Annotated in this window: 17 protein-coding genes; 7 read left to right on the plus strand and 10 right to left on the minus strand. The window is 66.7% G+C overall.

Translation table 11 applies throughout. From position 1 onward, the window contains the following. The 8 genes from H7U20_RS19435 to H7U20_RS19470 all read right to left on the minus strand — a co-directional run. A partial coding sequence (locus tag H7U20_RS19435) for a non-ribosomal peptide synthetase (RefSeq protein ID WP_199760800.1) occupies positions 1-9,722 on the minus strand: 9,722 nt, incomplete at its 3' end. Beyond that, positions 9,715-25,680, minus strand: a complete 15,966-nt coding sequence (locus H7U20_RS19440; RefSeq protein WP_199760801.1) for a non-ribosomal peptide synthase/polyketide synthase — start codon at positions 25,678-25,680, stop codon at positions 9,715-9,717. The genes H7U20_RS19435 and H7U20_RS19440, both read right to left, overlap by 8 nt. 15 nt (positions 25,681-25,695) lie before the next feature. Beyond that, entirely contained in the window at positions 25,696-25,947 is a 252-nt protein-coding gene (locus tag H7U20_RS19445; protein ID WP_199760802.1) for an acyl carrier protein, read from the minus strand. Positions 25,948-26,031: 84 nt separating this feature from the next. Next, complete coding sequence (locus tag H7U20_RS19450) at positions 26,032-27,696, minus strand: fatty acyl-AMP ligase (RefSeq protein ID WP_199760803.1); 1,665 nt, start codon at positions 27,694-27,696, stop codon at positions 26,032-26,034. Positions 27,697-27,774: 78 nt separating this feature from the next. Next, positions 27,775-28,200, minus strand: coding sequence for a ParB N-terminal domain-containing protein (locus H7U20_RS19455; RefSeq protein WP_199760804.1), 426 nt, complete (start codon positions 28,198-28,200; stop codon positions 27,775-27,777). A 122-nt stretch (positions 28,201-28,322) separates the two neighbouring features. Beyond that, complete coding sequence (locus H7U20_RS19460) at positions 28,323-30,737, minus strand: ABC transporter permease (protein ID WP_199760805.1); 2,415 nt, start codon at positions 30,735-30,737, stop codon at positions 28,323-28,325. A gap of 35 nt (positions 30,738-30,772) precedes the next feature. Continuing rightward, positions 30,773-31,453: an ABC transporter ATP-binding protein gene (locus tag H7U20_RS19465; RefSeq protein WP_199760806.1), complete on the minus strand. Its 681-nt coding sequence runs from the start codon at positions 31,451-31,453 to the stop codon at positions 30,773-30,775. Positions 31,454-31,481: 28 nt separating this feature from the next. Then, entirely contained in the window at positions 31,482-32,762 is a 1,281-nt protein-coding gene (locus H7U20_RS19470) for an efflux RND transporter periplasmic adaptor subunit (protein ID WP_233410913.1), read from the minus strand. Positions 32,763-33,400: 638 nt separating this feature from the next. On the opposite strand from H7U20_RS19470, the gene sbnA reads away from it, so the two are divergent. From sbnA to H7U20_RS19490, 4 genes are read left to right on the plus strand one after another with little or no spacing between them, the layout of a single operon-like run. Next, positions 33,401-34,384, plus strand: a complete 984-nt coding sequence (sbnA, locus tag H7U20_RS19475) for a 2,3-diaminopropionate biosynthesis protein SbnA (protein ID WP_233410914.1) — start codon at positions 33,401-33,403, stop codon at positions 34,382-34,384. A gap of 27 nt (positions 34,385-34,411) precedes the next feature. Next, on the plus strand, positions 34,412-35,422 hold the full coding sequence (gene sbnB, locus H7U20_RS19480; protein WP_199760807.1) for a 2,3-diaminopropionate biosynthesis protein SbnB: 1,011 nt from the start codon (positions 34,412-34,414) through the stop codon (positions 35,420-35,422). After that, the gene (locus H7U20_RS19485) at positions 35,419-36,375 is read left to right on the plus strand and encodes a TauD/TfdA family dioxygenase (RefSeq protein WP_370593195.1); all 957 of its coding nucleotides are present in this window, start codon (positions 35,419-35,421) and stop codon (positions 36,373-36,375) included. Before sbnB ends, H7U20_RS19485 begins: the two co-directional genes overlap by 4 nt. 30 nt (positions 36,376-36,405) lie before the next feature. After that, a complete protein-coding gene (locus H7U20_RS19490; protein WP_199760808.1) occupies positions 36,406-38,016 on the plus strand; it encodes an MBL fold metallo-hydrolase in 1,611 nt (536 codons plus the stop codon). Positions 38,017-38,146: 130 nt separating this feature from the next. Here the strand turns inward: H7U20_RS19490 and H7U20_RS19495 are convergent, their stop codons facing one another. Both H7U20_RS19495 and H7U20_RS19500 read right to left on the minus strand, forming a co-directional pair. Further along, the gene (locus H7U20_RS19495) at positions 38,147-40,492 is read right to left on the minus strand and encodes a M28 family peptidase (protein WP_199760809.1); all 2,346 of its coding nucleotides are present in this window, start codon (positions 40,490-40,492) and stop codon (positions 38,147-38,149) included. Between the two features lie 75 nt (positions 40,493-40,567). After that, positions 40,568-40,738 (minus strand): hypothetical protein, encoded by a 171-nt coding sequence (locus H7U20_RS19500; RefSeq protein WP_199760810.1) that lies wholly within the window; start codon positions 40,736-40,738, stop codon positions 40,568-40,570. 34 nt (positions 40,739-40,772) lie between these two features. On the opposite strand from H7U20_RS19500, the gene gmk reads away from it, so the two are divergent. From gmk to H7U20_RS19515, 3 genes are all read left to right on the plus strand, one after another. After that, positions 40,773-41,411 (plus strand): guanylate kinase, encoded by a 639-nt coding sequence (gmk, locus tag H7U20_RS19505; RefSeq protein WP_199760811.1) that lies wholly within the window; start codon positions 40,773-40,775, stop codon positions 41,409-41,411. 25 nt (positions 41,412-41,436) lie between these two features. Continuing rightward, positions 41,437-41,640 (plus strand): DNA-directed RNA polymerase subunit omega, encoded by a 204-nt coding sequence (gene rpoZ / locus H7U20_RS19510; RefSeq protein ID WP_091874733.1) that lies wholly within the window; start codon positions 41,437-41,439, stop codon positions 41,638-41,640. Between the two features lie 108 nt (positions 41,641-41,748). After that, positions 41,749-44,052 (plus strand): RelA/SpoT family protein, encoded by a 2,304-nt coding sequence (locus tag H7U20_RS19515; RefSeq protein WP_233410915.1) that lies wholly within the window; start codon positions 41,749-41,751, stop codon positions 44,050-44,052. Positions 44,053-44,209: the final 157 nt, after the last annotated feature.

Below are 44,209 nucleotides of genomic sequence, written 5' to 3' on the forward strand. Positions count from 1 at the left end.
GCCCACGACAGCGGCAGTCCGGCGCCGCGGTCGGCCAGCGGAATCGCCGTCGTCGCGGCGCGCCGGGCCTGGCCCAGCGCGGTCGCGAAATCGCCCAGTACGGGATGGGCGAACAGCTCGCGCAGCTCGACCTCCAGCCCCAGGCTGGCGCGGATGCGCGTCATCAGTTGCACCGCCAGCAGGGAATGGCCGCCCAGTTCGAAGAAATGGTCGTTGCGGCCGACCCGGGCCAGCCCGAGCAGGTCTTGCCAGATGCCGGCGACCACGCACTCCAGCTCGCCCTGCGGCGCCGCGTACTGGCGCAGCGCGGCGGCCGTCATGTCCGGCGCGGGCAGGGCCTGGCGGTCGATCTTGCCGTTCGAGGTGAGCGGCAATTGGTCGAGCACGACGAAGGCGGCCGGCAGCATGTAGTCGGCCAGCTGCGTGCTTAGCTCGGCGCGCAACTCGGCCGCGCTGCCCGGCGTGCCGGTCAGGTAGGCCACCAGGCGCTTCTCGCCCGGCTGATCCTGTCTTGCCAGCACCACGGCCTCGCGCACGCCCCGGCACTGGGCCAGGCGCGCTTCGATCTCGCCCAGCTCGATGCGGAAGCCACGGATCTTGACCTGGAAATCCTTGCGTCCCAGGAACTCGACATTGCCGTCGGCCAACCAGCGGCCCAGGTCGCCCGTCTTGTACAAGCGCCCCGGACCAAACGGATTGACGAGGAAACGCTCGGCGGTCAGTTCCGCACGGTTCAGGTAGCCGCGCGCCACGCCGAGCCCGCCGATATAAATCTCGCCGGCCACACCCAGCGGCACCGCTTGCAACAAATCGTCAAGGATGTAGAGCTGGGTGTTGGGCAGCGGCTTGCCAATCGGCACCGCGCCGGCCTGGTTCGGCGAGCAAGCGTAAACGGTGGAGCACACGGTCGCTTCGGTGGGACCATAGGAGTTGACGAGCAACTGCCCGCGCGACCATTGCTGGGCCAGCGATGCGGACAGCACATCGCCGCCGGTGATCAAGGTTTGCAGGCCCAGATCGGCGTCGGCCGGAAGCGCTGCCAGCACGCCGACCGGGATGCCGACATGGCTGATCGCATGGCGGCGCAAGGTGTGCAACAGCGCCTCGCCGAGCAAGGCCTCCTTGGGTGCAAGGTGCAGGCTGGCGCCGCTGCACAGCGCCATCATGAGGTCGGACACGCAAACGTCGAAACCGAAGGAGACGAACTGGAGCAGACGGCTGTCGGGGCCGATTGCGTACACTTCGTTCAATGCCGGAATCAGGTTGCACAAGCCGCGATGGTGATTTTGCACGCCTTTGGGCATGCCGGTCGAGCCGGACGTATAAATCACGTAGGCAAGGTTATCCGGCGTCATCCCTAGCGCGGCCGGCGCCAGATTGCCGTCCGCCCCCGTCCCTGCATCGGCATCGGCATCGGCAGACTCGGCTTGCGCATCGAGCAAAAGGACCGGCATCGCACACGGCGGCAACAGCGCGCGCAATGGCGCTTGCACCAGCAGCGCCTTGGGCGCGCTGTCGGCTAGCATGTAGGCGATCCGCTCCGGCGGCAGCGAGGGATCGATCGGCACGAAGGCGGCGCCGGCCTTGAGCACGGCCAGCACGCCGATGACCATCTCCAGGCTGCGCTCGGCGGCCACGGCGACCAGTTGGTCCGGGCCGATGCCCAGCGCCCGCAGGCGATGGGCCAGCTGGTTGGCCTTGCGGTTGAGCTGCGCGTAACTGAGGCTGGCTTCGCCAAACACCAGCGCCAGCGCCTCCGGCGTACGCGCCGCATGGGCTTCGAACAATTGATGGATCAGCTTGTCGTCCGGATAAGGGCGCGCCGTGTCGTTGAAGCCTTGCGTCAATTGCCGGCGCTCGGCGTCGCTCAAGAGCTGTAGCCGGGCCACGCTTTGGCTGTCGTCGGCCACCATTTCGCCCAGCACGGCGACGTAACAGCGCGCCAGGCGCGCGATGGTGTCGCCGTCGAACAGTGCCGTGGCATACGTCATGTGGCCATGCAGCTGCTCGTGCGCTTCGGTCACGCCCAACGCCAGGTCGAAATGCGCCGTCTCGTGCTTGCGCTCGACGCCGCTCAGGCGCAGGCCCGGCAGGACCAACTCGCCGCGCTCGGAGGCCTGGTTCAAGGTCAGCAAGGTCTGGAACAGGGGGCTGTGGCTCAGGCTGCGAGTCGGCTTGAGCGCGTCGACCACCTGTTCGAACGGCACGTCCTGGTGGGCGTAGGCGTCGAGGGTCAGGCCGCGCACCTTGGCCAGCAGTTCGGCCACGCTAGGTGCGCCTTCCGTATCGATGCGCAGGGCCAGCGTATTGACGAAAAAGCCGATCATGGGTTCGACTTCGCTGCGCTGGCGGTTGGCAACCGGGCTGCCGACGACCACGTCGGTCTGGCCGCTCAGGCGCGCCATCAGGATGCCCCAGCCGGCCAGCAGGGTCATGAACAGTGTGGCGCCGTGGCGGGCGCCGAGCTGTTTCAGTCCCGCGCTCAACGGCGCCGGGATGGTGAATGCCAGGGCATCGCCGGCATAGCTTTGCACGGCGGGACGGGGGCGGTCGGTCGGCAAGGCCAGCAGCTCCGGGGCGCCGGACAACTGCCCGGTCCAATAGTCGAGCTGGCCTTGCAGGGCGGCGCCCTGCAACCAATTGCGCTGCCAGGCGGCGTAGTCGGCATACTGGATCGCCAGGGGCGCCAGCGGATCGGCCTGCCCCTGGCTGAACGCCGTGTACAGGCTAGTCACTTCGCGCACCAGCACCTCGATCGACCAGCCGTCGGTGACGATGTGGTGCTGGTTAATCAGCAGCACGTGTTCGTCCGGCGCCAGGCGCAGCAGGCGGCCGGCGATGAGGGGGCCTTGCTCCAGCTCGAATGGCAGGCTGAAAAACTGCTTGCCGATGGCGTCGACCATGCCCGGCTGCGCAGCCGCGCCAAGCGCGCTCAGGTCCTGTTCATCCAGCGCAAAGCCGATGTCGGCGCGGCCGATGCTTTGCGCCGGTTCGCCCTCCGCCATGACGAAGGTGGTGCGCAGGATCTCGTGGCGCGCGACGATGCGGTCCAGCGTGGCGCGCAAGGCCGGCGTATCGAGCCGGCCGGACAACCGCAATGCCGCCGGCACGTGGTAGGCGGCGCCGGCGGCGGCATCGAGCCGGCCGAGGAACCAGAGGCGCTGCTGAGCCCAGGACAGCGGCAAGCGCGCGCCGCGCTCGGCCAGGGGAATCGCGCCCAGGGTCGATTGCCGGGCTTGCGCCAGCGACACGGCAAAGGCGGCCAGCGTCGGGCGCGTGAACAAGTCGCGCAAGTTCGCTTCCAGCCCCATGCCGGAGCGGATGCGCGAGATCAGTTGCACCGCCAGCAGCGAGTGGCCGCCCAGCGCGAAGAAATTGTCGTCGCGGCCGACCTGTTGGACGGCGAGCAGCTCGGACCAGATCCGCGCCAGCGCCGTTTCCACCTCGCCTTGCGGCGCCTGGTAGGCGCGCGCCGCGACGGCGGCCTGATCCGGCGCAGGCAGGGCCTTGCGGTCGAGCTTGCCATGCGGCGTGAGCGGGAAGCGCTCCAGCGTGACGAAGGCGGCCGGCAGCATGTACTCGGCCAGGGTTTGGCCCAGTTCGGCGCGCAGTTCGGCCGCGCTGGCCGGGGTGCCGATCAAGTAGGCCACCAGGCGCTTGTCGCCCGGCACGTCTTCGCGCGCCAGCACCACCGCTTCGCGCACACCGGCGCAGCGCACCAGCTGCGCTTCGATCTCGCCCGGCTCGATGCGGAAGCCACGGATCTTGACCTGGAAGTCGTTGCGGCCCAGGTATTCAACGGTGCCGTCGGCCAGCCAGCGGCCCAGGTCGCCCGTCTTGTACATGCGCGCGTCCGGCTGGGCGCTGAAGGGGTCGGCGAGGAAGCGTTCCTCGGTCAGCGCCGGCCGATTGAAGTAGCCGCGCGCCACGCCGGCGCCGGCGATGTGGATTTCGCCCGCCACGCCGAACGGCACCGGCCGCAGGTGGGCGTCGAGCAGGTAGATCTGGGTGTTGCCGATCGGACGCCCCAGCGGAATGCTGCGCGCGTCGGCGGCCACCGCCTCGATCCGGTGGCTGGTGGAAAAAGTGGTCGTTTCGGTCGGGCCGTAGAGGTTGATCAGCTGGCCCGGCGCCGGCGCCAGCAGGGCGCGCGCCACGCTGCGCGGATCGAGGGCGTCGCCGCCGATCAGCAGCAGGCGCAAGCGGGCGAAGGCCGGCTTGAGCACATCGAGGTAGGCGTTGAACACGCCGACGGTGAGGAACAGCACGCTCACCCCGCCGGCCAGCAAGGTATCGTTGAACCTGCGCGGATCGAGCAGGATTTCCTGCGGCACCAGCAGCACGCGCGCGCCGTTGAGCAGCGCCGCCCACAGTTCCCAGCTGCTGGCGTCGAAGGCCGGGCTGGCGCAGTGCGCCATGCAGTCCGTCGCCACGATGCCCACGTCCGGCTTGTTGACGACCAGGGCCAGCACGTTGCGGTGCTCGACCATCACTCCTTTCGGCTGGCCGGTCGAGCCCGAGGTGTAGATCACATACCCCAGGTTGCGCGCGCTCAGTCCGGGCACCTCGGGATTGTGGTCGGGGCAGGCGTCCAGTTGCGCCTCGTCGTCGAGACAGAGCACCGGCACCGAGCCGGGGAATTGCGCGCGCAAGGCGCCGCGCACCAGCAGCACCTGGGGCGCGCTGTCCTCAAGCAGATACGCCAGGCGGTCGGCCGGATAGGCCGGATCGAGCGGCACGTAGCCGGCGCCGGCCTTGAGCGTGGCCAGCATGGCGACCACCATATCCACCTCGCGCGCGGCGCAGATGGCGACCCGGCCGTCCGGCTTGATGCCCAGCGCGAGCAAGCGGTGGGCAAGCCGGTTGGCGCGCCGGTTCAAGGCGCCGTAGCTGACGCTCACCGCGCCCGCCACCAGGGCAATGGCGTCCGGATGGCTGGCGGCATGCTGCTCGAACCGGCCATGGATCAGCGCCTCGTGCGGATAGTCGTGGGCGGTGTCGTTGAAGTCCCTGAGCAGGCGCTGCGTCTCGGCCGGCGGCAACAGCGGCAGCGTGCACAGATTCGTCTGCGGCGCGACGATGAGCGCGTTGGCCAGTGCCTCGATGCCACGCTGCAGATAATCGGCCATCCGGTCCGACGCCACGCCGGCTGCCTGAACCGTCAAGCCGAAGCCGCGCCCCCGATCGTCGACCGAGGCGCTGATCGGATAATTGCTACGCTCCTCGGCGGCCAGCTGGCGCATGCCCTGCCACTGCGCCACGCCATTGGCGGCGGCAGGACTATGCCGGTAATTGAGCAAGGTGGAAAACAGCGGCTGGCCGGCCGGCACGCCGCTGCAACGCTGGGCCAGGACCAGTGATGCCTGCTCGTGGACCAACAACTCGTTCAGGCGCCGCCCGCATTGCGCCACGGCCGCCTGCGCCGGCAAGCGGCCAACGCTGACGCGCAACGGCAAGGTATTCAGGAACAGGCCGACGGCCTGCCCCACGCCGTCGCTGCCGCGCATGCGGCCCGAGAGCACGGTGCCGAAGACGACGTCATCCTGGCCGGTGCAGGCCGCCAACACCTGGCCCCAGGCCAGATGGAACAAGACTGCGGGGCTGACGCCGTGCTGGCGCGCCGCCGCGCGGATCTTCTGCGCCAGATCGTCGCTCAATTCCAGGCGCGTCTGGTCGAGCACGGCGCCGCTGCCTTGTGTATCGACGATACCGAAGGGCGTGGTCGCTTCCGACACGCCGCCCAGTTCGCGTTCGAAGTAGGCCTGGTGTTCGACCACGGAAACGGCGCGGCTGGCCGCGATGAAGTTGCGGAACGGAATGGGCGGCGCCAGGCGTTCGGCCTGTCCTTGCAGCAGCAAATGGATCTCGCCCATGATCGATTCGAGCGAAACGTGGTCCGACACCATGTGCTGGTTCAAGATCGCCAGCAGGTATTCGCCGCTATCGGCCAGCGCAATGGTATAGGCCGCCAGCAAAGGCGCCCGGCCCAGGTCCAGCCGCAGCCGGCGCGGATCGCTGTGGCGCAACAACTGCGCCAGGCTGTCCTCGCCGCTCGCCGGCGTCAGCGCATGGACGGGCAGCGGCGCCTGCCGGCACACCACTTGCAGCGGCTGCGGCAAGCCCTCCCAGAAGACGGCGCTGCGCAAAATATCATGCCGGTCGATCACTTGCTGCAAGGCGAGCAGGAAGCTGTCGAGCCGCGCGCGGGTATCGAAGCTCAGCACGCTGCGCGACAGGTAGGGGTCGCCTTCACTCTCCAGCAGATAGTGGAACAAGATGCCTTCCTGCAAAGGCACCAGCGGGTAGATGTCCTGGATGTTGGCGCTGCCGCCGTCCACCCGGGCGACCAGGCCGTCGATCTCCGGCTGGCTCAGGCTCAGCAGCGGCAACAGCGCCGGCGTGATCTGGGTGCAGCCGGGGGCGATCAGCGCGGGAGCCGCCGCCGGCTGCGCTTCGGCCTCCAGCGGCGTCGTTGCCGCCGCCAGTTCGGCCAGCGACAGATTGGCAAAGACCAGTTGCATGTCCAGCGCGAGCTGGTGCGTCCGCAGCTCTTCGAGCATGTCGATCACCAGCAGCGAATGGCCGCCCAGGGCGAAGAAATGATCGTCGCGGCCGACCCGGCGCAAGTCGAGCAGGGCCTGCCAGACCTGCGCCAGCGCGGTTTCGTTGGCGCCGCGTGGCGCCTGGTAGGGCTCGCCCGCCATGGCGTCGGCGTCGGGCGCCGGCAGGGCGCGCCGGTCGAGTTTGCCGTTTGCCGTCAAGGGGAACTTGTCCAGCATGACAAAGGCGCTTGGCACCATGTGCTCGGCCAAGCGCGTGGCCAACGCATGGCGCAGTTCGGCCAGCTCCAGTTGCGCACCGGCGTGCGGGACCAGATAGGCGACCAGGCGTTGGGTCGGCTGCTCCGGATGGGCCAGCACCAGCGCCTCGCGCACCTGCGGCAGCTCGCGCAACGCCGCCTCGATTTCGCCCAGCTCGATGCGGAAGCCACGGATCTTGACCTGGAAGTCGTTGCGGCCCAGGTAGTCGAGATTGCCGTCGGCCAGCCAGCGGCCCAGGTCGCCGGTCTTGTACAGACGCCCCGCACCGAAGGGATTGGCCGGGAAGCGCTCGGCCGTCAGTTCCGGACGGTCCAGGTAGCCGCGCGCGACGCCGGCGCCGCCAATGTAGATTTCGCCGGCAATGCCCAGCGGTAGCGGCTCAAGGTGGGCGTCGAGGATGTAGATCTGGGCGTTGTCCAGCGGCCGCCCGATGTGCGGACGCGGCGCGTCGGGCTCGATGCGGCCCAGGGTGGCGTCGACCGTGGCCTCGGTCGGACCATACATATTGAAGAATTCGATATGCCGCGCCTGTTGCAGGCGCGCCCACATGGCCGGCGCGATCGCTTCGCCGCCGAGCAGGACGGCGCGCGGGTGATAGTGATAGTCGCCGCGCTCCAGCAAACCGGCGTCGAGCAACAGTTCCAGTTGCGACGGCGTGCTGTCGAACACATCGATGCAATGTTGTTCAAGAAATTGCATGACCTGCTTGCCATCGGCGCGTATCGCCTGCGGAATCAGATGCACGCAATGCCCCGACAGCAGTTGCAGCCAGCCCTTCCAGGACATGTCGAAGGCATACGAGGCGTTCAGGGCGACACGGGCCTGCGCCGGCAGCGACTGGTGGGTGCTGCCTTTCATCGCCTGCCAGAAATTCAGGGCGGAATGATGCTCCACCATGACACCCTTGGCCGCACCGGTCGAGCCCGAGGTGTAGATGACGTAGGCCAGATGGTGCGAATGCAAGCCCAGCTGGGCCGGATCGGGATCGTGCTGGGCGGCGTGGCAAAACGCGTCCGTATCCAGCGTCCATACCGGCATCGTGCAGGACGGCAAACCCGCCACCAGCGCGGCCTGGGTCAGCAGCACGCGCGCGCCGCTGTCGGCCAGCAGATAGCCCAGCCGCTCGCGCGGTTGCAGCGCCTCCATCGGCACATACGCGGCGCCCGATTTGAGGATGCCGAGCAGGCCGACCGCCATCTCCACGCTGCGCTCGACGCACAGCGCGACGCGCTGGTCCGGCTTGACGCCCATGTCGATCAGCGCGTGCGCCAGTTGATTGGCGCGCCGGTTCAACTCGCCGTAGCTCAGGCCATGCGCGCCGCTGACCACGGCCATGGCCTGCGGATGGGCCGCCGCCTGGGCTTCGAACAGGCGATGGATCAATTGCTCGTGCGGATAGGCGACGGTGGTGCGGTTGAAATCGGCCAGCAGCATCTGGCGTTCCTCGGCGCTGGTGAGGGCGATCCGGCTGAGCGGCATGGCGGCGTCGGCGACCATGGCTTCGAGCACACGGCGGTAGCGCTCGAAGCACTGCCGCACCGTGCTCTCGTCGAACAGCTCGCTGGCATAGGCCAGGTGGCAGACGATGCCGTCCTGGCCTTCGGTGAGCGTGGGATGCAGGTCGAAGTGGGTGCTGGTGCTATCGAACTCAAGCGGCGCCAGTTGCAGACCAGGCAATTGCAGCGGACCTTGGCCGGCATCGTTCATGGTCAGCATGGTCTGGAACAGCGGGTTGTAGGCCAGGCTGCGGGTTGGCTTGAGCGCTTCGACCACTTGTTCGAACGGCAAATCCTGATGGGCGTAGGCATTCAGGGTGTGGGTCTTGACCTGGGCCAGGAACTCGGCGACGGTGGGCTCGCCCTCGGTGCTGAAGCGCAGCGCCAGGGTGTTGACGAAAAAGCCGATCAGGCCTTCGGTGCCGGCCCGCTCGCGGTTGGCGATCGGCGTGCCGATCACCACCTCGCTTTGCGCGCTCAGGCGCGCCATCAAAATGGCCCAGCCGGCCAACAGCGTCATATACAGGGTGGTGCCGTGGCGCTGGCCCAACTGCTTGATCGCGCGGCTCAGCTCGGCGGAAAAAACGCCGTCGATGCGGCCGCCGGCATGGCTTTGCACGGCCGGACGCGGACGGTCGGTCGGCAGCGCCAGCAACTCCGGCGCTTGGTCCAAGTGCTGTTTCCAGTAGTCGATCTGGGCCGCCAGGGCATCGCCCTGCAACCAGGCGCGCTGCCAGGCGGCATAGTCGGCGTATTGGATCGGCAGGGGTGGCAGCGGATTGGCCCGGCCCTGGCGCAAGGCGCTGTAGAGCGCGCCCATTTCGCTGATCAGCACGCCGATCGACCAGCCGTCGGTGACGATGTGATGCTGGTTGAGCAGGAACAGGTGATCCTGCGCGCCCAGGCGCAGCAGTTGCGCGCGGACCAGCGGCCCCTGCGCCAGATCGAAAGGCGTGCTGAAGGTGTCGGCCTGGATGCGTGCGACCACCCGCGCCTGCTCGTCCTTGCCGAGTCCGCTCAAGTCGTGCTCGCTCATGGCAAAGCCGATGTCGGCCGCGCCGATCACTTGCACCGCCTGGCCGTCGAGCGTCACAAAAGTGGTGCGCAGGCTTTCATGGCGGGCGGTGAGCAGATCGAGCGCGGTTTTCAGGGCGTTACGGTCGAGCTCACCCTGCAGGCGAAAACCGGCCGGCAGATGGTAGGCGGCGCCGGCGGCGGCATCGAATTTGTCGAGGAACCACAGGCGCTGCTGCGCCCACGACAACGGCAGCGCCGCGCTGCGTTCAACCGGCGCGATCGCGCGTTCGGCACCGGCCTTCTTTTCCTTGTTCTGCGCCTGCAGCCGCTTGAGTTTGACGGCGCGCTTGAGGGACTCGAGTTGGTCCGGGCTGACAGGCTTATTCATTGGTATTTCCTTCGGATAGAAGCAGCATTAATTCTTCTTCGGACAAGGCGTCGAGTTCCTCGTCGATTTCGCTGAGATCGTTGTCGTGGTAGCGCGACAGCTGCAAGGTGGTGAGTCCATCGGCCATGTGCTGCAGTAGCGGACGGGCAAACAGATCACCCAGCGGCATGTCGACGTCGAATCGGGCACGTATGCGCGCCAACAATTGCACCGCCAGCAGGGAGTGGCCGCCCAGTTCGAAGAAATGGTCGTTGCGGCCTATGCTGTCCATGCCCAGCAGGTCTTGCCACAGCTGTGCCAGCGCCTGCTCGACTTCGCCCTGCGGCGCCACGTAGTCGCGGCTGGCCAGGGCCGACAGGTCGGGCGCCGGCAGCGCCTTGCGGTCGATCTTGCCGTTCGGCGTGAGCGGGAAGCGCTCCAACACGACGAAGGCGGCCGGCAGCATGTACTCGGCCAGGGTGCGGCCCAGTTCGGCGCGCAGTTCGGCCGCGCCGCCCGGGCTGCCGGTCAGGTAGGCGACCAGGCGCTTGTCGCCCGGCACGTCCTCGCGCGCCAGCACCAGCGCCTCGTGCACGCCCGCGCACTGGGCCAGGCGTGCCTCGATTTCGCCCAGCTCGATGCGGAAGCCACGGATCTTGACTTGGAAGTCGAGCCGGCCGTGGAAGTCGATCAAGCCGTCGGCGCGGTAGGAGCCGAGGTCGCCGGTGCGGTACAGGCGGCCGGCGCCGCCCAGCGGATGGTCGATGAAGGCCGCCGCCGTCTGCTGCGGACTGTTCAGGTAGCCGCGCCCGACGCCAAGGCCGCCGACGCAGATTTCGCCCTTGACCCCGATCGGCACCGGCTGCATGGCGCGGTCGAGGATGTAGATGCGGTTGTTCGGCGTCGGCCGGCCGATCGGAATGGCGCTGCGCGCGTCCGGCCGGGCGTCGATGGCGTGCCAGGTGACGTCGTCCGAGCATTCCGCCGGGCCGTACACGTTCATCAGCGGAATCGCCGGGAAGCGCGTGAACCAATCTTGGCTCAGCTTGCTGCCCAGCGCCTCGCCCGTCGGGATCAGGTAACGCAGGCGCGCCAGGGTGCGGCCCTCGGCGCCGCCGTCGAGCAGGCTGCGCATCATGCTCGGCACCGTTTGCAGCAAGGTCACGCCCTCCGCTTCGACCGCTTCAAGCAAGCGGCTAGGATCGTAGGCGATGGTATCCGGCAGCACCACCGTGCGCCCGCCGACCAGCAGCGCGGAGAGCATTTGCCAGACGCAGATGTCGAAGGCGGCCGAGGCGGTTTGCGCCAGGCCGTCTTGCGCGTTGATGTTCATCGTGACGATCTTGCCGAACATGTGGTTCAACATGCCCAGCTGTTCGACCATCGCCCCCTTCGGCTTGCCGGTCGAGCCGGAAGTGAAAATGACGTAGGCCAGGTCGCCCGGCGCCGCGCCCGGCAAGCCGGTCGGCACCGCGCCGGCGCACCAGTGCTGTTCGAGCACGATGGTGGCAAGGTCCAGGTGTCCGGCCAATGCCTGCGCCTGCGCCGCGCATTCCTCGGCCACCAACAGCAGCGGCGAGCCGCTCATCTCGACGATCTCGCGCAGGCGCTCGGGCGGATGCTTGACGTCCAGCGGCAGGAAGGCCGCGCCGGCCTTCAAGACAGCCACCATCATGGTCAGCAGCGACAGGTTGCGCTCGCTCACCAGGGTCACCAGCACATCGCGGCCGGCGCCGGCATCGAGCAGGACCTTGGCGACGCGGGCGGCGCGGGCGTCCAGCTCGCCATAACTCAGGCTGGCCTCGCCGCAGCTGGCGGCGATGCGCGAAGGATCGCGCGCCACCTGCTGCGCGAACAGGGCGGCGAAATCATGCTCAAGCGGGAAGTCGTGGGCGCTGGCGTTCCAGGTCTCCAGTTGCAGCGTGCGCTCGGCCGCACCCACCAGCGCCAGGCGGCTGACCGCCTGCGCCGGATCGGCCACCATGCCTTCCAAAACGTTCTGAAAGTAGCCAAGCAGGCGCCGCATGCTGTCGGCCTCGAACAGGCCGGTCGCGTATTCGAGCACGCCGCCGATGCCCGCAGCGGTCTCGGCCAGGGTCAGCGACAAATCGAATTGGCTTGCCGTGGCAGTCTGCTCGACCGGCGACAAACGCAAACCCGGCAGCAGCTGGGCATCGCTGACCGCCGCGTTATTCCAGCTGAACATGGTCTGGAACAGCGGGCTGTGGCTCAGGCTGCGTGTCGGCTTGAGCGCCTCGACCACTTGTTCGAAGGGGATATCCTGGTGCGCATAGGCGTTCAAAGTCAGGCTCTTGACCCGCTCCAGCAGCTCGGCCACGCTCGGCTCGCCGTCGGTATCGACGCGCAGTGCCAGGGTGTTGACGAAGAAGCCGATCAGGTTTTCGATCTCGCTGCGCTGGCGGTTGGCGATCGGACTGCCGATCACCACATCGCCCTGCCCGCTCATGCGCGCCATCAGGATGCCCCAGGCGCCGAGCAAGGTCATGAAGACGGTCACGCCATGGCGCGCGCTCAGCTGCTTGATTCCCTCGCTCAAAGCCGCCGGCAGGTGCACCGGCAGATGGGCGCCGGCATAGCTTTGCACGGCCGGACGCGGATGGTCGCTCGGCAGGGCCAGCAACTCGGGGGCGCCGGTCAGGTGTGCCGTCCAATAGTCGAGCCGCGCTTGCAGGGTCTCACCTTGCAAATGGCCGCGTTGCCACGCCGCGTAGTCGGCGTACTGGATCGCCAGCGGCGCCAGCGGATCGTCGCGCCCCTGGCTGAACGCCGCGTACAAGGCGCTCACTTCACGCACCATCACCGCCAGCGACCAGGCGTCGGTAACGATGTGATGCTGGTTAATCATGAGCATATGCTGCTCTTCGCCCAGGCGCAGCAGTTGGCCACGGATCAGCGGGCCGGCGGCCAGGTCGAAGGGAGCGGCGAAGAAATCGGCGCGCAGGCGCTCGATAGCCGCCTGCCGCGCACCGGCGTCGAGCGCAAGCAAGTCGTGCTGGCTCAGCGCAAAGCCGGTGTCGGCCGCGCCGATGTGCTGCGCGGCTTGGCCGTCGCGCATGACAAAGGTGGTGCGCAAGCTCTCGTGGCGGGCGACGAGGCGGTCGAGGGTGGCCTTCAAGGCCACGGTGTCGAGCTCACCGCTGAGATAAAATGCCGCCGGAATGTGGTAGGCCGCGCCGGCCGCAGGATCGAGCTGGTCGAGGAACCAGAGGCGCTGCTGGGCCCATGACAGCGGCAGGCTGGCGCCGCGTTCGGCCAGCGGAATGGCGCCCAGGGTCGATTGTTCGGCCAGCGCCAATTGCTGCGCGAAATTGCACAGTAGCGGATGGGCGAACAGTTCGCGCAACACCACTTCGATGCCCAGCACTTCGCGCAGGCGCGACATCAACTGCACCGCCAGCAGGGAATGGCCGCCCAGTTCGAAGAAGTCGTCGTTGCGGCCGACCCGCTCGACGCCGAGCAGGGTTTGCCAGATGGCGGCGATGCTCTGTTCGAGCTCGCCCTGCGGCGCCGCGTAGCTGTGCGTGGCCATGGCCGTCATGTCCGGCGCCGGCAGGGCTTTGCGGTCGAGCTTGCCGTTCGCCGTCAACGGCATGCTGTCGAGCGTGACAAAGGCCGCCGGCAACATGTACTCGGCCAGGTGCCGGCCCAGCTCGGCGCGCAGCTCGGCCGGGCTGCCCGGCTCGCCGCTCAGATAGGCCACCAGGCGCTTCTCGCCCGGCTGGTCTTCGCGCGCCAAGACCACCGCTTCGCGCACGCCGTCGCACTGCGCCAGACGCGCCTCGATTTCACCGAGCTCGATGCGGTAGCCACGGATCTTGACCTGGAAGTCGTTGCGGCCCAGGTAATCGATATTGCCGTCGGCCAGCCAGCGGCCCAGGTCACCCGTCTTGTACAACTGGCCTGCGCCAAAGGGATTGACCAGGAAGCGCTCGGCCGTCAATTCGGGACGGTTCAGGTAGCCGCGCGTCACACCGGCGCCGCCGATGTAAATTTCGCCCACCACGCCCAGCGGCACCGGCTGCATGCCGGCGTCGACGATGTGGATCTGGGTATTCGCGATAGGCCGGCCGATCGGCACGAACTCGCGCCCGCCCAAGCCGGCGTCGACTTCATAGGTAATGCAGCCGACCACGGTTTCGGTCGGCCCGTATTCATTGATGATGCGCGAGGACGGTGAGAGCGTCCGCCACAGCGCCGCCGTGGCGGCGGGCAGCGCCTCGCCGCCGACCACGAACACGTGGGCCGGATAGCGCCGGCCGGTCGCCTGCAGGCGTTGGCCGAGCAGGGCCAGGTGGGCCGGCGTGATCTTGACCAGCGCGCCGTTCGAGCTGGCGAACAAGGCTTCGAGTCCCTCCAGCTCCTCGCCCTCGGGGATCAAATGCAGGCTGCCGCCACTCATCAGCGGCAGGTAGACGCTGGTGACGGTGGCGTCGAAGGCCAGCGGCGAGGAGACGATCGCATGGCACGCGCCGGTCGACTGGTAATGGCCATACGCCCAATGCAGGTAATGGCACACGGCGGCGTGCGGCACCATCACGCCTTTCGGCTGCCCGGTCGAGCCGGAGGTGTAGATCACATAGGCCAGGTGGGATGGCGCCAGATCGGCGCGCAGCGGATTGTGTGTCGGCTGCTTGGCCAGTTGCCGATCGTCGTCCAGCACGATCATGCGCAGCAAGCTCAATGCCGGCAGATTGTCCTGCAACGCATCCTGCGTCAGCAAAGCGGCCGGCGCGCAGTCGCCGAGCATGAAGCTGATCCGGTCGATAGGCGCAGCGGCGTCGAGCGGCACGTAGGCGCCGCCGGCCTTGAGCACGCCGAGCAGGCCAACCACCATCTCGATGCCCCGTTCGAGGTAGAGGGCGACCCGGTCGTCGGGCTTCAGTCCCATCGCGATCAGGCTATGGGCCAGCTGGTTGGCGCGCGCGTTCAAGGCCGCATAACTGAGCGTGCTGCCCTGGAAGCGCAGCGCTTCGGCCTCCGGCGTGCGGGCCGCTTGCGCTTCAAATAACTGGTGCACCAGCTGCGTCGGGCTGGCCTCGGCGGCGGTGGCGTTGAAATCGCATTGCAGCTGTGAGAGGTCGCTCGCGCTCAGCAGCTTGACCCGGTGTACGCTTTGCTGGTCGTCGTCCACCATCGCCTGCAACAGCACCTGGAAGTGGCGCACCAGGCGCGCCATCGTGGCGCCGTTGTAAAGCGCGCTGGCGTAGACCAGGCGGCCCTGCAGCGCATCGTCGACATCGATCAGATACAGCGAGGTGTCGAATTGTACGGTGTCGTGCGCCTGTTCGAGCAGTTCCAGCGTCAAACCGTCCAGGCTCAAATGCGTATCCATGGACTGGTTGTGGAAAGTCAGAATGGTCTGGAACAGCGGGCTGTGGCTCATGCTGCGCTGTGGCTTGACCGCCTCGACCACCTGTTCGAACGGCAGGTCCTGGTTGGCATAGGCGTCGAGCGTGCTCGCCCTCACCTGCGCCAACAGCGCGGCGACGCTCAACTCGCCCTGCGTGTTCAGGCGCAAGGCCAGGGTGTTGGCAAAGAAGCCGATCAGGTGTTCCGTCTCGCCGCGCTGGCGGTTGGCGATCGGACTGCCGACCACCACGTCCGATTGTCCGCTCATGCGCGCCATCAGCAGGCCCCAGCCGGCCAACAGCGTCATGAAAAGAGTGGCGCCGTGGCGCTGCCCCAGTTGCTTGAGACCGCGTCCGAGTGCGGCGGGAATCTCGAAGGCAACGCTCGCGCCGGCATAGCTTTGGGTGGCCGGGCGGGCGAAGTCGCTCGGCAGAGCCAGCAGTTCGGGCGCCCCCGCCAATTGCCGCTTCCAGTAGTCGGCCTGGGCTTGCAAGGCCGGTCCTTGCAGCCAAGCGCGCTGCCACACGGCGTAATCGGCGTACTGCAGCGCCAACGGTGCCAGCGGATCGGTCTGGCCGCGACGGAACGCCGCATACAGGCTCGCCACTTCGCGTACCAGCACGCCGATCGACCAACCGTCGGTGATGATGTGGTGCTGGTTAAAGAGCAGCAGATGGGCGTCCTCGCCCAGGCGCAGCAACTGGCTGCGGATCAGCGGACCTTGAGCCAGGTCGAATGGGGTGGCGTAGAAGTCCACGCCGATACGCTCGACCGCGCTGCGCTGCTCGGCGCCGCCGAGGTGGCGCAGATCGTGTTCGGCCAAGGCGAAGCCGCAGTCGGCGGCGGCGATGCGTTGCACCGCCGCGCCGTGTTCGAGCACGAAGGTGGTGCGCAGGCTTTCATGGCGTGCGACTAGGCGGTCGAGCGTGGCCTTCAACGCCGCCCTATCGAGCTGCCCGCTCAGACGCAAAGCGGATGGAATGTGATAGGCCGCGCCGGCCGCCGCGTCGAGCTGGTCGAGGAACCACAGGCGCTGCTGCGCCCACGACAGCGGCAGGCCGGCGCTGCGGTCGGCCAGCGGAATCGCCGCGCTCGCGGCACGGCGGGCCTGGCCCAGCGCCGCCGCGAAATCGGCCAGGACGGGATGGGCGAACAGCTCGCGCAGCTCGACCTCCAGCCCCAGGCTGGCGCGGATGCGCGTCATCAGTTGCACCGCCAGCAGCGAGTGGCCGCCCAATTCGAAGAAATGGTCGTTGCGGCCGACCCGGGCCAGGCCGAGCAGGTCTTGCCAGATGCCGGCGACCACGCATTCCAGCTCACCCTGCGGCGCCGCGTACTGGCGCAGTGCGGCGGCCGTCATGTCCGGCGCCGGCAGGGCCTGGCGGTCGATCTTGCCGTTCGAGGTGAGCGGCAAGCGGTCGAGCACGACGAAGGCGGCCGGCAGCATGTAGTCGGCCAGTTGCGTGCCCAGCTCGGCGCGCAACTCGGCCGCACCGCCCGGCGTGCCGGTCAGGTAGGCCACCAGGCGCTGTTCGTCGCCCATGTCCTGGCGCGCCAGCACCACCGCCTCGAGCACGCCCCGGCACTGGACCAGGCGCGCTTCGATCTCGCCCAGCTCGATGCGGAAGCCACGGATCTTGACCTGGAAGTCGTTGCGGCCCAGGTAATCGATATTGCCGTCGGCCAGCCAGCAAGCCAGGTCGCCCGTTTTGTACAAGCGCCCCGGACCAAACGGATTGACGAGGAAACGCTCGGCGGTCAGTTCCGCACGGTTCAGGTAGGCGCGTGCCACACCGGCGCCGCCGATGTGGATTTCGCCGGCCACGCCCGGCGGCACCGGTTGCAGCCGGGCGTCGAGGATGTAGATCTGGCTGTTGGCGATCGGTCGTCCGATCGGCACCCTGCCCGCCTGGCCGGCATGGCAGCGGTAGACGCTGGCGCACACCGTCGCCTCGGTCGGACCGTAGGCATTGAACACCGAGTGGCGTTCGGCCCACTGCGCGGCCAGTTGCGGCGGGCAGGCTTCGCCCGCCATGATCAGGCACAGGCCGGCGGGCAGGCGCTCCGGCGCCAGCGTGGCCACCGCCGACGCGGGCAGGGTCACGTGGCTGATCGACTCGTCGAGCAGGGTCGCCAGCAACGGCGCGCCCGGCAGCAAGGCCTCGCGCGAGGCCATGACCAGCGTCGCGCCGCAACCCAGCGCCATCATGATTTCGGAAATGCTGGCGTCGAAGCTGAACGAGGCGAACTGCAGCACGCGGCTGTCGGCGCGCACGCCGAACAGGTCGATCTGGGCGCGCGCCAGGTTGCACAGGCTGGCGTGCTGGCTCATCACGCCCTTCGGCTGACCGGTCGAGCCGGAGGTGTAGATCACATAGGCCAGGTGTGCCGCGTCCAAACCCGCAACCACGGGGTTGGCTGCGGACGCGGGCGCGGACGAAGATGCGGATGCGGATGCGGATGCGGACGACCATGCGGGCGCGGACGCCGGCGCGGCGCCGGGCGCGTCGAGCAGCAGCACCGGCGCCGTCGTGGCCAGCCGTTCGCACAAGGCACCAAAGGTGAGCAAGGCCACCGGCGCGCTGTCGGCCAACATGTACTCCAGACGTTCGGAGGGATAGGTCGGATCGAGCGGCACATAGGCGCCGCCGGACTTGAGGATGGCCAGCATGCCGACCACCAGCTCGATGCCGCGCGGCGCGCACAACGCCACCCGTTCGTCGGGCCGCACGCCCATCGCCAGCAGGCGCGCGGCCAGTTCGTTGGCGCGTTCATTCAATTCGGCATAGCTGAGCGTCGTTCCCTCGAAGGCCAGCGCCGCAGCCTGCGGCCGTTGCGCGGCCTGGGCCTCGAACAACTGGTGGGCCAGCTGCCCTTGCGGGTAGTCGACCGCGCTGTCGTTGAAGCCGCGCGTGACCTGCTCGCGCTCGTCGGCGGCGAGCAGGTCCAGGTGCTCAACGCCCTGCTGCGCATCGGCCACCATGGCCCGCAGCACGCGCTCGAAGCGCGCCAACAGGCCGTGCATGGAAGCGGCGTCGAACAGCGCGCAGGAATAAATCAGACTGCCGAAGATCCGGCCGTTCGCCTCGCTCATCGACAGGGCAAGGTCGAACTGCGCCATCGCATGCTCTTGCGGCAGGCTGCTCAGGCGCACGCCCGGCAGCGCCAATTCCTGCGCCACGGGCGCGTTGTTGAGGCTCAGCAGGGTCTGGAACAAGGGGCTGTGGCTCATGCTGCGCTGCGGCTTGACGGCTTCGACCACCTGCTCGAACGGGATGTCCTGATGGGCATAGCCGTCCAGCGTGATGCCCTTGACGCGTTCGAGCAGCTGCGCCACCGTCGGCGCGCCCTCGGTGTTGATCCGCAGCGCCAGGGTGTTGACGAAGAAGCCGATCAGGTTTTCGATCTCGCTGCGCTGGCGGTTGGCCACCGGGCTGCCGACAACGACGTCGGCTTGTCCGCTCAGGCGCGACATCAGGATGCCCCAGGCGGTCAGCAAGGTCATGAACAGGGTCGTGCCGTGGCGGGCGCCCAGCTGCCGCAAGCCCTCGCTCAGGTCCGCCGGCAAGCTGAAGCCGAGGTTGGCCCCCGCATACTGCTGCACCGCCGGACGAGCGCGGTCGGTCGGCAAGGCCAGCAACTCCGGCGCGCCGGACAGATGCTGCTTCCAGTAAGCGACCTGCCGCTGCAAGGTCTCGCCTTGCAGCCAGTTGCGCTGCCACTGCGCGTAGTCGGCGTACTGGATTGCCAGCGGCGCCAGCGGATCGCTGCCCCCTGTGCTGAAGGCCGTGTACAAGGTGCTCACTTCGCGCACCAGCAGGCCGTTCGACCAGCCGTCGGTGATGATATGGTGCTGATCGACCAGCAGCATATGCTCGCCATCGTCCAGACGCAGCAACAGCCCGCGAATCAACGGCCCCTGCGCCAAGTCGAAGGGCATGGCGAAAAATTCCCCGCACAGGCGTTCGACGGCGCCGTGCTGCTCGTGCGCGGCCAGTGCGCGCATGTCCTGTTGGCGCAGCGCGAAGCCGGCGTCGGCCGCGCCGATGGCCAGCTGCGGCTCGCCATCGCGCATCACGAAGGTGGTGCGCAGGTTCTCGTGGCGCGCGACGATGCGGTCGAGCGTCGCTTCGAGCGCCTTGGTGTCGAGCGCGCCGGACAGGCGCAGCGCGGCCGGCAAATGGTAGGCCGCGCCGGCGCCGGAGTCGAGCCGGTCGAGGAACCACAGGCGCTGCTGGGCCCACGACAGCGGCAGGCGCGCATTGCGGTCGGCCGGGGCAATCGCCCCCAGGGTGGACTGACGCGCCAGCGCCAGCTGGCTGGCAAAATCGTGCAAGACGGGGAAGGCGAACAAGGCGCGCAAGCCGACTTCGACACCCATGACGCTGCGTATGCGCGAGATCAACTGCACGGCCAGCAGGGAGTGACCGCCCAAGGCAAAGAAGCTGTCCCGACGCCCCACTTGCGGCACATCGAGCAGCTGCTGCCAGATCTCGGCCAGGGCTTGTTCAGTCGCGCCCTGCGGCGCCACATAGTCGTCGCTGGCCAGTGCCTGCGCATCGGGCGCCGGCAAGGCCGCGCGGTCGAGCTTGCCATTCGGCGTCAGCGGGAAGCGCTCCAGCGTCACATAGGCGGCGGGCAGCATGTGCTCGGGCAGCTGGCGCGCCAGTGCGCCGCGCAGCTGCGCCGCGCTGCCGGGGCTGCCGGTCAGGTAGGCGACCAGACGCAGTTCGCCGCCGTCCTGGGCGCGGGCCAGCACCACCGCTTCCTCGACACCGTCGCACGCGGCCAGGCAGGCTTCGATCTCGCCGAGCTCGACCCGGAAGCCGCGCAGCTTGACCTGGAAGTCGTTGCGGCCCAGGTAATCGATGGTTCCGTCGGCCAGCCAGCGTGCCACGTCGCCGGTCCGGTACAACCTCCCCTCGCCGAAGGGGTTGGCGATGAAGCGCTCGTTGCTCAATTCCGGACGGTTCAGATATCCGCGCGCCACACCCGCGCCGCCGATATAGATTTCGCCCGTCGTACCGATCGGCACCACTTGCCGCTGCGGATCGAGAATGTACAGCTGGGCATTGGCGATCGGCCGGCCGATATGCGGACGCGGCGCGCCGCCATGGATCGCCGCGATGGTCGCGTCGACCGTGCATTCGGTCGGGCCGTAGACGTTGAAGGCGGCCATGCCGGACCGCTGCAGGCGCTGCCAGGCGGCCGCGCCTATGGCTTCGCCACCGATCAGGGCGGTCTTGCCGGCGCATGCCGGCTGCTCCAGCAGTCCCGCCTGGCACAGCAGTTCCAGCTGGGACGGCGTGCAATCGAAGACGTCGATCTGCTGCTCGACCAACCACCGCGCCAACGCCGCGCCGTCGGCGCGGATGTCTTGCGGAATCAGCAGCAGGCAGTGGCCGCTGAGCAGTTGCACGATGTTCTTCAGCGAGGCGTCGAAGGAAATCGCCGCGTTAACGCCGATCCGGGCATGCTCGGGCACTTGCGCGAACGCCGTGATTGCCAACGCCTGCCACAGGTTGACCAGCGAACGGTGCTCGACCATGACGCCCTTCGGCTGGCCGGTCGAGCCGGAGGTGTAGATCACATACGCCAGATGGCCGCCATGCAGGCCGGCCGGCGCCGGATTGTCGCATTCCCGCGTGGACGGCAGTTGGTCGACGCAGATGCAGGCGGCCGCTGTCGCCGGCAATTGAGGCAGCAGGGCGGACTCGGTCAGCAAGGCGACGGGCGCGCTGTCGTCGAGCAGGTAGGCCAGACGGTGCTGCGGATAATGCGGATCGAGCGGCACATAGGCCGCGCCGGCCTTCAAGACCGCCATCAAGGCGACGATCATGGAGACACCGCGTTGCATGCAAATGGCGACCCGGTCGTCCGGCGCCAGGCCCAGCGCAAGCAGATGGTGGGCCAGTTGGTTGGCGCGGCGGTTCAGTTGCGCGTAGCTGAGGGTCTGGCCGGCACAGGACACGGCCGGCGCGTCGGGCGTGCGGGCCGCCTGGGCTTCGAACAGACGGTGCATCAGCTGCTCGGGCGGGCGCGCGGCGGCGCTGGCATTGAAGGTGCGTGTCAGCCGGATGCGTTCCTGCTCGCCGAGCAGGTTCAAGCGCGTCACACTTTGGCCCTCGTCGGCCACCATGCCATGCAGCAGCGTCCGGAAGCAGTCCAGCAGGCGCGCCATGCTCGCGCCGTCGTACAAGGCGCTGGCATAGGTCAGCGTGGCGGCCAGCACGCCGCCGCTTTCGCGCAGCGCCAGCGAGGTGTCGAAACGGGCTTGCGTATGGCGCTGTTCGAGCAGCGTCGTGTGCAGGCCCGGCAGCTGCAAGTCCTGCTCCGGGGCGGCGGCAAACGTCAGCATGGTCTGGAACAGCACGCTGTGGCTCAAGCTGCGTGGCGGCTGTAGCGCTTCGACCACCTGGTCGAACGGAATGTCGGCATGGGCGTAGGCGTCCAAGGTCAAGCTCTTGACCCGGGCCAGCAGCGCGGCCACGCTCGGTTCGTCCTCGATGCTGATGCGCAGCGCCAGGGTGTTGACGAAAAATCCCATCAGCTGTTCGATGGCGCCGTGCTGGCGGTTGGCGATCGGGCTGCCGACCACCACCTCGGACTGGCCGCTCAGGCGCGCCATCAGGACGCCCCAGGCGGCCAGCAAGGTCATGAACAAGGTGGTGCCATGGCGCTGGCTCAGCTGTTTCAGGCCGGCGCTCAGTTCGGCCGACAGGCGCAGCTCGGCAAGCGCACCGGCATGGCTTTGTGTGGCGGGACGGGCGCGGTCGGTCGGCAAGGCCAACAGTTCGGGGGCGCCGGCGAGTTGCCGTTTCCAATAGCCGGCCTGGCGCTGCAACGCATCGCCGCGCAACCATGCGCGCTGCCACAGCGCAAAGTCGGCGTACTGGATCGGCAGCGGAGGCAGCGGATCGTCGCGCCCCGCGCTCAAGGCGGCGTACAGCGCGCCCACTTCACGCACCAGCACGCCCAGCGACCAGCCGTCGGAAATAATATGGTGCTGGTTGATCATCAGCACGTGCTCGTTGGGCGCCAGGCGCAGCAACTGGGCGCGTATCAGGGGACCGCGCGCCAGGTCGAACGGGGCCGTGAAGAAGGCGTCGCCGGCGCGGGACAAGGCGTCGGCGCGCTCATCCAGAGGCCGGCCGCTCAAGTCGGCGTGGCTCAAGGCAAAGCCGCTGTCGGCCTCGGCGATGCGTTGCAGCGGTTCGCCGTCGACCAGCACGAAGGTGGTGCGCAAGATCTCGTGGCGCGCCACGATGCGGTCGAGCGCGGCCGCCAGCGCGGCGGCGTCGAGCGCGCCGGACAGGCGTAGCGAGGCCGGCAAGTGGTAGGCCGCGCTGGCGTCCGCGTCGAGCTGGCTGAGGAACCAGAGGCGCTGCTGGGCCAGGGACAGCGGCAGCTTCGCGCCGCGCTCGGCCAGCCCGATGGCGCCCAGCGTGCTGCGGCGCGCCCGCCCCACCAGGGTGGCAAAATCGGCCAGCACGGGATGCTCGAACAATTGGCGCAATTCGACTTCCGCGCCGAGCGCCAGACGCAGGCGCGACACCAGTTGCACCGCCAGCAGGGAGTGGCCGCCCAGTTCGAAGAAGTGGTCGTTGCGGCCCAGGCCCTGCAGGCCCAGCAGGTCTTGCCAGATGGCCGCGATGGTCTGTTCCAGCTCGCCTTGCGGCGGCGCGTAGGGCCGCGCCGCCAGCGCCATCATGTCCGGCGCCGGCAGGGCCTGGCGGTCGATCTTGCCGTTCGGCGTGAGCGGCAAGCGCTCCAGCGTGACGAAGGCGAGCGGCAACATGTATTCGGCCAGGTGCCGGCCCAGCTCGCCGCGCAGTTCGGCCGCGCTGCCCGGCGTGCCGGTCAGGTAGGCCACCAGGCGCTTGTCGCCCGGCACGTCTTCGCGCGCCAGCACCACCGCCTCGCGCACCCCCTCGCAGGCCGCCAGGCGCGCCTCGATTTCACCCAGCTCGATGCGCAAGCCACGGATCTTGACCTGGAAGTCGTTGCGGCCCAGATAGACCAGGTCGCCGTCGGCCAGATGGCGCGCCAGGTCGCCGGTGCGGTACAGGCGCGCTTCGGCGCGCTGGCTGAACGGATCGGTGATGAAGCGCTCGGCCGTCAGTTCCGCGCGGTTCAGGTAGCCGCGCGCCAGCCCGGCGCCGCCGATGTAGAGTTCACCGGCAACACCCAGCGGCACCGGCTGCAGGTGGGCATCGAGGATGTATGTCTGGGTGTTGGCGATGGGCCGGCCGATCGACGGTGCGGCTTGGCCGCCCTGCCGGGCTTGGCTCAGCAGGCGGCAAGTGGACCAGACCGTCGTTTCGGTCGGACCATACATATTCCACAGCTTGGCCACCCGGCCGCATAGTTGTTCGGCCAGCGCGGCCGGCAAGGCCTCGCCGCCCACCAGCGCGGTCAGGCCGGGCGCGCCTTGCCAGCCATGGTCGATCAAGAGGCGCCAGGTGGCCGGCGTGGCTTGCATCAGGCTCACGCCCGATTCGGCGATGGTGCGCGCCAGCCAGTGCGGATCGGCCGCCCGCGTGCGTTCGGCGAGGATGATGCGCGCGCCGTGCACCAGGGGCAGGAACAGTTCCAGCGCGGCGATATCGAAGGAAAGCGTGGTCACCGCCAGCACCACGTCGGCAGCGGCCAGGCCGGGTTCGATGCCCATCGCGGCGAGGAAATTGGCCAGCGAACGGTGCTCGATCATCACGCCCTTGGGCGCGCCGGTCGAGCCGGAGGTGTAGATCACGTAGGCCAGGTGGGCCGGGCTCAAGCCCGCCAACACCGGGTTGTGGACCGGCTGCGCCGCCAGGCTGGCGTCGTCCAGATACTGCAACCGGCCCGCGCCGTCCATCGGCAGCGACAACTTGCTGTGCGTGAGCACGACCTGCGGCGCGCAGTCGGCCAGCATGTAGGCCAGGCGCTCGGCCGGGTAGTCCGGGTCGAGCGGCACGTAGGCGCCGCCGGCCTTCAGGATGGCCAGCAGGCCGACCAGCATGCCCAGGCCGCGCTCGGCGCAAAGGGCCACCCGCGCGTCGGGGCCGACGCCGAGCGCCAGCAGGCGGTGCGCCAGCTGGTTGGCTTGCTTGTTCAGCTCGGCATAACTGAGCACTTCACCCTCGAAGCGCACGGCCTCGGCCTCGGGGCTGCGCAGCACCTGCGCCTCGAACATCCGCGGCAGCAGAGCATCGCGCGGGAAGTCGACGTCGGTGTCGTTCCAGCCGCGCGTCAATTGTTCACGCTCGCCGGCGTCCAGCAGGTTCAGCCGGCTCACGCTTTGCTGGTCGTCCTCGACCATCGCCTGCAACACGCGGTCGAAATGGCCGGCCATCCGTTCGACGGTCGACCGGTCGAACAGGCTCGGATCGTATTGGAAGGCGATGCGCAGCGTATCGTCCAGCTCAAGCACTTCCAGGGTCAGATCGAATTTCGGCCCGCCCGTTTGATGGGCGGGAAAGGAGCTCAGCGTGTACGGTCCCCACTCGGGCGCGCCGTGCTGCGTGTTGCCATCCCACAGCGACAGCAGCCGATTGGCGCCGCGCGCGTTCTGGAACAGGAACATGGTCTGGAACACCGGATGCGCGCCCGCCACCCGCTCCAGCTGCAGCTGTTCCACCAACAAGGAAAATGGATAGTCTTGGTAACGCATGCCGCGCAAGGCCGTGTTGCGCACCGATTTCAACACCTCGGCGACGCTGGCCTGGCCGGTGAAGCGCTGGCGCACGGCGATCGGGTTGACGAAGTCGCCCACCACGTCGGCCCATTGTTCCTCGGTGCGGCCGGGCAAAGGCGAGCCGATCACGATGTCGTCCTGACCGCTGTGGCGATGCAGCAGCACCGCGTAGGCGGCCAGCAAGGTGGCGTACATGGTGCTGGCATGCTTGCGCGCCAGCCCGCGCACGGCGCCGGTCAAGGCGGCGGACAGCTGGCTGCTGTGCACGGCATGCTGCCGGCCCGTGTCGGCGCCACGCGGGCGTTCGCCGGGAAGCTGGAGCATGGGCAAGCCCGCCAGCGCGTCGCGCCAATACAGCCATTGCTGCCGCGCCGCCGCCGAGCCGAGCCAGTCTTGCTGCCAGCCGACGTAGTCCTGATAGCGCGCGGCGCCGGGCGCCGCCGCGCCGCCCGGGGCCTGCAGATAACCGCCGAACTCTTGCAGCAGCCGCCAGTACGACCAGCCGTCGACCGCCAGATGGTCGAAGACGATCTGCAGCACCGTGTCGTGCTCGCCGCAGCGATACAAATACGCCTTCAGCAGCAGGCCGGCGTCCAAGTCGAACGGGACGCGGCAATCGGCCTCGACCTGGTGCTGCAAGTCGATTCCGGCCTCGGCCTGGCGGACGGTGAGATGGACCCGCGCCGTCTCGGCAATCGCTTGCTCGGGCTTGCCCTGGTTGTTTCTGAAGCGCGCGCGCAGCATCGGGTGGCGTTCCACCAATTGCTGCAGCGCCGCCGTAATCAGTGCGACATCGAGCGGTCCATGCAAGCGCGCCGTAAAGCCGTTGTTGTGGCTGCCCTGGCGCGCGGCGTCGAGCTGGTACAGGAACCAGCGGCTGCGCTGCGCCTCGGACAGTGGAAACCAGACGGCGGACGTGGCATGTAGGCTCATAGTTGCGCTTCGATATCAGACGGATGGGACGGCGGCCGAGGTGGCGGCGCGCTGTTCGAGAAAGCCGGCCAGCTGCCGGATCGTGGGATAGTCGAACAACCATTCCAGTTCGACAGGGCTGCCGGTCAGGTCCTCGATTTTTCTGGCAAAGCGCAAGCCGAGCAGGGAGTCGACGCCCTGCTCGCTGAGGTTGACTGTCACGCTCAACTGTTGCGGATCGACTTCAATCAATTGCGCCAGCACATCCCGTAAACCTTGCTCCAACATTGACATCGCCGCTCCTTGAATTTGCTTGGCAAATGGCGCGGGCGCTGGGCGCCCGGCTCTCGATTGAATGGAAAAGTGCCGCCCTCAGGCCGCTTGCGCGAGGCGCGCCAGCGATCCGCTCAGATAATCGCTGCGGCATTGCGAGCGCATGACCTTGCCGCTCGAGGTGCGCGGCAAGGCGCCCGGCTTGATGAAGACGATGTCGTCGAGCACCAGTCCGTGCGCCTCGCGCACCGCCTTGCGCACCGCCGCGCAGATCTGGCTCCACTCCGGCTGGCGGCGCAGCCATTCGCGCTCGAGTTCGCATACCAGCACCAGCGCCTCGCCGTCCTTGCCGCTGACGGAAAAGGCGGCGCCGCCGGACTCGCGCAGGGCGGCGTGGCTGCGCTCGGCCTCTTCCTCGATGTCTTGCGGCGCATACTTTTTGCCGTAGGCGATAATCAAATCCTTCAGGCGGCCGGTCACATGCAGCTCGCCGTCCTTGAGGTAACCAAGGTCGCCGGTGCGCAGGTAGGCGCCCTGTTCCTGGCCCGCAAGCGCGGCCTGGAAGCGCTCGCCCGTCAGCTCGGCGCGGCGCCAATAACCCTGCGCCACGCTGCGCCCGCTGACCCAAATCTCGCCGACCGCCAGTTCCGGCAAGGCGGTGGCGCTGTCGGGGTCGACGATCTTCACCGTGGTGTCGCCGAAGCTCACGCCGCAGGAGACCACGTCGCTGCCCAGCGCGGTGCAGACGCTGGGCAGGACATCGGGTTTCTTGCCCGTGATGAAAAGCGTCGACTCGGCCATGCCGTAGCAAGGATAGAAGGCGCGGGCCGAGAAGCCGTGGGCGGCAAAGCGCTCGCTGAAGTGGGCGAAGGTGGCGGCGCGGATCGGTTCGGCGCCGCAAAACGCCGTCCGCCAGGCCGACAGGTCCACGCCTTCGATCTGGCCCGCCTCGATACTGCGCGCCGCCAGGCTGTACATGAAATTGGGACCGCCGCTGGTGGTGATGCGAAAGCGCGACATGAGCTGCAGCCAGCGCTCCGGGTACTGGACGAATTCCGCCGGCGTCATCCAGTGGCCGATGCATCCGGCGTACATCGGTTGCAGGAGGCCGCCAACCAGGCCCATGTCGTGGAACATGGGCAGGGCCGTCAACACCGAGGAGGCGGACGTGATCTGCATGGCCTCCTGGATCAGCGCCGAATTGTGCATCAGATTGTCGTGGCTGACGACGACACCCTTGGGGTCGCCCGTCGAGCCCGAGGTGTATTGGAGAAACGCCACGCTGGCCCCGTTCAGCGCCGGCGCGACGAAGCGCGCCGCCGCCTCGGCCGTGGCGGCGGCCGAATCGTCGAGGCGGTCGCGCACATCGTAACGGCCGATCGGCAGGCCGTCGACCTCGAGCGCGCAGCTCTGCATCTCGTCCGCATCGAACACCACCGCGCCGACTTGGGCGTCGTGGGCCAGCAGCTGCAAACGGGCGGCGAATGCCTGCCGCCGCGGCAAGGCGGTGGGCACCGCGATCATTCCGGCCAGCAGGCTGGCGAAGAAGGCGACGGTGAAATTTTTCTGCGACTTGCAAACGATCAGCAGGCGCGTATGCGCGGCATGCGCTTGCTGGAAGCGCAGCGCCAAGGCCGCCGCTTGCCGCCACAATTGGCCGTAGCTCAGGCTGTCGCAATTGAAATCGGCGCCCTGGAAGAAGCGGTAGGCGGTCGCGTCGGGCGCCGCCGTGGCGCGCTGCCGCAGGATGTCACATAGGTTCATCAAGTTCCACTCTCACGTCGATAACATCCCAAGGTGGCGTCCGACGGACGCTGCCCGCGCCGCCGGCCGGCCGGTATTTCAGGCGAATCGCTGCGCGGCAAGCGTCAGCTCGGCCAAGCCGATCTCGGTGCGCGGCAACGCCGGCGTAAAAATGTGCCGCGTCGTCTTGTACGGAAATACCTGCTGCGCCATTACCACGCGAAAGATGTCGTCGATCGCGAACAGCTCGTCGCGCTCCCACTCGTAGACCTTGACGCGCGGATCGGCATAGTCGAGCAGCACGCAGGGAATATGGCTCAAGCCGAGTCGTACCGCAGCATGCCAGCGATGATTCCCATCCATGATGATCCCGCTCACGCGCTCGACCGAAATGGGCGCGATCCAATTGTCGGCCGCCGCGATTTTCTGCGCCAGCGCGGCCACATCCTCGCCGATCACCTCCTCGGAAACCCGGCAAAAAGACAGCTCCTTCAGATGGACGTCGTAAGGCTCCGATCCGTTCATCCTTCCCTCCCCTCTCGTGACATCGTGCGCCGGCAGGTGCGATTCTTACGAATCATTAAATTGCATTTATGACAACAAAACAAGGACATCCCGGCGCCGCACCGCGGCGGCGGGCGGGCGACTCAGGCCACGCGCAAGAGACTGGCCGGCGACATGCGCATCGCGCTCAGCAGATGACGCGCGGTGGCGATCACGGTCACCAGGCAGGCGCCAAGCAATGTCGCCAGCACGGCCCAGACGCCGATCGGCGCCTGGGCGGCGAATTGCTCGACGAAGATGCGGCCGACCACGAAGGCCAGCGGAATACCGAGCACGGCCGCCACGCCAAGCAGGATCATGAATTCGCGCATCAGCAGGCGGGCGATGTCCATGGGGCTGGCGCCAAACAATTTGCGCATGACAATTTCGCGCGAACGGCGCTGGACGGCGTAGGCGGACAAGGCATAGATACTCAGGATCGCCAAGGGAACGATGATGACGGCGACGATGATGCAGGTCTGGAAAATCTCCTTCGGCCCGCCGGCGTTCTCCTCGAGCTGGCTGCGCAGATTGTGCAGGTTCAGGTATTGGTTCGGGAAGTGCGCGCGCCAAACCGCCTCGACCGCGCCGCGCGCCGCCACCAGGTCGTTGCCGCCGTTGACGGTCAGTTCCGGCGGCGCCGCGACGATGTCGTACACGGCGCTCGACGGCGGCCCCATCATGAAGCCGCGCCCGACGTCCTTGCTGATGCCGACGATGCGCTTGGACTTGCCGCCGATGTCGAGCAACTGCCCCACCGCCGCCTGCGCGCTGGCATAACCCAGCCGGCGGGCGGCCTTGGCGTTGACGACGACGGTGTCCGAGTTCTCGCGCGCGTCGACGGCCGGGTCGAACACCCGTCCCACGGCCGCGCCCAGGCCGACCGTGGCGAAGTACTCGGGGCTGACGCGCCAGGTGTTGAGGATCACCGACTCGCCGCCCAGGGTCTTGAAGGCGATCTCATCGGGCATGGGCGAACTGCCGCTCACGCCCTTGATTTCCTTGGCCCGCGCCAAGGCGTCGCGCAGGCTGCGCACCTCGCCCGGCGTCAGCGTATCGGGCAAAGCGATGGTCAACAAGGAATCGATTTGGTAGCCATAGTCGATGTGCTTGAGGTATTGGATCTGCCAACCGATTGTGATGATCATGCCGGTGACGAACATGGCGATGGCGAACTGCACCACCGTGAGCACCCGGCGCAGCCACAAGCCGCCCGCCGTCTCGTTGTTGCCGCGTCCGCCCAAGGCGTCGACGGCGCGCATTTTCAGGGCGGTCCAGGCCGGATACAGGCCGGCCGCCGCGCCCACCAGCAAGGCCATGACGCACGCCACCAGGACGAAGGCGAGGTAGTCGGACAGGTCGAGAATGGCGCGGATGTCGCGCTCGATCATGTCCGACAAGGCCGGCAGCAGCAGCCAGGCGAGCGCGGCGCCGAGCGCGGCGGCGAGCACGGCGACGAGCACCGACTCGGCCAGCATCTGGCCGACCAGGCGGCCGTTGCGCACGCCCAGCACTTTGCGCACCGCGATCTCGCGCTGGCGGCGGATGGTGCGGATGGTCGCCAGATTGACGTAATTGCCGGCCGTCAGCAACAGGATCAGGAACGTCACGGCGGCCATGGCCAGGTTGACGATCGGGTCGCCCTTGCCGCCCCGGCTGATCCGCGTATCGCTATCGAGATAGGCATCCTGCAAGGGCCCGAGGGCAACGTCGAGCACCTTCTTTTGGCCGACTTCGGCCAGTTCCTTGCCGCCCAGGTGGCCGCGCAAGGCCGAACGCTCGATGTCGCCGCTGATTCTTTGCGCCAGCTCGGCGGGATTGACGCCGGGCGCCAGGCGCGCGTAGACCGAGCTGATGATGGCATCCTTGGCCACGCCCGAGTAGTAGTTCCAGCTGTCGTTGGCGCGCTGGCGGGCCGCTTCGGGCCAGGCCGCCGAATTGAAGCCGGCCAGCGCGTGCACCTTGAAGGAACTGGTTTCGGCCGACTTGGGGAGCAGCGCGACGACCTGGAAGGTCTGCCCGTTGATCGCGACCCGCTCGCCGACGACGTGGGTATTGCCGAACAACTTGCGCGCCGTGTCGACCGCCAGCGCGATCGCATCGGGACGGCTCAAGGCGGCCGCCAAGTCGCCCTCCAAGGCGCTCACCCCGAACACCTTGACAAACGCCGGATCGCTCAGCGTGAGCTCGACCGCCGAAGTCACGTCGCCCACCCGCATCGAGGTCGGATACGGCAGGACGGCGGCGACCGCCACCGACGGCGCGCCGGCCAGCGACCGCCCCATCGCCAGCGGCACGTTCTCGCTCCAGAACGCCATGCCCCAGTTGGCGCGCGCCTTCACCACATACACGTCGGAAATTGCCGGCACTTGCGCATCGACGCTGGTTTGCACCTTGAGAAAACTCAAGGCCAGAAAGCACACGGCAAAACCGATCGTCAGGCCCACCATCATGATGGCCGAATAGCCCGGCTGTTGCGTCAGCAAACGCCAGCCCATGCGAAAGTCTCTTAGTTTCATCTAATTTCCCTTGTCCGCTAGTACGATGACGATGACTACGCCGCCACCATGGCGTCTTGCTGGATGCGGCCGTCGAGCAGGTGCACCACCCGCTTGGCCTGCGCGGCGTGCTCGCGCGAGTGGGTCACCATGATCACGGTGGTCCCCTCGTTGTTGATGGTCCGCAAAATATTCATCACCTCGTCGCCGTGCGCGCTGTCCAGGTTGCCGGTCGGTTCATCGGCCAGCAACATGGCCGGCTTGCCGACCAGGGCGCGGGCGATGGCCACGCGCTGCTGTTGCCCGCCCGACAACTGGGAGGGCCGGTGGCCGGCCCGGTGCGCAATGCCGAGCTTGTCGAGCATGGCCTCGACCTGCGGCCGCCGCTCCTTGGCGGGGACGTCGCTGTACTCCAAGGCCAGTTCCACGTTTTCGAACACGCTCAATTCTTCGATCAGGTTAAAGCTCTGGAAAATGAACCCGATGCGGCCACGGCGCAATTCGTTGAGCTTCATTTCGCTCCAATTGCTGATGTCCTGGTTGTCGAACCAGCGCTGACCGGCATTCGGCTGCTCGAGCAGGCCCAGCACGCTCAACAAGGTCGACTTGCCGCAGCCCGAGGGGCCGGTGATGGCCACGTACTCGCCGCTGCGGACTTGAAAATCGATACGATCAAGGGCCGTCGTCTGGATGTCGCCGGTCTGGTGGACTTTACTTACATTCACGAGCTTGAGCATAAATTTCCTTGAGGGTGGAATCGTTGCACTACTTTTTGATTTGCACGCGGGTCGCGTTACCGAAGGTGGCATAACTCGACACGATCACTTTTTCGCCGGCATTCAGTCCCGCCAGCACTTCGATCTGGCGATTGTTGCGGCGGCCCGTCTTGAGCATGCGCTTTTCGGCGTCGACGCCGTTGGCCGCCACCACGAAGACCCAGGCGCCGCCGCTGTCGCCGATGAACGGCGCGTTCGGCAGCAGCAAGGCCGGCCGCGGCTCGCCCAGCGTGAGCTGGGCGTCGAGGCTTTGGCCGGGATTCAAGGTCGCCGCCTGTTCGCCGGAAAACACCAGTTCGACCGAAAAACGGCCTTCCTTAATTTGCGGATAGACGCGGCTCACTTCGATCGGGTAATCCTTGCCGTCCTGGCGCACCAGGCCGTGGCGCCCCACCGCGATCCGGCTCAGGTAAAACTCGTCGACCTGGGCGGCCAGCTTGAATTTGGCGGGGTCGTCGATGCGGCCGGTGTGCTGGTCGGTCTTGACGGTCTCGCCGACCTGCAGGTTGAAGTCGGTCAAACGCCCCGCCACCGGCGCCCGCACCACCAGCGCGTCGACGGTGGCGTTGACCAGCTTCAGGCCGCGCTCGATGTTCTTGATCGCCCCTTCCATCTGCGCCACCGCATGTTTCTTGACGCCGGCTTCGACGCTGCCGCGCTGCACCTCCGAGGCGAGCGAATGTTTCAACTGCGCCACGGTGTCGGCCGACTCGGTCAGCGCGGCCGAGGACAGGAAGCCTTGTTGCGCCAAGCTGACATTGCGCGCATGTTTTTTTTGCGCCTGGTCGAGGTTGAATTGGATGTCGGACAGGCGGCGCTCGGTTTCGGTGTTGCCCGATTCAAAGGAGACGCGCAGATTCAAGAGGTTGGACACTTGTTGCGTGTGCTCGGACTGGCGCTGCAACAATTCCAGGTGGCGCCCCGAGTTCGAAATACGGAACAGCACGTCGCCCTGCTTGACGATGGCGCCGTCGCGCACAAACACTTCCTCGACGCGGCCCGACTCGACCGAGTCGAGTATCACCGACTGCAAGGCCTCGGCTTTCGCGCGCACCACCAGGTCGTCATAAAAAATACCGCTCTCGACGGCGCTCACGCGCACGTCGGCGGCCGGCACTTGAAAGCCGCGCGGCACCATTTTCCACAAACCGAAGGCGGCCAGCGCGAGCAACACGCCGGCGGCGCCGGCGAGCAGGCGTTTTTTGCCGCGGCGGCGGGGAACCACGGTATCCATGGCGGCGCCAGTGGTGGCCAGATGAGGGAGCTTCATATGCGCTGCGCCATTCCTATTGGTCAAAGTTAAAACCGGCAACGCCGCGCCGCGCAGGCGCGGCCCTGGTACACCGGTGAAAAACAAGCCAAACGCAACGGCCCACCTCGGCCTGGTCGCGCTCCCCACCCATCCACATCGAAGGAAAAATCAATATAAAAAAAATATTAAATTTTTGCCACATGATGTTTTGTTGACATTTTTTTTATCTTACAATAGCATTAGCTGCTAGGCAATAGTAGTGATGTTAAAATATTTTTTTACAACATAATAGGCACATAAAAATGCGCTTTTTATGTGCCGGCGCAGGATGCCAGCCGATGGCATGGTCATGCTGACGGCAGGCCGAGACAGCGTTTTCGCAAGTCACCGCGACGCACTTTACGTCGAAGTAAGGGGGTTAATAATATGACACGCATGGTCCAGCTTTGTTCAACGCCGGCGCAGCCCCCCGCCCCTTCGCCGGCGAGCGCCGGCGCTTGCCGGCCGCCGCCAATTCCAGTCAGCAACACCGAACCAGGCGTTTTACCCGACGCCCGTTGTCGCCCCGCCACGTTCAGCAAGCCACACTGAACCGCCTGCGATCCAGCGCGGTCTACCACAACTGAAGTGCATACCGCACTCGAAGGAGAAACACCTTGCATGCCATATCGGACCTGGTCAACGATCACAATTTCGTTCAGCTCAAAGGAATCGGCCTCAAGCAGTTGCACTTGAAGATAGAGGCGCTCAATCCGGCCGGATCGATCAAGATGAAAACGGCGCTGGGGATGATTCACGATCTGGAAACGCGCGGCAAGATCCGGCCGGGCAGCCACTTGATCGAATCGTCTTCGGGCAGCCTGGGCGTGGCGCTGAGCATCGTGTGCGCCGAGCGCGGCTACTGTTTCACCTGCGTGATCGACCCCAACAGCTCGCAGCAAAGCATCAAGATGATGCAGGCGCTGGGCGCCCAGGTCGTGCTGGTCGACCGGCGCGACGAGAACGGCGGCTTCCTCGGTTCGCGCATCGCCTACATCAAGGAGCTCATCGCGCGCGACGAGCGCATCCTGTGGCTGAATCAATACGCCAATCCGGAAAACCCGCGGGCCCATGCGCGCACCACCGCGCTGTCGATCTTCGAAAATTTCGACAAGGTCGACTACCTGTTCATCGGCGCCGGCACGACCGGCACCTTGATGGGCTGCGTGCAATTTTTTGGCACCCACAGCCCGGACACGAAAATCATCGCGGTCGACAGCGTCGGTTCGGTGACCTTCGGCTTCGCCGCCGGCACGCGGCACATTCCCGGCCTGGGCACCAGCCGCCGGCCGGAAATCTTTTCGCCGGTCGGCATCCACGAGCTGGCGATGGTCGCCGAAGCCGACAGCATCGCCATGTGCCGCTATCTGGCCCGCAGCAACGGCATCCTGGCCGGCGGCTCGACCGGCACCGTGCTGTCGGCCGTCGCCGCCTGGCGCGGCCGGATTCCCGACGACGCCACCGTGGTGGCGATCTCGCCCGACCTGGGCGAACGCTACCTCGACACGATCTACCACGATGCCTGGGTCATCGAGCGTTTCGGTTGCATTCCAACCCTGCCCGAGCATGTCACCTCATGCGACGCGGCGCTGGCCGAATAATCCCCCCACCTCACCAAAGCACACGCCATGTTCGAATTCGACGTCGTTTCCGGTACCCATATCAAGTCCATTCTTGAGCAAGACCCCGCCCGTTGCATCCGCAGCGTGGCGCGCGCCTACCTGGCCCACCACGATGGCCAGACGATCAACCCGGACAGCTATTTCCTGCGCTTTCCGCAGAATGAAAGAAACCGCATCATCGCCCTGCCGGCCTCGATCGATGGCGACAGCAATGTGTCCGGCATCAAGTGGATCGCCAGCTTCCCCGGCAATGTCGAGCAGGGCCTGCCGCGCGCCTCGGCCGTGCTGGTGCTCAACGACCAGGCCACGGGTTACCCCTTCGCCCTGCTCGAAGGCTCGCTGATCAGCTCGGCCCGCACCGCCGCCTCCGCCGTGCTGGGCGCGCTGTGGCTCAACGGCCAGCAACGCCACGTGGCCTCCATCAGTTTCATCGGCGCCGGCGTGATCGCCCGCAACATCCTGGCGATGTTCAGCGCCGACGGCTGGTCGTTCGAGCGGATCGCCATTCACGACACCGACGACGCCTCCGCCGCCGCGTTCGCGGCCTATGCCGGCGGCCGCGGCGGCGAGGCCAAGGTCGGCGTCGAAACCTCCCTGGCGCGCGCGCTCGAAGCCCATATCGTGGTGTTTGCCACCAATGCGGGCAGCCCCTACGTCAAGCCGCCGGCCCGCTTCGCGCCGGGCCAGGTCGTGTTGAATATTTCGCTGCGCGACATCGGCCCCGAACTGATCCTCGACGCGGTGAATATCTTCGACGACGTCGACCACTGCATGAAAGCCAACACCTCGCCCCACCTGGCCGAACAACTGAGCGGCAACCGCGATTTTGCCACCGGCACCATCGCCCAATTGCTACGCGAGGAAATCCAGCTCGACCGCGCCAAGCCGCTGATCTACTCGCCCTTCGGCATGGGCATGCTCGACCTGGCGCTGGGCAAGGAAATCTACGACCTGGCCAAGGCCGCCGGCCTGACCACCCCGGTGCCCAACTTCTTCGGCGAGCGGAGCCGCTGGTGAGCGCGGTGACTTGCGTTCCGCTGTTCGCGCAGACCGGGGACGGCCTGCTGATCACGCCGCAGGGCGATGCCGGCTTGCCCGCCCTGCACGCCTATTTGGCGGACCAGCAAACCCACCTGCATCGGCTCATGCTCGAACACGGCGCCATCTTGTTGCGCGGCTTCGAGGTGCGCGACGCGGCGGACTTCCATTCCAGCGTCAAGCAACTTGGCGCCCGCCCTTTCGAGTATGTGGGCGGCAATTCGCCGCGCACCCGGGTCGCGCCGGACGTGTATTCGTCCACCGATTACCCGGCCAGCGCCGCCATCTCGCTGCACAACGAAATGTCCTACCTGCCGCAGTGGCCGCGCCGCCTGTTCTTCTATAGCCAGCTGCCGGCCATGACGGGCGGCCAAACCTCGCTGGCCAATAGCCGCGCCGTGCTCAACGCCATGCCCGACAGTGTCGTGCAGAAGTTGCGCGACAAGGGGGTGCACTACATCCGCCATTTCCAGCCCGGCTTGCTGGTCGGGAAAAGCTGGCAAGCGACCTACCAAACCGAGGACCGCGACGAGCTCGAAAGCATCGTCCGCGCGCAAGGCTCCACCTGCACTTGGAAAGCCGACGGCGCCTTGCGCGTGAGCACCCGTTGCGACGCCTTCGCCAGCCATCCCGAGACGGGCGCGCAAGTGTGGTTTAACCAGGCCGAACAATGGCATCCCTCGGCCTTGCCGGACAAGCTGCGCAGCCTGTTTGCCGCCCGCGGCATGCTGGCCCACGAGTGCGAATTCGCTGACGGCGAGCCCATGGATGAGCAGATGCTGGCGCAGATGCGCCAGGTCATCAACGCCAGCAAGCTGCTGTTCGACTGGCAAAAGAACGATGTGCTGATGCTCGACAACTTGCTGATGATGCACGGCAGGGAAGCCTTCAGCGGCAGCCGCACGACGCTGGCCTATCTGTCGTCGACCTGATTTATCCCACACTGACCGAGGAGAAGTAACTTGTCCACCGTTTTAGATGCCGCCACGTCCGCCGCCGTGTACCTCAAGCCCGAAGTGAAGCTCGAACCGCTGGTGTGCCGCTGGTACGCCTGGTCCTACCTGATCGCGCCGGCGCAACTGGCCCTGCATATCACCTACCGCATACTGCCCCTGTTGCAATCGTTCGCCGCGAATCCCTCGGTGCACGTCTCGGCCAACAGCGATCCTTCCATGTACGGCGGCCCGTTTGTCGCCCTGCTCGATGCCGATGTGGAGCGGGTCAGGCAGTTGATCGAGCAAACCCAGTTGAACTGCGCCGAGCTGATCGAATTCGCCCAGCAATTGCGCGCCCTGGATGCGCAATTGCAAAGCCAGGCGACGGGCTTTTCGATGAACGAATACTATGCCCAACTGCCGGCGGCGCTGCAGGGCCTGGTCGAATTGTTGTACAACATCCACCACCATCCGAGCCTGCGCCTGTTCGAAGCGCTCATGTACGAAGCCGACCTGAGCGGCCCGACCCAGGAGATCATGTTGCAGGAGGTGGGCGAACAGCAGCGCCACTTCTTCATGAGCACGCCACGCCTGGACGTGCCGGGCAGCCTCTCGTTCAAGATGAAATTCTCCGACCGCCGCCTCGACGCGCTGGCCAGGATGCGCAGCACGGCCGCGCCGCTGGGCGAGATCGCCCGCCTGTTCGACGTCACGCCCGAGCAGATGCCGGTCTTCGCCAGCTTCTTCAGCCCGCGCGCGCCGGGCAGCAAGGGCCAGCAGGGCTACACCGGCCAGGGCGTGCGCATGCGCTATTTCGGCCACGCCTGCGTGCTGTTCCAGACCGACGATGTGGCGATCCTGTTCGATCCCTTCGTCAGTCTGGAAGACAAGGACGACCATCGATTGACGATGAACGACTTGCCCGAGGTGATAGATTACGTGGTCATCACCCATTCGCACCAGGACCATTTCAGCCCCGAAATGCTGATCCAGTTGCGCCACCGCGTCAAGCGCGTGGTGGTGCCCGCCAACAACAGCGGCAACATCACCGATCCATCGATGAAACTGGTGTTGAAGGAACTCGGCTTCGAGACGGTCGACGTGCTCGACGTGCTCGACCGCGTGGAACTGCCCGGCGGTCATCTGCTCAGTTTGCCGTTCACGGGCGAACACGCCGATCTCGACATCTACAGCAAACAAGCGCTGCTGCTCGAAATCAAGAACAAGAAATTCATGTTCCTGGTCGACTCCGACGGCCGCGACGCCGTCCTGTACGAGCGCATCATGCGCAAGATCGGCCCGGTGGATGTCTTGTTCATCGGCATGGAGTGCCAGGGCGCGCCGCTGAACTGGCTGTACGAGCCCCTGCTCGGCAAGCAAATCAATCGCCGCAACAACGAGTCGCGCCGCCTGTCCGGCGCCGACTCCGAACGGGCCTGGAATATCCAGTCGCGCATCAAGGCGCCGCAGGTGTTTGTCTACGCGATGGGGCAGGAACCGTGGATGCAATACATCATGGGACTGCAATACCAGCCGGACAGCATCCAGCTGACCGAGTCCGACAAGTTCATCGCGCAATGCCAGGCCAGCGGCACCCAGGCCGAACGGCTGTTCGGCTCGCGCGAGATCATCTTCTAAAGATTGTCTTCTAAAGCAACAAAGTGCGCCCATGGCGGGCGCGGCGGAGTAAAAGCAAACGGCCCGGCAATGCCCGGGCCGTTTGCTTTGCCGCCCGCGACCGCGCGGGTCCCGGGGCGCCTTGCCGCCTTTACCGCGCCGGCGTGCCGGCCAGCGCGGCCGCTCCCTGGCCGCCGGCCAGCTCCAGCGTCGGCTTGAACTGCATGATGCGCGTGAGCTGGGTCGTATCGCTGCGGCCCAGCGGTTCGACCATCATGGCCGCGGGGCGCGGCTGCACCGCGCTGGCCGGCAACTCGTAGCTGACGTCGCGGACGCGGACATTGAACGGCTGGCCCGGCTTGAGGTTCAAGCGCACCTGCAGCGCCTGGCTTGCCATGCCGTCCGCCTCCAGGCGCCAATGCGCCGTTTCGCCGCTGGTAAACGGCCGTCCCTGCACGGTGGAACTTTGCACCGCGATATTGTCCACAAACACCAGCAACTTGGGCGCGCGCCGTGCCGAGGCGATCTCCAGCGTGACGCTGCGCAGCGCGCCGTCGCTGCGGTCCTCGACCAGCGTCAGCACGGGAGCGGCCTGGTGCGAGGCCGGCGCCGGCTGCGCCCACAAGGGTGGCGCGCGCACGCCGAACACTTCCTTCACCACCGCCTGCTTCGGGCTGGCCGAAAAGAATTGCCGGTTCCAGCCATCCAGTTGTTCGCTGTCGGACAACCAGTACGCCGCGCCGGCGTCCGGGTTCTCCGCGTAAAACACCGAGCTTGGCTGTGGATGCGCCGGGTCGAAGCCGGAACTGAGGGCGCCGCCGAGCAGCAGGGCCAGGCTCGCCACCAAGGGCAGGAAGGGCAGGACGAAGCGCTGGCGCAAGGCCTGCAGCACGGGCGCAAGCATGCCAAGGAAGAGCATCAAGACCAGCACGCTAATGCCCAGCAGGCGCTGGGTCAGCGCGGTGTACAGCAGATGCATCAGAGGCGTAAAGATCAGCACGCCGGGCGCGGCGGCGGCCACCAGGACCAGCAGGCGCATGCCGGCCGACAGGGCCTGGCCGCGCGCCGAGAGTAGCCAGAGCAGCGCCAGCAAGACCGGCAGCGACGGCCAGAAGAACAGGAAGCTGGCGCCAGGCAGCGCCAGGCTGGTCGCGATCAGGACCAGGCTGGCCAGCAACAGCGCGCCCAGCGTCAGCTCCAGCGGCTTGAAGCGGCGCTCCAGGCGCCCCATGATGGCGGCGAACAAGCCGACGGCGAGCGCGGAAAACGCCGCCAGATACCATGTGCCGTTATAAGTATTGCCATGCGGCAGCAGCGCATAGCCGGGATGGATGATCGTCAGCAGCATCCATAGCGCCTGGCAAGCAGCGGCCACCACCGCGCAGCTCAGCAGCATGGCCAGCAGCGCCAGCCCGATACGCGCCGCGCCCACCTGCTGCACGCGCATCGCGCGCACCGTCACCCAGCCGAACAGCGCAAGCCACAACAGGCACAGCGGCAAGGCCAGCAACGCCGGATAGCTGACCACGCCGAACGCCGGCAGGTCGAAATAGATGCGGTTGTCGGCTTGTATATGGTTCAGGTCGCGATTGCCGAAATGGCGGGTCAGCGCCAGCATGATGTCGCCCAGGTGTTGCACACTGCCCTGGTCCAGCCGTTTAACAGTGTCGAGCTCGCTGTGATAGCTGTTGAAACCGTCGCCGGCCGCGAAATTCATGCCCGGCGTGCCATGTGCCTTGAAGACGCTCATGTCCGTATCGTTGGGCATCAGCCGGTACAACTCGTAGAGCAGCGAGCTGCCCAGCGGATGGGCGACCGCCTTCGACCATTCCTCGATCAGCTTGCCGTTGCCCGCGCTGGTTTCAAACATCCAGATGGGGCCGCTGTTGCCGCGGAATTCGAAATTGAGCACCATCCCGACCGGATTCGGCCGCGCCGCCTGTTCCATGAACAACTGGGCGCCCATGGAGCCGATTTCCTCGCCATCGCTGAGCAGCACGATCAAGTCGTTTTGCAGCGGACCTTGGGCCTTGAGCACCTGCAGCGTCTCCAGGATGGCCGAGACCGAGGCGGAGTCGTCAGCCGCGCCCGGACTCGATGGCGCGGTGTCGTAGTGGGCCACCAGCATCAATGCCTTGCCCGGCGCGCGGCCTGGAATGCGCAGTACGATATTGCTGACCTGGGCGGCGCGCTCGTGCTTCGCCGACACCACCGTTCCGCTCTGCACTTGCGCGACATAGCCGAGGGCCTTGATCTGTTCGAGCAGATAGGCACGCACCTGGGCATGCTCGGCGGTGCCCACCGCGTGCGGCGCACGGGCCAAGCGCTCGACATGGCGCATCGCGCGCGCGGAAGAAAACCCGGTCGCGCCGGCGCCGGATGGGGCCGGCACGCCGATGTGACGCAGTCCGACCGCCACCAGGGCCAGCAGTGCGGTGACTGCGAGCAACGCACTCCACCAGGAGGCCGACTTCCTTCCTACAGCTTGCTGCGACATATTCTTTCCTTATTTGCAAGAATGAACTGCCGAGGCTAGCATGTTGGCTTTTTAATTACCAACACTTTTTTGTCTTTAAGGCAAGCTTGCAACATCCGTCCCGGGGCCGGCGATGTCACGTAAAATGCCAGCCCCGATAGCACGCGCGCCGCTGCCTTGACGTCCCGCAAGATTGCCGTTGGCTTCAAAGCGTTGCTTTTGATAAAATACGCCTTTGGGCGACGCATGGCGGTATGATTCGAGCATAGCGCGCTGCCCGCCAACGTTTCGAAGGATTAACATGACCCAAGCCAACGCCTTCTCCGGCAGCCTGTTCATGGTGGTGGCGCCCTCCGGCGCCGGAAAATCGACCCTGGTCAACGCATTGCTGGCGCAGGAACCGGCCATCAAGCTGTCGATTTCCACCACCACCCGCCCGCCCCGCCCGGGCGAAACCCACGGCAAGGAGTACTACTTCACCAGCGCCGAGGACTTCGTCGCGCGCGCCGGCGCCGGTGAGTTCCTGGAATGGGCCGAGGTGCACGGCAACTACTATGGCACTTCGCGCATCATGGTCGAGCAGCAGATGAAGACCGGCACCGACATCCTGCTGGAGATCGATTGGCAGGGCGCCCGCCAGGTCAAGAAGCAATTCCCCCAGGCCGCCGGCATCTTCATTTTGCCGCCCTCGATCGCCGCGCTGGAGGAGCGTTTGAACAAGCGCGCCACCGACGAACCGCACGTGATCACGCGGCGCCTGCTGGCGGCCGGCGGCGAAATCGCCCACGCTCCGGAGTTCGAGTATGCTATCATCAACGAAGAATTTTCGGTCGCCCTGTCGGAGCTGAGCGCGATCGTCCGAGCGGCCCGTTGCCGGTTTGCGCAACAAGCGGCCCGCAACGCCTCTCTGTTCGCCCAGTTGGGCATCCACGCCGAATAAAAAACACCACGCTAGAGGAATCAAGATGGCCCGTATTACTATTGAAGATTGTCTGAAAACCATTCCTAACCGCTTCCAGCTGACCCTGGCCGCGACCTATCGCGCGCGCCAACTGCTGCAAGGCCACACCCCGAAGGTCGAAGCCAAGGACAAGCCGACCGTCGTCGCCCTGCGCGAAATCGCCGCCGGCAAGGTCGGCATTGAAATGTTGAAAAAGGTTCCAATGTAAGTTGGGAACCGGCGTTCCTTTGCAGTGAGCGTGGCGCGGTAGTTCAGGCACCAATTGTAAAAAATTTGACATTCGCACTGCGTCACACTGCGACGGACCGCACCCTGTATGAACCTGAATCCGGCCGACATTCCCACCAGCGGCAAGCCCGCCACGCGGGCCACCAGCCCGGCCAACGCGCCGGGTCCGGTCACGTCCGGCGCCAACGCCAACGGCGCCTCGGGCGCCGGCATCGTCTCGGCCTCGCCGCTGGCGACGCCGACCCTGACCGCCGGCGTCGCCTCGGTGAGCCACCTGAGCGAGAAGCTGGCCGAATACCTCAGCCCGGCCGACCTGAAGAAGGTCAAGGAAGCTTACCGCTTCTCTGACGAGATGCACCTGGGCCAGGTGCGCAAGTCCGGCGAACCCTACATCTCCCATCCGATCGCCGTCGCCGAAATCTGCGCCGACTGGAAGCTCGACGCCCAGGCCATCATGGCGGCCCTGCTGCACGACGTGATGGAGGACCAGGACGTCAAGAAGGACGAGCTGATCGAGCGCTTCGGCGCGCCCGTCGCCAGCCTGGTCGACGGCCTGTCCAAACTGGAGAAGATCGAGTTCCAGAGCCAGATCGAGGCGCAGGCGGAGAATTTCCGCAAGATGCTGCTGGCCATGGCCTCGGACGTGCGCGTCATCCTGATCAAGCTGGCCGACCGGCTGCACAATATGCGCACCCTCGAGGTGATGGCGCCGGCCAAGAAGGCCCGCATCGCCAGCGAGACGATGGAAGTGTACGTGCCGATCGCCCACCGCCTCGGCCTCAACAACATCTACCGCGAGCTGCAGGACCTGTCCTTCTCGCACCTGTATCCGCTGCGCTACCGCACGCTGGCCAAGGCGGTCAAGGCGGCGCGCGGCAACCGCCGCGAGGTGGTCAAGAAGATCCTCGAGTCGGTCAAGAGCACGCTGTCGATGGCCAACATCGAGGCCGAGGTGTACGGCCGCGAGAAGACGCTGTACGGCATCTACCGCAAGATGCGCGGCAAGCATTTGTCGTTCTCGCAGGTGCTCGACGTCTACGGTTTCCGCGTCGTGGTCGACAGCTTCCCCAACTGCTACGTCGCGCTGGGCACGCTGCACTCGCTGTACAAGCCGATGCCGGGCAAGTTCAAGGACTACATCGCGATCCGCAAGCTGAACGGCTACCAGTCGCTGCACACCACCCTGATCGGCCCCTACGGCACGCCGGTCGAGTTCCAGATCCGCACCCAGGAGATGCACCGCACCGCCGAATCGGGCGTCGCCGCGCATTGGCTGTACAAGAACGGCGAGTCCAACCTGACCGACCTGCAACAGCGCACCCACGCCTGGCTGCAATCGCTGCTCGACATCCAGCAGCAGACCGGCGACTCGGCCGAGTTCCTCGAACACGTCAAGGTCGACCTGTTCCCCGACTCGGTCTACGTGTTCACGCCGAAGTCGAAGATCATCGCCCTGCCGCGCGGCGCCACGCCGATCGACTTCGCCTATTCGATCCACACCGGCATCGGCGACCACACGGTGTCGGTCAACATCAACGGCGAGACCGCCTCGCTGCGCACCGAGCTGCGCAACGGCGACATCGTCGAGATCGTCACCGATTCGAACTCGCGGCCCAGCCCGACCTGGCTGTCGTTCGTGCGCACCGGCAAGGCGCGCTCGGCCATCCGCCACCACCTACGCACCATCAACCTGCCCGAGTCGATCGTGCTGGGCCAGCAGTTGCTGGCGCAGGCGCTGACCACGCTGGGGTTGAACCCGGTGATGGAGGAGCAACTGATCGAGCGCCTGCTCAACGAGTCCAGCGCCAAGTCGCTCGACGAGTTGTTCGCCGACATCGGCATCGGCAAGCGCATGGCGGCGCTGGTGGCGCGCCACATCTTCGGCCTGATCGGCGGCGAATCGGCCAGCGCGCCGATCGACCACAACAGCGCCGCCGAGCTCGACCCGGTGACCATCTGCGGCAGCGAGGGCGTCTCGGTGCAACTGGCGCAGTGCTGCCTGCCGATTCCCGGCGACCAGATCATCGGCCAGTTGCGCCGCGACCAGGGTTTGCAGGTGCACACCACCGACTGCACGCTGGCCAAGCGGCAAAAGGCCAAGGAGCCGGACCGCTGGATCGCCGTCAAATGGGGCACCGAGCTGAACCGCCGTTTCGACAGCCGCATCAAGCTGTTGATCAACAACGAAAAGGGCATCCTGGCCCGCGTCGCCGCCGAGATCGGCGAGTCCGACGCCAACATCACCTATGTTGGCATGGACGAGGACAAGGAACACGTGCTGCACCAGTTGCGCTTCACCATCCAGGTGAAGGACCGGGTGCACCTGGCCGGCCTGCTGCGCAATGTGCGCCGCGTCGTCGGCGTCAACCGCATCCTGCGCGAACGCAGCTAGGGCGCGGCTCCGGTTCGGCGGCAGTGTTTGCGGCTTGGGCTGGCAGGTTCGCCGACAAAACCCAAGGGCGCAAACCTGGGGTCGGACCCAGAGGGGTCCGACCCCGGCTCTTCGCCGCTGGGGTTTAGCCGCTCAGCCCACATTCTGCCTGCGGGCA

Source organism: Rugamonas violacea, assembly GCF_016461825.1.
Classification (GTDB): Bacteria; Pseudomonadota; Gammaproteobacteria; order Burkholderiales; family Burkholderiaceae_D; genus Rugamonas.

What these genes read in the sequence shown, in the direction of transcription:
- H7U20_RS19440 (WP_199760801.1), bottom strand. Translation starts at nt 25,680, where the DNA reads ATGAGCCTACATGCCACGTCCGCCGTCTGGTTTCCACTGTCCGAGGCG.
- H7U20_RS19445 (WP_199760802.1), bottom strand. Translation starts at nt 25,947, where the DNA reads ATGTTGGAGCAAGGTTTACGGGATGTGCTGGCGCAATTGATTGAAGTC.
- H7U20_RS19450 (WP_199760803.1), bottom strand. Translation starts at nt 27,696, where the DNA reads ATGAACCTATGTGACATCCTGCGGCAGCGCGCCACGGCGGCGCCCGAC.
- H7U20_RS19455 (WP_199760804.1), bottom strand. Translation starts at nt 28,200, where the DNA reads ATGAACGGATCGGAGCCTTACGACGTCCATCTGAAGGAGCTGTCTTTT.
- H7U20_RS19460 (WP_199760805.1), bottom strand. Translation starts at nt 30,737, where the DNA reads ATGAAACTAAGAGACTTTCGCATGGGCTGGCGTTTGCTGACGCAACAG.
- H7U20_RS19465 (WP_199760806.1), bottom strand. Translation starts at nt 31,453, where the DNA reads ATGCTCAAGCTCGTGAATGTAAGTAAAGTCCACCAGACCGGCGACATC.
- H7U20_RS19470 (WP_233410913.1), bottom strand. Translation starts at nt 32,762, where the DNA reads ATGAAGCTCCCTCATCTGGCCACCACTGGCGCCGCCATGGATACCGTG.
- sbnB (WP_199760807.1), top strand. Translation starts at nt 34,412, where the DNA reads ATGTTCGAATTCGACGTCGTTTCCGGTACCCATATCAAGTCCATTCTT.
- H7U20_RS19495 (WP_199760809.1), bottom strand. Translation starts at nt 40,492, where the DNA reads ATGTCGCAGCAAGCTGTAGGAAGGAAGTCGGCCTCCTGGTGGAGTGCG.
- H7U20_RS19500 (WP_199760810.1), bottom strand. Translation starts at nt 40,738, where the DNA reads ATGCTCGAATCATACCGCCATGCGTCGCCCAAAGGCGTATTTTATCAA.
- gmk (WP_199760811.1), top strand. Translation starts at nt 40,773, where the DNA reads ATGACCCAAGCCAACGCCTTCTCCGGCAGCCTGTTCATGGTGGTGGCG.
- rpoZ (WP_091874733.1), top strand. Translation starts at nt 41,437, where the DNA reads ATGGCCCGTATTACTATTGAAGATTGTCTGAAAACCATTCCTAACCGC.
- H7U20_RS19515 (WP_233410915.1), top strand. Translation starts at nt 41,749, where the DNA reads ATGAACCTGAATCCGGCCGACATTCCCACCAGCGGCAAGCCCGCCACG.